The sequence below is a fragment of the Desulfallas thermosapovorans DSM 6562 genome, assembly GCF_008124625.1.
GTDB classification, from domain to species: domain Bacteria; phylum Bacillota; class Desulfotomaculia; order Desulfotomaculales; family Desulfallaceae; genus Sporotomaculum; species Sporotomaculum thermosapovorans.
The window spans coordinates 1-47794 of record NZ_VNHM01000020.1; the positions used below are offsets into that span (position 1 = coordinate 1).

The 47794-nt window shown below is 50.6% G+C and carries 49 protein-coding genes, 1 pseudogene and 1 riboswitch; of the genes and pseudogenes, 36 read left to right on the forward strand and 14 right to left on the reverse strand.

Annotated features, from left to right (window positions below; all coding sequences use genetic code 11):
- The first annotated feature begins 156 nt into the window (after positions 1-156).
- The 7 genes from LX24_RS13365 (at position 157) to LX24_RS13395 (ending at position 6027) form a co-directional block, all read left to right on the forward strand.
- The gene (locus LX24_RS13365) at positions 157-402 is read left to right on the forward strand and encodes a metal-sensitive transcriptional regulator (protein WP_423244344.1); all 246 of its coding nucleotides are present in this window, start codon (positions 157-159) and stop codon (positions 400-402) included.
- 16 nt (positions 403-418) lie between these two features.
- Positions 419-619 (forward strand): CopZ family metallochaperone, encoded by a 201-nt coding sequence (locus LX24_RS13370; protein WP_166512646.1) that lies wholly within the window; start codon positions 419-421, stop codon positions 617-619.
- A 48-nt stretch (positions 620-667) separates the two neighbouring features.
- A complete protein-coding gene (locus LX24_RS13375; protein WP_166512647.1) occupies positions 668-3142 on the forward strand; it encodes a heavy metal translocating P-type ATPase in 2475 nt (824 codons plus the stop codon).
- A 126-nt stretch (positions 3143-3268) separates the two neighbouring features.
- Positions 3269-3829: a Uma2 family endonuclease gene (locus LX24_RS13380; protein WP_166512648.1), complete on the forward strand. Its 561-nt coding sequence runs from the start codon at positions 3269-3271 to the stop codon at positions 3827-3829.
- Between the two features lie 407 nt (positions 3830-4236).
- Positions 4237-4806 carry an HPP family protein gene (locus LX24_RS13385; protein WP_166512649.1) on the forward strand — a complete coding sequence of 190 codons (570 nt, stop codon included), beginning with the start codon at positions 4237-4239 and terminating at the stop codon, positions 4804-4806.
- Positions 4807-5023: 217 nt separating this feature from the next.
- Complete coding sequence (locus LX24_RS13390; RefSeq protein WP_166512650.1) at positions 5024-5593, forward strand: HPP family protein; 570 nt, start codon at positions 5024-5026, stop codon at positions 5591-5593.
- A 116-nt stretch (positions 5594-5709) separates the two neighbouring features.
- Positions 5710-6027 carry a cupin domain-containing protein gene (locus tag LX24_RS13395; RefSeq protein ID WP_166512651.1) on the forward strand — a complete coding sequence of 106 codons (318 nt, stop codon included), beginning with the start codon at positions 5710-5712 and terminating at the stop codon, positions 6025-6027.
- Positions 6028-6123: 96 nt separating this feature from the next.
- Here the strand turns inward: LX24_RS13395 and LX24_RS13400 are convergent, their stop codons facing one another.
- On the reverse strand, positions 6124-6543 hold the full coding sequence (locus tag LX24_RS13400) for a metal-sensitive transcriptional regulator (RefSeq protein WP_166512652.1): 420 nt from the start codon (positions 6541-6543) through the stop codon (positions 6124-6126).
- A gap of 346 nt (positions 6544-6889) precedes the next feature.
- Between LX24_RS13400 and LX24_RS13405 the strand changes: the two genes are divergently transcribed.
- From LX24_RS13405 to LX24_RS13450, 10 genes are all read left to right on the forward strand, one after another.
- Positions 6890-7144 (forward strand): sulfurtransferase TusA family protein, encoded by a 255-nt coding sequence (locus LX24_RS13405; RefSeq protein WP_166512653.1) that lies wholly within the window; start codon positions 6890-6892, stop codon positions 7142-7144.
- Between the two features lie 2 nt (positions 7145-7146).
- On the forward strand, positions 7147-7575 hold the full coding sequence (locus tag LX24_RS13410; RefSeq protein ID WP_166512654.1) for a hydrogenase iron-sulfur subunit: 429 nt from the start codon (positions 7147-7149) through the stop codon (positions 7573-7575).
- 4 nt (positions 7576-7579) lie between these two features.
- Positions 7580-10387: an FAD-dependent oxidoreductase gene (locus LX24_RS15210; protein WP_166512655.1), complete on the forward strand. Its 2808-nt coding sequence runs from the start codon at positions 7580-7582 to the stop codon at positions 10385-10387.
- On the forward strand, positions 10384-12123 hold the full coding sequence (locus tag LX24_RS13420; protein ID WP_166512656.1) for a CoB--CoM heterodisulfide reductase iron-sulfur subunit A family protein: 1740 nt from the start codon (positions 10384-10386) through the stop codon (positions 12121-12123). The genes LX24_RS15210 and LX24_RS13420 overlap by 4 nt, the downstream gene beginning before the upstream one ends.
- Position 12124: 1 nt before the next feature.
- The gene (locus tag LX24_RS13425; protein ID WP_166512657.1) at positions 12125-12367 is read left to right on the forward strand and encodes a MarR family transcriptional regulator; all 243 of its coding nucleotides are present in this window, start codon (positions 12125-12127) and stop codon (positions 12365-12367) included.
- Positions 12368-12670 (forward strand): 4Fe-4S dicluster domain-containing protein, encoded by a 303-nt coding sequence (locus LX24_RS13430; RefSeq protein ID WP_166512658.1) that lies wholly within the window; start codon positions 12368-12370, stop codon positions 12668-12670.
- Between the two features lie 13 nt (positions 12671-12683).
- Entirely contained in the window at positions 12684-13640 is a 957-nt protein-coding gene (locus LX24_RS13435; RefSeq protein ID WP_166512659.1) for a (Fe-S)-binding protein, read from the forward strand.
- A 22-nt stretch (positions 13641-13662) separates the two neighbouring features.
- Positions 13663-14145, forward strand: a complete 483-nt coding sequence (locus tag LX24_RS13440) for a DsrE/DsrF/DrsH-like family protein (RefSeq protein WP_166512660.1) — start codon at positions 13663-13665, stop codon at positions 14143-14145.
- Positions 14146-14232: 87 nt separating this feature from the next.
- Entirely contained in the window at positions 14233-14931 is a 699-nt protein-coding gene (gene deoC, locus LX24_RS13445; RefSeq protein WP_166512661.1) for a deoxyribose-phosphate aldolase, read from the forward strand.
- Positions 14932-14965: 34 nt separating this feature from the next.
- A complete protein-coding gene (locus LX24_RS13450) occupies positions 14966-16156 on the forward strand; it encodes an HAD-IA family hydrolase (RefSeq protein ID WP_166512662.1) in 1191 nt (396 codons plus the stop codon).
- 210 nt (positions 16157-16366) lie between these two features.
- On the opposite strand, the gene LX24_RS13455 is transcribed toward LX24_RS13450, so the two are convergent.
- Entirely contained in the window at positions 16367-16555 is a 189-nt protein-coding gene (locus LX24_RS13455) for an FG-GAP repeat domain-containing protein (RefSeq protein WP_166512663.1), read from the reverse strand.
- A gap of 75 nt (positions 16556-16630) precedes the next feature.
- On the opposite strand from LX24_RS13455, the gene LX24_RS13460 reads away from it, so the two are divergent.
- Genes LX24_RS13460 through LX24_RS13470 form a run of 3 tightly spaced genes read left to right on the forward strand, consistent with a single transcriptional unit; the run spans position 16631 to position 19119 of the window.
- Positions 16631-17152 (forward strand): RNA polymerase sigma factor, encoded by a 522-nt coding sequence (locus LX24_RS13460; RefSeq protein WP_166512664.1) that lies wholly within the window; start codon positions 16631-16633, stop codon positions 17150-17152.
- Entirely contained in the window at positions 17139-18617 is a 1479-nt protein-coding gene (locus tag LX24_RS13465) for a zf-HC2 domain-containing protein (RefSeq protein WP_166512665.1), read from the forward strand. The genes LX24_RS13460 and LX24_RS13465 overlap by 14 nt, the downstream gene beginning before the upstream one ends.
- A 28-nt stretch (positions 18618-18645) precedes the next feature.
- A complete protein-coding gene (locus LX24_RS13470) occupies positions 18646-19119 on the forward strand; it encodes an RNA polymerase sigma factor (RefSeq protein ID WP_243131753.1) in 474 nt (157 codons plus the stop codon).
- Between the two features lie 232 nt (positions 19120-19351).
- Here the strand turns inward: LX24_RS13470 and LX24_RS13475 are convergent, their stop codons facing one another.
- Positions 19352-19621 (reverse strand): FmdB family zinc ribbon protein, encoded by a 270-nt coding sequence (locus tag LX24_RS13475; RefSeq protein WP_166512666.1) that lies wholly within the window; start codon positions 19619-19621, stop codon positions 19352-19354.
- Positions 19622-19813: 192 nt separating this feature from the next.
- Here LX24_RS13475 and sugE point away from each other — a divergent pair, with 192 nt between their 5' ends.
- On the forward strand, positions 19814-20137 hold the full coding sequence (gene sugE, locus LX24_RS13480; RefSeq protein WP_166512667.1) for a quaternary ammonium compound efflux SMR transporter SugE: 324 nt from the start codon (positions 19814-19816) through the stop codon (positions 20135-20137).
- Between the two features lie 9 nt (positions 20138-20146).
- Here sugE and LX24_RS13485 read toward each other — a convergent pair.
- Positions 20147-20529 (reverse strand): annotated as a pseudogene (locus LX24_RS13485) (PH domain-containing protein).
- 219 nt (positions 20530-20748) lie between these two features.
- Here LX24_RS13485 and LX24_RS13490 point away from each other — a divergent pair.
- The gene (locus tag LX24_RS13490; RefSeq protein ID WP_166512668.1) at positions 20749-21927 is read left to right on the forward strand and encodes a stalk domain-containing protein; all 1179 of its coding nucleotides are present in this window, start codon (positions 20749-20751) and stop codon (positions 21925-21927) included.
- Between the two features lie 106 nt (positions 21928-22033).
- On the opposite strand, the gene LX24_RS13495 is transcribed toward LX24_RS13490, so the two are convergent.
- Complete coding sequence (locus tag LX24_RS13495) at positions 22034-22276, reverse strand: hypothetical protein (protein WP_166512669.1); 243 nt, start codon at positions 22274-22276, stop codon at positions 22034-22036.
- Between the two features lie 140 nt (positions 22277-22416).
- Positions 22417-23091, reverse strand: a complete 675-nt coding sequence (locus LX24_RS13500) for a queuosine precursor transporter (protein WP_207706619.1) — start codon at positions 23089-23091, stop codon at positions 22417-22419.
- Between the two features lie 264 nt (positions 23092-23355).
- Between LX24_RS13500 and LX24_RS13505 the strand changes: the two genes are divergently transcribed.
- The 7 genes from LX24_RS13505 to LX24_RS13535 all read left to right on the forward strand — a co-directional run bounded on the left by LX24_RS13505 (position 23356) and on the right by LX24_RS13535 (position 34181).
- Entirely contained in the window at positions 23356-26040 is a 2685-nt protein-coding gene (locus tag LX24_RS13505; protein ID WP_166512670.1) for a DEAD/DEAH box helicase, read from the forward strand.
- 67 nt (positions 26041-26107) lie between these two features.
- A riboswitch (TPP riboswitch) is annotated at positions 26108-26217 on the forward strand.
- A gap of 178 nt (positions 26218-26395) precedes the next feature.
- Positions 26396-27691: a phosphomethylpyrimidine synthase ThiC gene (thiC, locus tag LX24_RS13510; RefSeq protein WP_166512671.1), complete on the forward strand. Its 1296-nt coding sequence runs from the start codon at positions 26396-26398 to the stop codon at positions 27689-27691.
- Between the two features lie 238 nt (positions 27692-27929).
- A complete protein-coding gene (gene upp / locus LX24_RS13515) occupies positions 27930-28568 on the forward strand; it encodes a uracil phosphoribosyltransferase (RefSeq protein ID WP_166512672.1) in 639 nt (212 codons plus the stop codon).
- A gap of 164 nt (positions 28569-28732) precedes the next feature.
- Positions 28733-30022, forward strand: a complete 1290-nt coding sequence (gene uraA / locus LX24_RS13520; RefSeq protein WP_166512673.1) for a uracil permease — start codon at positions 28733-28735, stop codon at positions 30020-30022.
- A gap of 206 nt (positions 30023-30228) precedes the next feature.
- Positions 30229-30675, forward strand: a complete 447-nt coding sequence (locus LX24_RS13525; protein ID WP_166512674.1) for a GreA/GreB family elongation factor — start codon at positions 30229-30231, stop codon at positions 30673-30675.
- Positions 30676-31169: 494 nt separating this feature from the next.
- The gene (locus tag LX24_RS13530) at positions 31170-31895 is read left to right on the forward strand and encodes a CAP domain-containing protein (RefSeq protein ID WP_166512675.1); all 726 of its coding nucleotides are present in this window, start codon (positions 31170-31172) and stop codon (positions 31893-31895) included.
- 90 nt (positions 31896-31985) lie between these two features.
- A complete protein-coding gene (locus tag LX24_RS13535; protein WP_166512676.1) occupies positions 31986-34181 on the forward strand; it encodes a sigma-54-dependent Fis family transcriptional regulator in 2196 nt (731 codons plus the stop codon).
- 134 nt (positions 34182-34315) lie between these two features.
- On the opposite strand, the gene LX24_RS13540 is transcribed toward LX24_RS13535, so the two are convergent.
- The 7 genes from LX24_RS13540 to LX24_RS13570 form a co-directional block, all read right to left on the reverse strand.
- Entirely contained in the window at positions 34316-35458 is a 1143-nt protein-coding gene (locus LX24_RS13540; protein WP_166512677.1) for an acyl-CoA dehydrogenase family protein, read from the reverse strand.
- Position 35459: 1 nt separating this feature from the next.
- The gene (locus LX24_RS13545; RefSeq protein WP_166512678.1) at positions 35460-36284 is read right to left on the reverse strand and encodes an SDR family NAD(P)-dependent oxidoreductase; all 825 of its coding nucleotides are present in this window, start codon (positions 36282-36284) and stop codon (positions 35460-35462) included.
- Between the two features lie 262 nt (positions 36285-36546).
- Positions 36547-36984: a MaoC/PaaZ C-terminal domain-containing protein gene (locus tag LX24_RS13550; protein WP_166512679.1), complete on the reverse strand. Its 438-nt coding sequence runs from the start codon at positions 36982-36984 to the stop codon at positions 36547-36549.
- Positions 36985-36994: 10 nt separating this feature from the next.
- Complete coding sequence (locus LX24_RS13555; protein ID WP_166512680.1) at positions 36995-37435, reverse strand: FAS1-like dehydratase domain-containing protein; 441 nt, start codon at positions 37433-37435, stop codon at positions 36995-36997.
- Between the two features lie 114 nt (positions 37436-37549).
- Positions 37550-37768, reverse strand: coding sequence for a hypothetical protein (locus LX24_RS13560; protein ID WP_166512681.1), 219 nt, complete (start codon positions 37766-37768; stop codon positions 37550-37552).
- Between the two features lie 79 nt (positions 37769-37847).
- Entirely contained in the window at positions 37848-39017 is a 1170-nt protein-coding gene (locus LX24_RS13565) for an acetyl-CoA acetyltransferase (protein ID WP_166512682.1), read from the reverse strand.
- Positions 39018-39059: 42 nt separating this feature from the next.
- Positions 39060-40472: an OB-fold domain-containing protein gene (locus LX24_RS13570; RefSeq protein WP_166512683.1), complete on the reverse strand. Its 1413-nt coding sequence runs from the start codon at positions 40470-40472 to the stop codon at positions 39060-39062.
- 517 nt (positions 40473-40989) lie between these two features.
- Between LX24_RS13570 and LX24_RS13575 the strand changes: the two genes are divergently transcribed.
- Positions 40990-41328, forward strand: a complete 339-nt coding sequence (locus LX24_RS13575; RefSeq protein ID WP_166512684.1) for a cupin domain-containing protein — start codon at positions 40990-40992, stop codon at positions 41326-41328.
- Between the two features lie 69 nt (positions 41329-41397).
- Here LX24_RS13575 and LX24_RS13580 read toward each other — a convergent pair whose 3' ends face one another.
- Positions 41398-41862, reverse strand: coding sequence for a ferritin-like domain-containing protein (locus tag LX24_RS13580; protein WP_166512685.1), 465 nt, complete (start codon positions 41860-41862; stop codon positions 41398-41400).
- A gap of 265 nt (positions 41863-42127) precedes the next feature.
- On the opposite strand from LX24_RS13580, the gene LX24_RS13585 reads away from it, so the two are divergent.
- The 6 genes from LX24_RS13585 to LX24_RS15385 form a co-directional block, all read left to right on the forward strand.
- Positions 42128-42976 carry an MBL fold metallo-hydrolase gene (locus LX24_RS13585; RefSeq protein ID WP_166512686.1) on the forward strand — a complete coding sequence of 283 codons (849 nt, stop codon included), beginning with the start codon at positions 42128-42130 and terminating at the stop codon, positions 42974-42976.
- Between the two features lie 384 nt (positions 42977-43360).
- Complete coding sequence (locus LX24_RS13590; protein ID WP_166512687.1) at positions 43361-44359, forward strand: HlyD family secretion protein; 999 nt, start codon at positions 43361-43363, stop codon at positions 44357-44359.
- Positions 44352-45332, forward strand: a complete 981-nt coding sequence (locus LX24_RS13595) for an ABC transporter ATP-binding protein (RefSeq protein ID WP_166512688.1) — start codon at positions 44352-44354, stop codon at positions 45330-45332. Before LX24_RS13590 ends, LX24_RS13595 begins: the two co-directional genes overlap by 8 nt.
- Positions 45332-46234 carry an ABC transporter ATP-binding protein gene (locus LX24_RS13600; protein ID WP_166512689.1) on the forward strand — a complete coding sequence of 301 codons (903 nt, stop codon included), beginning with the start codon at positions 45332-45334 and terminating at the stop codon, positions 46232-46234. The genes LX24_RS13595 and LX24_RS13600 overlap by 1 nt, the downstream gene beginning before the upstream one ends.
- A 138-nt stretch (positions 46235-46372) precedes the next feature.
- Positions 46373-47482 carry an ABC transporter permease gene (locus tag LX24_RS13605; RefSeq protein ID WP_166512690.1) on the forward strand — a complete coding sequence of 370 codons (1110 nt, stop codon included), beginning with the start codon at positions 46373-46375 and terminating at the stop codon, positions 47480-47482.
- Between the two features lie 86 nt (positions 47483-47568).
- The coding region (locus LX24_RS15385; protein WP_479723367.1) for a transposase at positions 47569-47794 on the forward strand (226 nt) is incomplete at its 3' end.

The following is a 47794-nucleotide window of genomic DNA, read 5'->3' on the forward strand; positions in this document are numbered from 1 at the left end:
AATCATAATTCTTGACATATAGGGTAGGGGGGTATACTATTGATTTTAGGGGGGTGAAGCGAACTGGAGGAGCAAAAACCTAAACAATGCCCGGGCTGTCAAAGCGCAGGTAATAACAAGCACAGGCACTGGCGTGACGAAAAAACGGTGCACGATTTGTCAAGACGCCTTAACCGCATTGAAGGCCAGGTGCGTGGTATTAAAAGGATGATCGAAGAGGGAGTATATTGTGACGATGTCTTGAATCAAATTGCTTCGGCCCAGTCCGCGCTGACCGGGGTGGCCAAGCTGTTGTTGGAAAAACACATTAGAACTTGCATTAAGGATCAATTAATTGCCGGTGATGAAGAAGTTGTTGCCGAATTGACCAAAACAATTGCCAGGCTGATCAATAAAAATTAATGGAGGTTTGAAAAGTATGAATAAAACAGTATTAAAGGTGGAAGGCATGAGCTGCAATCACTGCAAAATGGCGGTGGAAAAGGCGGCGCGGGAAATAACAGGCGTGGAAGAAGCCCTGGTGAATCTGGAACAAAAGGAATTGGTGGTGACAGGCAACGTCTCCCGTGAACAACTGGTTGAAGCAGTGATAAAGGCCGGGTATGAGGTAAAGAATTGATTATAATCGAGCAAATTTAGTGTTAAACCGGAAAGAGGTATCCATAGCATGGCTGAAAATAACAATGCCTGTTCCCAGGGATGCGTGGGGAACGGGCGGGAGCTCTCCAGGATTGGGTTCACGGTCAAAGGGATGAGTTGCGCTGCGTGCTCCGCCAGGTTGGAGAGGGGGCTGTCCGGGATGGAAGGGGTGAGTGCCGCCCGGGTTAACCTGGCCACTGAAAAGGCCACGGTTGATTATGACCCCGCTCTGGTCAAACCGGAACAAATGATTGAAAAAGTAAGACAGTTCGGTTTTGACGTGCTGCAGGAAAAGCTGGACCTGGCCATTGGCGGGATGAGTTGCGCGGCCTGCGCCGCCAGGGTTGAAAAGGGATTGAAATCCCTTCCGGGGGTGGCGGACGCCACTGTCAACCTGGCCACCGAAAAAGCCACCGTTACCTATTATCCCGGCCAGGTAAATGCTGCAGCCCTGGTCAATGCTGTGGAAAAGCTGGGTTACCAAGCACGCAAAATCGATGATCACTATACCGACCGTGAAAAGGATGAGCGGGATAGGGAAATAAAAAGGCAGCGGTTCCTGTTTATCTTCGCGGCAGTGTTCTCAGCCCCGCTATTTGCCGGTATGCTGGGTATGCTGGCTCCCCTGGAAGGCTTTTTCCCTCATATTTTGCACAATGCCCTGTTCCAGTTTTTCTTTGCCACCCCGGTACAGTTGGTGGCCGGTTACCACTTTTACCGCGATGCTTATACAGCCTTGAGGAACCGCAGCGCCAATATGTCGGTTCTGGTGGCCATGGGCACCAGCGTCGCTTATATTTACAGCACGGTGGTGACCTTTTGGGGGCATCGATTGGGATTGCAGCATGTTTATTTTGAGAGCAGTGCCGTGCTGTTGACCCTGATCCTGCTGGGTAAGATGTTGGAGGCCAGGGCCAAGGGCAAAACCTCCGAAGCCTTGAAAAAGCTGGCCGGTCTGCAGGCGAAAACTGCCCGGGTGATCCGGGGCGGCATCGAGGTTGATGTTCCGGTGGAAGAGGTGCTGGTGGGCGACCTGGTGGTAGTTCGCCCCGGCGAAAAGGTGCCGGTAGACGGAGTAATCAGGGAAGGGCATTCTACGGTGGATGAATCCATGCTCACCGGGGAAAGCCTGCCGGTGGATAAAAAGGAAGGCGATCTTGTCACCGGCGCCACTTTGAACAAGCTGGGCACCTTTCGTTTTGAAGCCCTGCGGGTGGGCCGGGACACAGCTCTGGCGCAGATTATTCGTTTTGTGGAAGAAGCCCAGAGCTCCAAGGCGCCCATTCAGCGGATGGCGGACGTTATTTCCGGGTACTTTGTGCCCGTGGTCACCGGCATTGCGGTGCTTACTTTCCTGGGCTGGTATTTTATAGGCGATCCCGGCAACGTGACCAGGGCGGTCTTAAACCTCACCGCCGTTTTGGTTATCGCCTGCCCCTGTGCCCTGGGTCTGGCCACCCCCACTTCCATTATGGTGGGGACAGGCAAAGGAGCGGAATACGGTATCCTGATCAAAGGCGGGGAACACCTGGAGCGGGCCCACCGGGTCAATGCCGTGGTTCTGGATAAAACAGGCACCATCACCCACGGGGAACCGGTTCTTACCGACTTGATCCCGGCCCCGGAGTTTGACGGCAGGGATGACTATTTGCTGCAGGTGGCCGGTGCGGCGGAGCAGGGTTCCGAGCACCCCGTTGCCCAGGCGGTGGTTAAAAAAGCAAGCGCCGGGCAGTTAGATGTGGGAACGGTCACTTCCTTCACGGCGATTCCGGGCCGGGGCATCGCCGCTGAAGTAGGTGGGACGAGCGTCCTTTTGGGTACCCGCAGGCTGTTGCAGGAGAAGGGTATTGAGTTGCCCCAAGTTTTCGAAACCGAAATCCAAAGACTGGAGAACGAGGGTAAAACAGTCATGCTGATGGCTCTGGACGGGCTGCCGGCGGCTGTTTTGGCAGTGGCCGACAGCATCAAGGAAACTTCCGTGGAGGCAGTGGCTTTAATGCGCAAAATGGGCTTAGAGGTATGGATGCTCACCGGTGATAACCTGCTGACCGCCCGGGCCATCGCCCGGGCGGCGGGAATAAGTGAGGATCACGTGCTGGCCCAGGTGCTGCCCGAGGATAAGGCCAAAAAAGTTTCCGAATTGCGGGCCAGGGGAATGGTGGTGGGAATGGTGGGCGACGGAATTAACGACGCTCCCGCCCTGGTCGAGGCCGATGTGGGTTTTGCCATCGGCAGCGGAACAGACATTGCCGTTGAGGCCGCTGATATCGTGCTGGTCCGGGGCGACCTGCGCAGCGTGGTGGACAGCATAGCCCTTAGCCGTGTCACCATCCGGAACATCAAGCAAAACCTGTTCTGGGCCTTAATTTACAACATCATCGGCATTCCCGTTGCCGCCCTGGGGTTTTTAAGCCCCGTGGTGGCCGGCACAGCCATGGCTTTCAGTTCCGTGTCGGTGGTTTCCAACGCCCTGCGCATCAAGCGATTCAGACCCCAGCGGTAGATTTTTTCCATTGCATACAGCCCGTCGTGGAACGTTGGGTAATGTCTCTGACTCTCTTAGCTACTGGACTTGGATTTCAAAGAAAGTTTATAATTAGCGAAAAGGAATTTAAAAGGTGGCATTGTTATGTCAGTGATTTTATCGGATAGGGTTTACACCGTTTGGGATTACATGCAGTTGGATGATGGGAACCGGTACGAGTTAATTGGGGGGAAATTGGTTATGGTACCACGGCCAAGGCCGAAACACCAAAGGGTTAGCGGGAAAATATTTTACCAAATTGAGGATTTCCTTAAAAAAAATTTTTTAGGCGTAGTTATACAAGAAGTTGATGTTATTTTAGGATCTGATGTAGTTGCCCCGGACTTGCTTTTCATTGCCAAAGACCGGTTGGATTTAGTGGGCGAGTTAAACATCCAGGGTGCCCCGGACCTGGTGATAGAAATTTTGTCCCCCTCTTCGGCAAGCATAGACCGCAGGAAAAAAAGGAAACTATATTTGGCTAGCGGTGTAAAAGAATACTGGATGGTAGACCCGGATCAGGAGTTGGTGGAAGTGCTTGTAGCAGAGGAAAAAGAATGGCGATGGGCTGGTATATTTGATCGGGAGGATATTTTAACCACGGCACTTTTGCCGGGCCTGGAAATAAGACTGAGTGAAGTATTTAAAGGTTTTAATGTTCGGTAAGGGGAGGTAGCGAAATTGGCCCTTTGTCTCTCCTTGAAGAAATTTACTATTCAATAAATTTATGATAAACAAGGGGAATAGGGCGAGGAATTGTAACTTAACTCTTAATAATAACAATTTGTCTATGTGTTGACAACTATAAATTTAGCATATATTATTTAGTAAAAGGATATTGTTGATAGGATAGTTGAAATCACTAGTATAACTGGGGATGGTAACGGGTGGCCTTGTGCCCCGGTTTTTTCTCGAAACCTCTGAAACTGCGGCTGACAGTTTTAGAGGTTTACTTGCTTACCGGTAACACGATTCAATTTTTTACTAATATAAGTAAAAAGCATGGGAAATTAGCGGCAAATATCCCCTTAGCCAGCATCGGCTTAATATGGTACTTTCACGGGGGTACAATTATGCATGAAACCATTGAGCAGGATGGGCGGCCGGTCCAGGCCAGAGCTTCAGAAAAATTAACAAACTATCTTTGCAAAATGAAAGGCGGCAAGTGTACAGACCTGCCTAAAATATCCTGGTCCGGTTTGTTTTGTTCGGTTTTGGGTAGTTTTACCGGGCTTGGTTTATTAACTATATTATCGGATATGTATAAATTACCGCTATTATTGCCCTCATTTGGAGCCTCAGCCGCGCTATTATATGGTGCCTGCCATTTGCCCATGGCCCAGCCTAGAAATGTTATGGGCGGCCATTTGATATCTGCGTTTATAGGGGTACTGGCATATCAAATGTTTGGCAGTTCCTGGTGGGCTATTACTCTGGGGGTTACCATGGCTATTGTGGCTATGACGGTGACATATACGCTGCACCCACCCGGGGGAGCCACCGCTTTTCTGGCTGTTTATACCGGCCAGGACTTTGGATTTATCATATCCCCCGTCGGAGTTGGTGCCGTGTGTTTGGTTTGCATAGCTTTGCTGGTTAATAATTTATCCAGTGAGCGAAAATACCCAAAATACTGGTACTAAAATGTTATAGATCTATATATTATAGAGTTATATAAAGGGTACTATTTTTTACGAAAATTTTTTCTGACCGGCCAACGAACTAGAGGCGGGTCTTTTTTAGTCCTTGATTGGTCTTAATGTGATACATATCACACCGGCCTTGTGGGTTCCGTAACAGCAACCACCCCTGGATTTAGTTATTATCAACAAAATAACATTTCCAGGGGTGGTAAAGCTTATGCAGGGTACCATTAAACAGGACAGCTACCCGGTTCAAATCAAAGCCGGGGAAAAGCTGCTGAATTACCTTTGTAAAATGAGAGGCGGTAAATGCCCGAACCTGCCTAAAATGTCCCGGTCCGGTTTGCTTTGTTCAGCACTGGGTAGTTTTGCAGGGATCGGTTTGGTGGCCATATTATCGGATATTTATAAATTGCCCCTTTTGTTGCCCTCATTTGGAGCTTCGGCAGTGCTATTATACGCCGCCTGCCACGTGCCCATGGCCCAGCCCAGAAATGTTGTCGGCGGTCATTTGATATCCGCTTTTACGGGTGTGCTGGTGTATCAAATGTTTGGCGATGCCTGGTGGGCCATTGCCCTTGGGGTAACCCTGGCTATTGTGGCCATGACGGCAACATATACGTTACACCCACCCGGAGGGGCTACCGCCTTTTTGGCCGTCTATACCGGCCAGGACTTTGGATTCATTATATCCCCGGTGGGGGTTGGTGCCCTTTGTTTGGTTTTCATAGCCCTGCTGGTCAATAACTTGTCCAGTGAACGTAAATACCCTGATTACTGGTACTAACCAAGCATAACATATTAAATATAGTCAAGTTCCTGTATACTGCCTTTAATTTGTAATACATAATATCAACAAGCATACCAATAGGATGAAAATCAATTGTGAAGGGGATTTGCTTTATGGAAATAATCAAAATGGGTGAACTGCCCACATTTACAAACCCAAAGGGTATAACCGTAAGAAAGCTGTTGGATAAAGACGGGCTGGTGTTGATGAATTTGCTTTTTAAACCTGGCGAGGTATTAGAAAAGCACACCACCCCCCAAAATGTGGTCTTTTATGTGGTAAAGGGCGCGGGGACGGTTATGATTGGCGATGAAGAATCTCAGGTGCAAGAAGATGAGCTTGTTTATAGCCCCAAGGGTATCCCACATGGGTTAAAAGCCGCCGGGGACCAGGAATTCCACGTGCTGGTCTGGAAATTACCCACTGCCTGAATTTTGCCATCCAAGCACCCTCTACCTCTAAAAAAGGCTACGCAACCCTGGTTGTACCAGCAACCAGGGTTGCGTAGCCTTTTCTTGCCTTACTCATTAAGAAAATTTTTTAAAAATATCCATAAACTCACTTAACGATTTCTTGATATCCCTGCCTTGGTCCAGGTCATTTTTAATATGGTCGGCCAGGTGGCAGCCCAGCATGGTAATACCCACCCGGTTGATGGCGGCCTTGATGGCCGCCAGTTGAATGACGATATCACCGCAACTGCGGTAATCCTGTACCATCTTTTGCACACCCCGCACCTGCCCCTCGATCTTTTTCAGCCTGCTGAGCACTTCTTTTATAGTGGTCGGGTCTCTTTCCAAAAGTGCGTTGGGATCCGGCCCGTTTACCAATATATCATTTATGCCCGATTGTCCGGCGGCAATTTCCTGGTTGAAATGTTCTTGATCATTATGGTTGTTGTGGCCGGTGCCGTTTTTTTTATGTGCATGGTTTTGTTTGGCTCGCATAAGTATCTCTCCGTTTTATAAGGTATTAAAGTACTGGTGCTATGCGTTTTTTACAAAAATCAAAGCTATACCAATACCCCGTAGGGTATATGTCTAATTATACCCAATATTTTCATCACATTCAAGCTTGGAGTTAATAATATTAATCTTGACGAATTCAGGGAAGTATAGTATTTTAATAATATACCCTTGGGGGTATGGGTATGGGAGTATTGGTGGGTTGCCATATGAATTTAGCAGGCTATGCCCCGGCATTGCGGCTTTTGTGAGCAACCCCCGGTTTGATACCCTGATGTGGTATAAAACATATCTCAGTTCATGATAATTAATTAAGGAGGCAATGCCAATGACGCCTGAAGAACTGAAAAACATGCAAGTCGACAAAGTGGTTGATGCCAGAGGTACTTCCTGTCCCGGACCGATTCTGGCGGCTAAAAAGTCCATCGTGGAAGTACAAGTGGGCCAGGTTATGGAAGTACTGGCTTCGGACGCGGGAACCAAAAAAGACCTGCCGGCCTGGTGCAAAAAAACAGGGCATGAATTTCTAGGCATGTTCGAGGATGCCGGCGATATCAAGCTATACATTAAAAGGACGAAGTAAATATGGCCGGGACAACTAAAGAAGGCAAGGGTTTTGTACCGAAAATCCTTGCCTTTTCCACAAACAACATCTCCGATCCGGGCATTGATCTGGCGGGTAGCTCTCATATGCATTACCCTCCCAGCGTAATGGTGGTTAGTATGCCCTGCACCAGTGGTATCAAACCCGGTTGGATATTGCATGCGGTGGAAAAAGGTTTTGACGGTATTTTCATTGCTGCTGACGGTGAAGAATGTGCTTATCTGCCTGACTGCTCGGAAAGGGCTTCAAACATCGTTAAGAATGCCCAGGCGTTACTCCAACAAAACGGTTATGAACCCGAAAGAATTAAAATGTCGGCTATTTGTTCGGTATGCGCCGAGCCCTTTACCAATCAAATTAAAGCATTTTATCAGATTATTCAAAAAATGGGACCAGCCAGGAAGGGATAGAGCTATGAATTATGATATTGTGGTTATCGGTAGTGGTATTGGAGGCATGGAATCGGCACTGAAGCTGGGCGACATGGGTTATAAGGTGCTGGTGGTGGAAAAGGAACCCAGTGTGGGCGGTAAAATGATTTTACTCAGCAAGGTCTTTCCCACGCTGGACTGTGCCAGCTGTATTTCCACTCCCAAAATGGCGGCTACTACCCATCACCCAAACATCGATGTATTGGTATATTCAGAAGTTGAGCAAGTAAGGCGAGATAAATCAGGCCGTTTTAAGATACGGGTGCGCCAAAAGCCTACCTATGTAAACCAGACCCTCTGTACGGGCTGCCGCCAGTGTGAGATGAACTGCAACGTCGCGGTGCCCGACCAGTATAATTTTGACCTGGTGGCCCGGCGGGCGGCTTACATAGCTTTCCCCCAGGCCGTGCCCAAAAAGGCGGTTATTGAGCGAGCCGGCAGCTCGCCGTGTTCCTATACATGCCCGGCGGGTATTAAGGCTCACGGCTATGTGGCCCTGACCCGGGCCGGCAAGTATCGAGAGGCCTTTGAACTGATTCTGAAAACCACTCCGGTGGTCGGCAGCCTGGGCCGGGCTTGCTACGCGCCCTGTGAAACGCAGTGCACCCGGAGCGGTATCGAAGGGCCTTTGCCCATCAGGAAAATTAAACGATTTATCGCAGATACTTACTATAAAGAACATCCTGTTGGCCAAAAAATCAGCTCCGAAGCTTCCGGCGTTCCGGAAAGTAACGGTAAGAAAGTGGCCATTGTGGGTTCAGGCCCGGCGGGACTTACGGCGGCAATGCACCTGGCCAGGCAGGGGTACCGGGTTAAGATACTGGAAGCGGCGCCCCGGCCCGGGGGCATGCTGCGGTTGGCCATACCGGCCTACCGGCTGCCCAAAGATGTACTGGATCGGGATATTCAAAACGTTACTGCGCTGGGCGTGGAGATTGAAACCGGGGTCCGGGTGCAGGACCTTGCTGACTTGAAAAACCAGGGTTTTGATGCCATATTCCTGGCCACCGGTACTCCCGGGAGTAGAAAGCTGCAGCTGGAGGGGGAAGATTTGCCCGGCGTGATGACTGCGCTGGATTTTCTGCGGCAAGTTAACCTGGGCGGAGCTGATCCCGCTGCCGCCATGGCGGGAGAAAACAAGCCGGGCGAAAATAACCCAGCCGAAAATAACCCGGCCGGTGCCGTATCCCTTAACGGGAAAACCGTTGTGGTGGTGGGTGGCGGTAACGTAGCCATCGATTCGGCCCGGGTGGCCGTGCGGCTGGGGGCTAAAAGGGTTATTGTGCAGTACCGGCGCAGCCGGGCTGAAATGCCCGCCCATGATTGGGAAATTGAGGCCGCCGAAAAGGAAGGTGTTCAGTTTCAGTACCTCAGTGCCCCGCAAAAGTTTACCGGTTCCAATGGCCGCCTGTCCGAAATTGAGTGCATCCAAATGGAACTTGGCCGGCCCGGTGCCGGTGGCCGTAAAAAACCGGTGCCGGTAAAGGGCTCCGAACACCGGCTGCCTGCGGATTTAGTGATTACCGCCGTAGGGCTGGTACCGGATACCCGGTGCTGGTCGGATAGCCTTAAATTACAACCCGACGGTACCATTATTGTTAACCCGGAAACGCTGCAAACATCAACGCCTTACATATTTGCAGGCGGGGATGTGGTCACCGGGCCTTCCATGATTGTGGATGCGGTGGGCCAGGGCAGGCGGGCCGCCTTTTTCATCGACCGTTTTTTAAGTGGCCGGAAGATGTCAGGGGCGGATTATGATTACCGCTTGCCTGCCGTAGATAAACAGCAGGTACTTGACCGGCAGCAGAGTTACCGTGTGCTGGCTCCGGTGGCCGGACGGGATACGACTTCTATGCAGCCTGTGCGGGTCAGTTGCTTTGCCGAAGTTGAGCAGTCCCTCACCGAAGAGGAAGCGCGCTACAGCGCAGGCCGCTGCCTGGATTGCGGCGTGTGCTCCGAGTGTCAGCAATGTATTTCGGTGTGCCCGGCGGGGGCTATTAATATGACCATGCAGGAAAAGCATGTGGAGGTGGAGGCGAAGTCAGTTATTGTTTCCACCGGCTTTAAACTATTTGATGCCGCCCTCAAGCCTCAGTACGGCTACGGGCAGTATAAAAACGTGATCAGCGGCATGCAAATGGATAGGCTGCTGGCACCTACCCGGCCATATAACACCGTGCTAAGGCCCCATGACGGTAAAGTGCCCGACAACATTGCCTATGTGCTGTGCACCGGTTCCCGGGATTGCACGGTGGATAACCCGCTGTGCTCCAGAGTGTGCTGTATGTACTCGGTGAAGCAAAACCAGCTGATTATGGGGGCGCTGCCCCTGGCGGATGTGACGGTTTACTATATCGACGTACGGGCCTTCAGCAAGGGATATGAGGAATTTTACCAGCAGGCCGGCGCCATGGGAGCCAATTTTGTCAAAGGCCGGGTGGCCCGTATCGAAGAAAAAGACGATGGTAATCTGGTGCTTTTCTACGAAGATATCGACAATGGCGGTCAATTGCGCCAGGCGGAGCATGATTTAGTGGTGCTGTCGGTGGGATTGCTGCCCAATACCGAGGCCTTGCAGCTATTTGCGGGGGAACAGCTTGAAAACGACGAATTCTTCTACGTTAAAGAGGTTGATGAGGACATCAACCCGGGCCAGACCAGTATCCCTGGAGTATTTGTGGCCGGGACTGCATCCGGTGCCAGGGATATCCCCGATTCCATACTGCATGCCGGTGCGGCGGCGGCCCAAGCCGCAGCTTACGTGGAAAGGACAAGGATGAGCAAATGAGCGATCGTAGAATAGGCGTTTACATTTGTCATTGCGGCGGAAATATATCCGATTACGTGGACGTGGAAAAAGTGCGCCGGGCTGTGCAAGACGAGCCGGGTGTAGTGGTGGCCAAGACCGCCATGTTTACCTGTTCCGATGCCACCCAGCAGGAGATGGTACAGGATATTGAGGAGCAGCAGCTGGACGGATTGGTGGTGGCGTCCTGTTCCCCCAAGCTGCATTTGTTTACCTTCCGGGAAGTGGCCAAAAGAGCGGGTTTAAATCCTTACCAGTATACCCAGGTGAATGTGCGGGAGCAGTGTTCATGGACTCATACCGATGATTACGCCGGGGCCACGGCCAAAGCAATTCGCCTGGTGCGGGGCGGCATTGCCCGGACGAGGTTAACCGAACCCCTGCAGCCCATTAAAATCGACACTGTACCCAGGGTGCTGGTGGTGGGCGCGGGTATAGCCGGCATGCGGGCAGCTGTGGGCCTTGCGGATTTGGGGCTGGCAGTGCTGTTGATTGAGCGGGAACCTGTGGTTGGTGGCAGGGTGGCCGCCTGGGGTGCCATGTACCCCCATGGTAAAAACGGCCGTCAACTAATTGCCCGGTTGAATGAAGAAATAAAACAAAGGGAAAACATAACTCTGTTCACCTGTGCCGAATTGGTGGAGAAATCAGGCAGCATTGGCAACTTTAATATAAAAATTCGAGTAGGTGGCAACAGCGGTCAAGGTCAAGAAATTATAACCGCCCGGGTGGGTTCGATCATCGTGGCTACGGGCTTCGATAATTACCAGCCTGTGGCGGGTGAGTACGGCTATGGTATTGACGGGGTGCTTACCCTGGCGGAGTATAAGGAATTGCTGGACAGTACTGAAGGCAAGTTGTTCCGCCACGGGCGGGAAATTAAAGACGTGGTATATGTTTACTGCGTGGGCAGCCGGCAGCAGTCCGGAGAAAACCCCAACCGTTATTGCTCCCGCTATTGCTGTAACGCCGCCGTGCACGCCTCCATCGAAGCCGTCGATAAAAATCCCGGCCTGCACCAGTATCACCTGTTCAGGGATATGCGTACTTACGGCAAGTATGAGTTGCTCTACAACCAGGCACGGGAAAAGGGGGCCGTGTTCCTGCGGTTTGACCACCAGGAGCCTCCGGTAGTGGAAAAGATGGCGGATGGTAAGCTAATGGTTAAAGTGAGAGATTTGCTGACCTATAGTGAACAAATTGATATTGCTGCCGATGTGGTGGTGCTGGTAACGGGTATGGTACCCCGCGACAACGGCAGTCTGGTGGATGTCCTCAAACTGCCCCTAGGACAGGACAAATTTTTCAATGAAATACACCCCAAACTGCGTCCGGTGGAAACAGTGGTGGACGGCGTGTTTATTTGCGGTGCCTGCCAGGGACCCAAGAATTCCTCGGAAAGCGTGGCCTCAGCCCTGTCGGCGGTGACCCAGAGTGCCTCCATATTAAAGAAGGGCTTTGTGGAATTGGAACCCTTGATTGCTCAAGTGGATCCGGAGGTTTGCCGGTGGTGTGGAGAGTGTACCAGTGCCTGCCCCTACGGAGCCATCGAGCAGGTGCAGTACCAGGGCCGGGCCGTGGCACGGGTAAACGAAGCGGTTTGTAAAGGTTGTGGCGGCTGCGCCCCGCTGTGCCCCGCCGGGGCCATAGATCTCAAGGGGTATACGGACGAACAAATGAAATCCATGATCGATGCCTTTCTAAAGGAGATTGTTTAATATGCAGGGTACAGTGAGAGATTTACGGGAAGTTATCCGGGAAGAGATGTTCATGCGGGATAAAATACTGAAAGTACTGAGGGACGGTCCCAAAACAGTGCCGGAAATTGCTAAAACCCTGGGCTATCCCTCCGGTGAGGTAATGTACTGGGTGATGGGCATGCGCAAATACGGGCATGTGGCGGAAACAGAGGAAGAAGACGGCTTTTATAAATACAAAGCGGTAACGGGGGAGGGAAATTAAATGGCCCGGGTTAATCCCGAATTTGCCGGTGCGGTTAAAGAGTCCAAGGCTTTTAACGCCTCGGCCTGCATGAACTGCGGGGTGTGCAGCGCTGTATGTCACATGGGTATAGAATTACTGCCCAGAAAACTGTTTCGGTATGTTTTACTGGGCATTGAAGAAAAGGTGCTGGCCAATGTGGAAACCATTTACTCTTGCCTGTTATGTAAAATGTGCGAAGTAAACTGTCCAGCGTCGGTGCATATTGCCGAGAATGTACGGTTTTTAAGACATTATATTAATAAAAAAGTTTATCAACTTTAAGGAGAGTAAAGCCATGCCGTTGCCAACTGGTGATACCATTGGAATATTAGCGGATAATTTAACCTTAAGGCAATCCGTACTGCCCATACCCGCCAAAAGCGCCACCAGGTGGGCCGCGGGCCTGGAACTGCCCCGGGGAAGCAAAACCGTGCTCTACACGGGGTTAATGTACCAGATGATCCCCTACATTGCCGCCATGAACAAGGCCCAGGAGGATATCGAAGATTCCTTTTTAGTTAACTTTATTGGTTTGGGCCGGCGGATTAACAAGTTAATTAATGTTTCCAGCATCATGGCCAGGCCTTCTAAAACCATGCAGCAGGCCTATAACCAGATACTGGTTAATATTGCCCGGTTGCTTCAACAGGCGGGGGTTCAATTTGGCTACCTATATGAAGAGGAATTATATTCCGGGGCGCTTATATATGACCTGGGTATGGATCATGTATTAAAGGAACACGCCCAAAGGGTATATGCAACTTTTAAAAAATACGGGGTAAAAAAAATAATCACCGTGGATCCCCATACCACCAATATGCTGCGGTCGGTTTACCCCACCTTGATTAACGGATATGACTTGACGGTGCAAAGCTACATGGAAGTGCTGGTGGAACGTAATATAAGGCCCCGAAGCGATCTGAATACGGCAGTGGTCATGCACGATTCCTGCGTATACGCCCGCTATGAAAATGTTTTAAATGAACAGCGTACTTTGCTGGCCAGGGCGGGAGTCACCGTTAAGGAGCCGGCCAATGCGGGCAAATTTACCATGTGCTGTGGTGGCCCGGCGGAGTCGTTATTTCCCAAAAAAGCCAGGGACCAGGCGCAAAAAAGGGTGGAGCAAATTAAAAAAGTGGCTTTAAACGCTGTAACCATGTGCCCCATTTGCTATGTAAACCTGCAAAAAGCGGCCGGGGGAGCGGTGCAATTGGAGGATATCTCAAGTTACCTGGTACGTGCCTATTGTTAGTACTGCGAAAACGAAAGGGGGGATGGCTTTGAGTACCACTAAAAAAACTATCATTGTCTTCAGCGGCGATTTAGATAAAGTCATGGCAGCTTTTATTATCGCCAACGGGGCTGCGGCCATGGGCGACGATGTGACCATGTTCTTTACCTTCTGGGGGCTTAACGCATTACGCAAGCCTGAAAAAATAAAGGTGAAGAAAAGCTTTTTACAGGGGATGTTCGGTAAAATGATGCCCCGGGGGGCGGATAAACTGGGTATCTCTAAAATGAATTTCGGCGGCATGGGGGCGGCGATGATGAAAATCGTTATGAAGCAGCACAACGTCACTACCCTGCCCCAGTTGATCCAAACTGCCAAAGAGCAGGATATTAAAATGATTGCCTGTGCCATGTCCATGGATGTAATGGGCATCAAGGAAGAAGAGCTTATTGACGGGCTGGAGTTTGCCGGTGTGGCTACCTACCTGGCCGAGGCCGACGAGTCTAACGTAAATTTGTTTATCTAATGGCACTGCCCGGGCGGCGGTGGTACAATAAGTAATACGTATAATCAGCCGCTTATCAGGTTTGAATGGGAAAAGGAGCAGTGCATAATGGAGATAACTAAAAATAAACTGGCCGGTATGATTGACCACACTTTGCTTAAACCTGCGGCAACCCGTGAAGACATTATTGCATTATGTGCCCAGGCCCGGGAATACAATTTTGCTGCCGTTTGCATCAACCCCTTTTGGGTGCCCCTGGCTTGTGAACAACTGGTGGGCTCGGGTGTGGCGGTGTGCACTGTGATTGGCTTTCCTCTGGGGGCTACTTCCACCGCCGCCAAAGCTGCTGAAGCGGGCCGGGCTGTGCGGGACGGTGCCGGGGAAGTGGATGTGGTGATTAATATCGGTGCTCTCAAAGAGCGCTGTGAAGATATTGTATTGGGGGATATCCGGGCAGTGGTGGAAGCCGCCCGGGGGCAGAACCCCGATGCCATCACCAAGGTAATTATAGAGACCTGTTATCTGAACCGGGAGGAAAAAATACTGGCCTGCCGGCTGGCCGCCCGGGCCGGGGCGCAGTTTGTCAAAACCAGCACCGGCTTTGGTACGGGAGGCGCCACGGAGGAAGATGTGGCACTGCTACGGGCCACCGTGGGGCCGGATATGGGTGTCAAAGCTTCCGGGGGGATAAAGACAGCCGGGCAGGTTCTGGCCATGCTCAAAGCGGGGGCCAGCCGAATCGGGGCCAGTGCCGGAGTGGATATAATGAAGGAATGGAAGGAATCCGCCTGCTGTTTCACGAAATGATTCTCAAAAAGTGTCTTAAAGGATGTGTATAAAATTGTTGCAGGCGGCACTGTTTGACCTGGATGGAACTCTACTAAAAGTAAATACCAGTGATTTTATGAAGGAGTATTTTAAAAAGATAGCCCTGGCCGCGGCACCGGTGGTTGAGCCGGGCCGGTTCACCCGGGCTCTTTTAGACAGCACCAATGTTATGATGACCAATCGCGATCCGGCATTGACCAATGCCGAGGTATTCTGGAGTGACTTTCGCGCACGTTTAGCCGACTGCCATGAGGCTTTGGAACCACGGATGGACGATTTTTACGCCAGTGAGTTCAAGGGGTTGGCCCGGATGGCCGTTGCCTCCCCCCTGGGCCGGCAGGTGGTGCAGGCAGCGCTGGACCGGGGGTTGCAAATAGCCCTGGCCACCAACCCGTTGTTTCCCCGCACCGCCATTTATGAACGGATGGTTTGGGCCGGGGTGGCTGATTTAGCCTGGGAACTGGTGACCACTTATGAGGAAATGCATTCCTGCAAACCACACCCTGAATATTACCAGGAGATTGCCCGGCGTCTGGGGCTGTCTCCGGAGGATTGCCTGATGGTGGGCAACGATGTGGAAAAGGACATTGCGGCTGCGGCGGCGGCCGGTATGCGCACCTATCTGGTTACCGATTACATGGTTAACCCCGGCCAGGAAGATTACCGGAAAGTGGCCGACTGGTACGGCACCCTGGATGAACTGGCCGGATGGCTGGCCGGTGCCGATTGGGAGCAGGTCAGCCTGGACGGCCAGGCCCTGGCCAGGGTGCGCCGGTATTTAAAAGAATTTGATGCCGGTCTTGCGCCGCTGGTGTTAAACAAAGCCACCGGCACTGTGGAGGAAGCGGCCCGGGCTCTGGGGGTGGAACCCGGTATGATTGCCAAAACATTATTATTCCGGGCCGGTGACGGTTACGGGCTTTTTGTGGTGGCGGGGGATGTACGGGTTAGCACGAAAAAAGTTAAAGAACTGCTGGGCGCCAAGCCCAGTATGGCCACACCGGAGGAAGTGGAGAAAATCACGGGTTACCGAATAGGCGGGGTGTGCCCCTTTGCCCTGGCCACAGAAGTGCCGGTTTACCTGGATTCATCCATGCAGCGGTTCGACGTGATTTACCCTGCGGCAGGTACCGCCCACTCCGCGCTGCCCATTAACTTCGAAAAACTGAAGGCCATTACACGGGGCACGGTGGTGGAGTGCTGATCAGGGTTTAATTAAAAAAAGCAGATAAACAATGGCTGCTTTAATCAAGCAAGCGCCATTGTTTTGTTATTTTATCTCGCTCGTAACGTTACAAAAAATAAACCGGTTCCAATACAAGCATCACCATTGCGAGGGTCTTTAGAATTAATTTAAATTAATAGGAGGAACTTATCATACGGAGGGTTTTAATTGCGCCGCTAATTGCCGTAATTATGCTTGCTGTGACTGCTGCCATGGCCATGGCCGACAGTAAGGAGCAAATAGAAATTCATGCTGGCTTTTGATTGTTGCCAGATCCAACCCGCCGTCATTGTCAAAGTCCGCTGCGGTAATGTTACGGGGAGCAAACCCCACCGGGTAATTCACCGCCGGCTGGAAGCACACACTGGTATAGACCACGCCCACCCAAAGATGATATAACTACTGTAACATTTTCCTGGGTTTGGACACCAATAATCAGGAGCGTTTTTTGATATGGCCATGTCAACTATAGAAAAACTTTATCAGCGTTATAGAGTATCGATTTTTCGATACTTATACCGTATGGGCGGAGATTATCACCTGGCGGATGAATTAACCCAGGAAACCTTTTGCCGGGCATTGGTATCCCTAAAAAACTTTCGTGGTGAATCTGCCCTGTCTACCTGGCTTTTCCGCGTGGCCTATTATGTCTACACCGGGTACCTGCGGAGCCGTCCCGGGGATCGTTATTTGCCACTAAGCCGTGATATTCCTGACGTAAACAGGGCAGGCGACCCGGTCCGGTATTTGGAAGACGCGGAAAACTGGCGACTTGTACGGCTGGCCCTTGAGCAGCTGCCTTTGGACTACCGAACGGTGATTATTCTAAGGGAGCAGGAGGGATTTTCCTTTGAGGAAATAGGGGACATACTGGGCAAATCCCCGGCAACGGCGCGGGTAACCCTTTTCCGGGCCAGGCAAAAATTTCACCAGCTGTATAAACAACTAGAAGGTGATGAGCATGACCAAGTATGAATGCGAGATAATTAGAGACCTTTTACCACTGTACGCAGACGGTGTGGCAAGCAGGGCCTCTTTGGAAATGGTGGAACACCACCTGGCGGAATGCGCCTCCTGCCGGCACTTGCTCAACCAGTGCCGGCAACCTGTTTTGGTCACTCATGGCGAAGTTAAAACCTCTTCAGTGTCTGGCATGGATCAAGCCTGGGGACGGTTGCGCCGGGTGGCGACGGTTTTTATGGCCTGTATCATCATAACCGCTTCCACCATTGCCTGGGCCTCATACCAGGCGGGGCGCAACATGGCCTTGCGGGACCCGTCATTCCAACAGGCTGAGCAGATGGATCTCTTTACCGAGGTAAACCAGTCCAAAAAGTTGGGTCCCTATACAGTTACAGTGGATAAAATTTTGCTTGATTCCGCGCGGACCACAGTTTTTTACAGTATCGCCCCGCAGCTGGAGGAAAATAGCAGTATCCATGTCAACATGGCCGATGATAAAGGTGTACATTACGACCCGCGGGGCGGCAGAGGTATACAGGGTAAATATTTTGTATACGATCTGGAACCGGTTAATCTTGATGCCCAGGAATTAACCCTGTCTTTTAGTACCGGTGAAATACCGGGGGAGACGCGGTTTGAAATACCGGTCGACCCCACCCTGGTGGCCCAAAACACCAGGGAGTTTTACCCCAATTTGAAAAAAAACATAGAACCGGTGCAACTGGCTCTGGACCGGGCAGTGCTGGGTCTTTCCGAAAGCATTATCTTTTTCCGGGTGCGCTGGCCCCAGGACCCATCCATAGCCGGTGTGGGCATCGGGCAGGAACACCCCATGTATACAGTTATGGGACCCAACGGACCCACCAGGGTGGAAAGCCGGGGGAGCAGTACCCCGCCGGCACCGGTGATTAAAGAATACGGTGCCTTCTTACCCGGACACTGGGCGGATCTAATCGACGAAACCAACGGTAAAAGAATCAAACTCAATGAAACCCGCACCCAAACCGATACGGTAACGGGTGGTATTACTGGTACGTTTCACTTTGAACCCGTGGACCCGTCAGCCAGGGAATTAAAGTTGACCTCGCCGCCGCTGTACCTGTACCGTTTCCCGGGCAAAGAACAGAAAGTAGAAATAAACTGTCCCCGCCAGGGGGAGCAGGCATTAAACGGAGTCTTTAGCTATGAGAACCTTACTTACAGCTTGGAGAAGGCGGCTATAGAGGATAAGCAGTTGGTTTTTTACTTTGGTTTTCAGGGGACCGGGGATAAACCGCCTCATTATTACCGCCCTGAATTTCGTATTAAAGATCAAGATCTGGAGTTTTGGCACAGGCATATCCGTATGGAATGGCTGGAACAAAATCAATTAAAGATATCTTTCCCCATGCCCGAGAGCAACCGGGTTACTCTACAGTTGAGAAGTGTAGGGGAGAGAATGCCCAAGGTGGATTTTGAAATTGATGCCGCACGTTAACCGAATTTTAGATGGGAAGGTGGGAGAAATGTCCAAGCAGGATAATTCTTCCGAGCAAATGGTAAATTTACTTTACAACACAGGTTATAGATTAACAGGCAGCCACAGGAAAACCCAGGAACTGTTAACAGGCGTTTTTAACACAGTAAGCGATAATATAAGTATAAAAACAGCGCTGAAAAAACTGTGTTTAACATACATAAATAAAGCCTCAACGGGTTGGACCCCCAGTTTACCTGAAAGTAGCCCGCCAACCAAAGACAATAGTACGAACAAAATACAAGCGGCTCTTCTGGCACTGCCGCCTGCAGTAAGGTTGGTATTGGTTTTGCGAGAAGTGTCGGGGTTGAATTATGTGGAGATAGCAGAGATGACTGGTATAGAAAAAATAGCGGTAACCTGGTTATTAAGTACGGGGCGGTGGGAACTGCGAAAACAATTAGCCCCGCCCCGGGGGCAAAGCGAGCTGCCTGATAAATATTTTGCACGAAGTAAGTTGTAAATAGTTTTCCTCCTCTAATTAAAACCGGGCGGTTATGATGCACTATTGAAAGGTTTGGAAAGGAGTAACAATGGTTGGGAGTTGGGTTACCGGTGATGACTGAGTGCCTGCGTTCATATCAAGCTTAAAGCACCCGGCGGAGCCGGGCGGCCGGTTTACCGCCCATGGAAGGGATTAGCCTGGTATTTAACGGTTCAACCTAACGGTTTATATAGCTGCTGAATATAAATTTTTAATGTTCCATTCCCTTTCCAGTTGCGTCCGCGCAGCAACTTCCCGGTGTGCATCCGCTGCTTTCCGGATTATTGCCGCAGCATGTGGGAGAAGGACCGCTCAAGTTTGCCGGTGCACCCACCGAGTTGGGCAGGAAAGGCTTGGATATGAGCTTGGTCAATTCTATTCCCCCGCACTCCGGACACTTAATCTGCTCGTTTTCTCTGGCCGGGAGAGTAAGTGCTTCAAATACTTTACCGCATTTGCATTTGTACTCGTAAATAGGCATGTTTATTTCCCCTTTCCTTTGTAGTTTTATTACGGAGATATGTTTTTCGACGTTATTTTATGAAATCCTGCTTTTATCTTTACCATTAACCACCATTATATCCTCCAGCCCTGGTATTATAAATATGTTATATTAATTAAGTCAGGGTAGTTTCTTTGATATCATGACATAATTTTAGTTGGAGGTTTCTACATGGCCTGGCTTTACTTGTTTGTTGCCGGTATCTTTGAGGTGGTATGGGCAATTAGCCTTAAGTATTCCCTTGGTTTTACCCGCCTGTACCCGTCCTTGGTGACTATAATAGCTATGGCAATTAGCGTTTACTTCTTATCTCTGGCCACCAGGGTGCTCCCCATAGGTACGGCATATGCAGTATGGACGGGAATTGGTGCGGTGGGTGCGGTAATTGTAGGCATGCTGTTATTAAACGAGTCCAGGGATGCTGCCCGCCTTTTTTTTGTAACCTTAATTTTAGTGGGTATTATCGGCCTAAAATTCACTTCGCCGGCTCATTAATAGTAATGGCTAGGATAGCAGTGCATAGTGGGCCAAAATACTTTGCAATTCATAAATGTTTAAGCTTCTATTAAATTGTTTGGTTACCGGTGTTGAATCACCGGAAATCCATATCTTGAGCTCTGCTTCCAGGTCGAAGTGCCCTGCTGTTTCGATGCTGAAATGGGTAATGCTTTTATAGGGGATTGAATGATATTCTATCTTTTTTCCGGTAACGCCTTGCTTATCAACCAGTATAAGGCGTTTATCGGTAAAGATGAACATATCGCGGATAAGCTTGTAGGCCTTTTCAATTCGCTCGGAGGGGGCCAGTACATTGGCAAATTCCTTTTGAACTTCGGTGATATTAACTTTTCCGAGGCATTACCCATTAAACCACTTAATAAACCCATACAAATATCTCCTTTACACTGGTTTATGATTATTAAATTCCTTGGCCACGTTAATTATTCCTTCGTTTTACAGATCAAAATATTCATTCCAATTCCGCCATGTGAGTGCCACCGGAGACTTTTGTGGCAAGGCTGCAGCAATTAAAGGAGGGTGATGAGAGAATAGGTATAACTTAATTATCTGATTATGTTTTATTTTATTAAGGGAGGTCTTATTTTTTGAAAAAACTGGTGGTATCAATTATTGGCGCCATGATATTATTCGTAACCCTGTCCGGCAGTGTGCTTGCCTCCCCGGTTGAAAAAGTTGTTTTCTATCCGGGTGATAACAAGTACATAGCTAATGGCTCAGAATTAACCATGGATGCTGTTCCATTCGTTGCCGGTGGCAGAGCTTATGTGCCGGTGAGATTCCTGGCCGGTGCGCTGGGTGCCGAGGATAACCTTACCGGATGGGATACTTCCAAGGGCACCGTAAGCATTGCGTTGCGGGGCGATAAAAATATGGATATTACATTGCAAGCCGGAAGCCGCCAGCTGGTGATCAACTATTTAAATGGCCAAGCAGGTGAAGTTTTAAACAAGAAAGCAGTGTCCATGGATGTAACGCCGGTTCTGCGGGATGGACGGATTTACCTGCCCGCCCGTTGGATAGCCGAAGCATGCGGTTTTGCGGTGGAATGGGATATTGATGCCCGGAGTGTTCTGGTATATGCTTCCGGTACCAAAGAATCTCCCACCGGCGGGGTAAGTGTGGATACCCGGGAAATCAAGTCCACCACCGACCAGCTGAAGTTGAGCATGGAGATTCCCGTGATTTCAGGTATGTCAAATAAAGCGCTGCAGGAGCAAATAAACAAAGAAATAATGGATAAAGCCCTGCAAGCCAGGGGCGAGCTGGAAACTAACTATAAAGAATATGCTGCCAATGCCGAAAAATTTGATTTCCCCGCTCACCCCTTTGAGTTGTACATTACTCATGAGGTTTACACCAGCGGCAGTATTCTATCCCTGGTTGTGGAGACATACCAGTACTCCGGTGGTGCCCATGGCATAGCCTGGAGAGACTATTATAACCTGGACACCAAAAACGGCAGGCAACTGTCACTGCAGGACTTGTTTAAAGATGATGTGGATTATGTAAGCATTTTAAACGGGCAGATTGATAAACAAATTGCGGATCAACTGAATAGCGGCCAGGGCATGTACTTCGAAGGGGATATGGGATTCCAGTCTATTCTGGAGAATCATCCCTTTTACCTCAAGGATGATCATATCGTTATTTGTTTTGGCCAGTATGAAATCGCTCCGTATGCCGCCGGTATGCCCGAGTTTCAGCTACCACTGGATTCTCTTTCCCGGTACTGGCGGGAAGATTTTGGAGCTTTACTTCAATAAAATTGTTCAGCCCCAACGAAAAAATCGTTGGGGCTGTTTTGTGGATCATGCCAAAGCTTATGGATTGTCTGGGCTTAACAATGTTCTTGCGGCCCTCGTCGGATTGCTATTTTACGACCTCGACCGTGCCTCCGGCATTTCTGATAGCTTCAGCTATACTGTCAAAATTGCTTCCACCCAGTACAGGGACCCTGATGATCAGACAAATACCGGAGGGAGAAGTTAACTCAATCAGGTTAAAAAGGTTGATTACTGCGCCGGCAGGGATAAAAACGCGCAGGATGGTCCCCGGTAATTGAGGACATTCATTAGTTTGATTAACATTGCCTTTAGCCACAGCGGTGCTCATAAAGAAACCTCCTTGCCAAGTTTTGGTAGTATAATATTCCAATATTATGGAAAGTGTTACCAAAATACATGTGGAGGCTTTTTGTTGTTAGTTTAATTTAACCCGTGAACTTGTACACCGGGAGTTATTTTTCAATTAATCTATGCCATATCTTTAAAGGACACCCTGAAGGGATTGAAATCAGTATCGTTATCGTAGTAGTCAACAGCATCAACTTTTTTAACAAAGCCGACCGCTGCATAGGTAAATGGGGTAGCTAATATTTCAAATGCCGTCTTAAATACGTAATTTGATAATATCATGTGCATTAACAGGCTGCCCGGTATAATGCCTGAAAATGCTATGATAACAAATAAAACCGTATCCACACCCTGGCCCACTACCGTGGAGCTAATGGTTCTGGTCCAAAGAAACCGTCCCCGGGTGGCGATTTTCATTTTGGCCATAATAAAAGCATTAACAAATTCACCACAGAGGTAGGCAATCAAACTGGCCATTACTATCCTTGGTGTTTGCCCTAAAATGGACAGGTAGGCTTCTTGCTGGTGCCAATCACCGGCAGCGGGTAGTATGCCCACCAGCCAGTAGACAAATGACATCATTACACAGGCGGTAAAGCCGGTCCAGACAACAATCCTGCTTCGCTTATAGCCATATACTTCAGTCAGTATATCACCAAATATATAAGCTATCGGGAAAAGAATTGTGGCCCCGTCAAAATAAAAAGGCCCGAGATGAGTTACCTTAACCGCCACAGTATTCGATACCAGTAAGACAGTAACAAACAGCGCCATAATTACGGGGAATAAACGCAAAAAAAACGCCTCCTTGTTTTGTTAATCCGGGTGTCCGCGACCGGAAATCCATATACCTTGTTTACAAAAACCGCTGAAAACTCCAGTGGTGACCGTTTGCATTTTATCATGGATAAGGTCATCCGTAAAGACAGGCGGGTTAAGGCAATTCCAATAAAGATAATTGCGCCTTGCTAAGTTTTTTCATGTGGTTAAGGTGCTGTGCAAACGGGTGTTTTGTGGTAAAATATCAATGCAATACTGATTGTAGGGAGAAGGGATGTTATGCACAGGCTGCTGGACCAGCGGGGGATAAATTCGGTGCATGTAATACCACCCAGGGAGGCACGGTATGCGCCCTTTCCACCGGGCGTTGCCGACGCGGTGGTGCTCTCGCTGGCCGGGCAGGGTATCAAGCAGCTGTATGCACACCAGGCACAGGCCATTGGCCATGTTATGGAAGGGCGCAACGTGATTATTACCACCGGTACATCAAGCGGTAAGTCGCTGGTTTATACTATTCCAATATTCAGTGCATTAATTAACCAGCCACAGTTCAAAGCGTTGTATATTACTCCCACCAAAGCGTTGGGGCAGAATCAAATTAAAACAATGCAGGATATTGCTGCAGCTATGGACTGGCCCCGGGGAAAGCCGGTTATGGCCGCGTGCGACGGGGATACTCCCTTTAACCAGCGGCGGGATATTATTAACGGTGCCGGTGTATTAATAACCACTCCGGATTTTATACACGCCTGTCTGCTGCCCAGACACCTTGACTGGCCTGGCTTTTGGGGTAATCTGAAGTACATAGTTATTGATGAGGCCCATACTTTAAAGGGCGTGATGGGCTGCCACTGCCTGCAGGTTTTCCGCCGCCTCAGGCGAATTTGCGATTACTACGGGGCCAAGCCTGTATTTATACTGTGCACGGCCACCATTGCCAATCCCGGTGAATTTGCCGCCAATCTAGTGGGCCTGGATTTTGCGGTGGTGACCGAAGAAACATCGGCTGCCGGTGAGAAAACGGTGGTATTTTATGAACCGCCCACCTATCAAACCAGTGACGGGCGGACCAAGCGCCGGCTGACCCATTTTGAAGCGGCCCGGGCCGTGGGGCGTTATGTGGAATCGGGCAGGCGTACCATTATGTTCGGTCGCTCCCGGCGGATAGTGGAGTCCGCCTACCGGTTTATTCAAGAAAAATTCCCCGGTGTGGCTGGGTTTGTCACCCCGTACAAGGGTACTTATGTGCCGCAAATGCGCCGGGACATAGAAAAAAGGCTGTTTAACGGCAGCTTAAAGGGGGTTATCTCCACCAATGCCCTGGAGTTGGGTATTAATGTGGGGGATTTGGACACCTGCATACTGGCGGGGTTTGCGGGCAGTATTTCTTCCACCTGGCAGCAGGCGGGCCGGGTGGGGCGAAAGGGGCAAAAGTCGTTAATTGTACTTATGGCCAACGAGGACCCGCTGGATTTATATATTGTGCGCAACCCCCGGTACTTTTTCGGACAGCCCTTTGAAAAAGCGGTGGTTAGTGATAAAATGCAGTTTCTGGTGGACCACCTGCCCCTGGCTGCCAGGGAATTACCGCTATGTAAGGAAGATACCGCTTACTGGGACAGGGATACTTATTATGAAGCGGTGAAGCTGCTATTGAAACACGGCAGGCTTAAGTTGCTGTCGGACCGGCCCAGAACCTACGGCCCGGCGGTGCAACCGGAGTTTTTTAACCTGCGGGGGGAAAGTGATAATTATCGTACCATCAGTCCACGGGGACAGGTGCTGGAAGAATATAATTACGACGACGTGATCAGGGAGGCTTACCCTGGTGCCATACTGCCTGTTTACAACAGGGTGTACCTGGTGGACAGTATAGACCATGATACCAAATCTATTCAGTTGCGGGATCTGCCCCCCGAGTACGGGGATTATATTACCCGGCCCAATATTGATTCCAGAATTGGCGTGGAAAAGGTCGAGCATACCCGCCGGGAAGGTAATGTGGATGCGTATAGCGGTGTGCTCAATATTCATAAAAGCCTTGCTGGTTATAGACTGGTTAATGTAAGGGATAAACAAAAAGAAGGATCCAAGTCCGGAGAAATCAGGCAAATTATGAAACCCATTGATTTTTCCACCGCTGGTATCTGGCTGGATATTGATTTGCGGGGACTAAAGCAGGAAATCAGATATGGTGCCGCCCATGCTTTAAAGCACCTGCTGCACATCACCATCCCCCTGGAGGTAATGTGCGAGCGCAACGACCTGGGGGCCAGCCTCCAGATGCATGGTGACCAGGCCCAGATATTTATCTATGACAACTACTCGGGCGGCGTTGGATTGGCGGAATCTGTATTTGATAATATCAAAAGAGTGCTGGAGCGTTGTTATGAACTGGTAACAGGTTGCAGTTGTTTTCAAGGCTGTCCTTCCTGTATTATCATTCCCCAGTGTCTACAAGCCAATGAAAAGCTGGATAAAGACGGTGTGACTGAATTGCTGGCCATATTGCTGGGCAGGGAAGTGCCCCGGAAAAAGAGCGGTTTAAGTTTTATCAAGGAAAAACTATTTAAAAGAGCCACCAGTCGCGCCGGTATTAAAATGGAAGCCCGGGCACTGGAGATGGAGCTTAAAGAATACGAAAAAACCTTTGCTTATGCCGGCAAATACCGGCATGCTGCGGCTGATATAATAAAACAGTACTATCCGCGGTTAATTAAGCATGAGGTTAATATTTTGGCTGTGTATTATTTGGTACATTCCCAAACCGGCAAACCGGTGCCCGAGCGTATATTAAAACAGGCTCTTTCCCGTTGCTGCGGGTGGTCTGATATGTACCGGCTGTCTTTGCAGGGTCTCAAGGAGAAGGGGTATTTAATCGGTCCACCGGAGCGGTTAACGTTGTTCCCCGGTGTGAAGGATAAACTTGGCACGGGTATGCAAAGGCCGGTGGCTGGAACATGAATAGGTAAAATGTATCAAACAAGTTTGACTAAAGGAAATATAGAAGATATAATTCACCTAACAATCTTATAAAGAAACGGGGAGCTCATGTTATGGGCTGAGAAAGGGCTTTTGAGCACCTGACCCGCGAACCTGATCGGGGTAATGCCCGCGTAGGAAAGGTATGGTAGATAAGCGCACCTAACTTACGAGGTGCGTTTTTTGCTTGGGGCCGGTCTCAAGATAGTAACTTGCTTGATTCGGTCCGCTTTAGTGCCTGCCGTGTGGCGTTTATATCGGAAATCCGGCATGGTGAGTGATATAGCGCCATGGCGGGCGCTCCGGGAATTACCATTGAAGCCAAGGAGGAATTGATATGGGTTATAATACTCAAATGGTTTCTGCCCGCCAGGGCATAGTGACCGCGCAAATGGAAACAGTGGCTCGCAAAGAAAACATAGATGTAGCCAGGCTTATGGAACTGGTGGCCCTGGGGAGGGTGGTTATCCCGGCCAACAAAAACCACCTCTCTCTGGACCCCTGCGGAATTGGCGAGGGAATGAAAACAAAAATTAATGTTAACCTGGGTGTTTCCGAGGATTGCTGTGATATGGAAACTGAGTTGGAGAAGGCCCGTTATGCCCTGCGGTTACAGGCCGATGCCATAATGGATTTAAGCTGTTACGGCAAAACCCGGGAGTTCAGGCAGCGCCTCATTGATATCTCACCTGCGGCCGTCGGCACCGTACCGGTTTACGATGCCGTGGGCTTGTATGATAAAAGTCTGGAAAGTATTACTGCGGATGAGTTTTTAGGCGTGGTGGAAAAGCATGCCCGGGACGGAGTGGATTTCATGACCATTCACGCCGGGATAAACCGGGAAACCGCGGCCACATTTAAAAGAACCAGCCGGTTGACCAATATTGTTTCCAGAGGAGGCGCCCTTCTATTTTCCTGGATGGAACTAAATGGCCGGGAAAATCCCTTTTATGAATATTATGATGATCTGCTGGAGATATGCGGCCGGTATGATGTTACCATCAGCCTGGGGGATGCCTGCCGTCCGGGAAGTCTTAAAGATGCCACCGATGCCGCCCAGGTTCACGAACTGATTGTCCTGGGTGAATTAACCCGCAGGGCTTGGGAGAAAGGCGTGCAAGTGATGATCGAAGGGCCGGGGCACGTGCCCTTAAATGAAATTGCCGCCAATATGATCCTGGCGAAGAAACTCTGCCACGGGGCTCCCTTTTACGTGCTTGGCCCGCTGGTTACGGACATCGCGCCGGGCTACGACCACATTACCAGTGCCATCGGCGGGGCCGTCGCCGCGGCCAGCGGCGCGGATTTTCTTTGCTACGTTACGCCGGCCGAACACCTTCGCCTACCTACGCTGGAGGATATGAAAGAGGGTATAATCGCGGCACGAATTGCTGCCCACGCCGCCGATATAGCAAAGGGGATTGCCGGGGCAAGGCAATGGGACGATGATATGAGCGAGGCCAGGCGGTGCTTAAACTGGTCCCGCATGTTCGAGCTGGCCATTGACCCCGAAAAGGCCAGGCAATACCGGGCCGAATCACAGCCCGAACATGAGGATACCTGTACCATGTGTGGTAAAATGTGTGCGGTGCGCAATATGAATAAGGTACTGAATGGTTCAAGTAACCTGTAAAAATAAAAGATTTAGTATTAATTGATGTCTATAATAAAAACCCCGGGCCATTTTCTTGCTATGGAAAATGTGTGCCGGGGTTAGTTTTGGGGGAATCTTATTGGTATACATATATCAAAAAAAATGCAGTTTCCAGGAAAAATTACAAAGGAAAACTATTTTAAATTGTCGAAAACATGTAAGGTTTGTCTTAAATAGTTTGGCAAGTAATTATTTCAAGAAATGGAGGTTAAATGTTTTGAGTTCAGTTGTAGTAGTAGACCACCCGGTGGCCGGCAACTGTCTGCGTATTTTAAGGGACAAACGGACGGAAACCGAATCCTTTCGCAAAGAAATGAAAAGGCTGGGGTTGCTTTTAGCCATAGAAGCTGCCAGGGATATTGAATGTGTCTCAGAGACTGTAATAACACCGTTGGATATGGAAATAAGCTGTCCCAGGTTGCGCGACGGCAGAATACTGCTGGTGCCTATTTTGCGTGCCGGCCTGGGGTTTGTGGACAGCTTTCTGGATATTTTACCCGCCGCCAAAGTGGCCCATATCGGCGTTGCCCGGGATCATGATACTTTGCAGGCGGTTACTTACCTGGATACCGTGCCGGAACGTTTTACTGATTTCGACCGGGTATTTGTAGTAGACCCCATGCTGGCTACTGGTAACAGCAGCGTTAAAACTCTGGAAATAATTACCAATAAAGGGTACAAGCCCGGTCAAATAACTTTGGTATGCGCCCTGGCCGTGGAACAAGGGATTAAGCAGGTGCTTGACAGGTTCCCGGACATCAAAATTATAACAGCGGTGATAGACCCGGGACTTAACGATAAAGCTTATATTGTGCCCGGTTTGGGGGATGCCGGAGACAGGTTGAATTTAATTTAGTCAATCCTGCATGGTAAAAGCTTTTTATTTCTCCTGAAAACACCGTTAAATAATTTTCATATTATACTGGTGCCGCGTTAGCGGCATGGATGTCTAAAGTGAAATGAACGGTTGGTTCATCCTGGAATAAAATCAATAAACGAGGGGAGAGAAATAGTAACAAATTGGCCAAAAGAGAGATTCAAGTACATGAACGTTTACCATTGCTGCAGACTTTACCGCTAAGTTTGCAGCACCTGTTTGCCATGTTTGGGGCTACGGTACTGGTTCCGATTTTGTTTGATGTGGACCCGGCCACGGTGCTGCTGTTTAACGGTATTGGCACATTGTTGTACCTGGTGCTTTGTAAAGGGGCTATCCCTGCCTACCTTGGCTCCAGTTTTGCCTTTATATCACCGGTGTTGGTGGTGCTGCCCAAATACGGCTATGAGGCGGCCCTGGGCGGGTTTATCGCGGTGGGACTGGTTTTCTGTGCTGTTGCACTGGTTATCGGTCTGGTAGGCACCAGGTGGATTGATATCATATTCCCGCCGGCGGCCATGGGTGCCATAGTGGCGGTCATTGGCCTGGAACTGGCCCCGGTGGCGGCCGATATGGCCGGTCTGACCGCCGAGAAATTGGATCCGGCGGTTATTACCGTTTCCCTGTTCACCCTGGCGGTGACCGTTCTCGGTTCGGTACTGTTCCGCGGTTTTCTGGCCATTATACCCATATTAATCGGCATTGTGTCTGGATATATACTGGCTTTGTTTATGGGTATGGTGGATACCTCATTTATGGCCGCCTATAGCAACAAGGAGTCCTTTAGAGAATTGCTGGCGGCATTATTCATAAAGCCCACATTTTACAGGCCCGAATTTAACCCGGCGGCCATTGCAGTGATATTGCCGGCTGCGCTGGTGGTTATCGCCGAACATATTGGCCATTTATTTGTCACCAGCAATATCGTAGGCCGGGATTTGGCCAAAGAGCCCGGCTTGCACCGTTCTTTGCTGGGTAACGGGCTTTCCACAACGATTTCCGGTTTTTTCGGCTCTACGCCCAACACCACTTATGGAGAAAATATCGGCGTGCTGGCCATTACCAAAGTGTACAGTGTTTGGGTACTTGGCGGTGCGGCTGTTTTCGCGATATTGTTATCCTTTGTGGGTATACTGGCGGACGTTATCAGGAGCATTCCTTCGGCTGTCATGGGTGGGGTGTCGCTGCTGCTTTTCGGTGTCATTGCCGCTTCCGGTATCCGCATGCTGGTGGAAGCCAAAGTGGATTACAATAAGGCGCGCAATTTGATTTTAACCTCGGTGGTACTGATTGTGGGTGTCAGCGGCGCCCATATAGAAATTGGTGCCGTGACCCTCCAGGGCATGGGCCTGGCTACCGTGGTGGCCATTCTGCTCAGTCTCGCTTTTAGACTTTTTGACGTGCTGGGCTTGACCGGTGACAAGGATAATTGACCAGAGTAACTCTACCGGTTAAGCGATTACCCCCTTTGTCATTTAATATAAAGGTTGCAATTAAATGGTATCATGATGCACAGTTGACAGTGATTGTCATTTATGGTAAGCTATATTAAAGGCATCTCGTCCTTGGGGGACGAGGTGCCTTACTGTGTGTTTTTCGTTATTACCATTTAATGTTTAAGAGAAGGGGGTAAGTAGGAATGCAAGATAGCATTGAATTAACAAAGGGTGCTTATGAAAAATTAATAGAAAGTTTGGTACAGGTTGAAGAAGAAAAGGAAAATTTGCTAAATGAATTCTTTCCCCAGGATATCAAGGAAAGAAATGAAGTTTTGCAAATTATGGAGAAATATATTACTCAGGTTAATCAGTTTGCTAAAAAAATAAAAGTGGTTGAATCCGGCACAAATGAGTTGCCGTTTGTTTTAATTGGCAGTGAAGTTGGTTTACAAGATCTGGACTATAATGAAGAAACCAAACTCAGGATAGTGCTGCCTTTGCAAAGTATGGATGGCGATGATGCCTCATGTTTATCGCCCATTGGTTTGTCCTTATTATTAAAAAAAGTTGGCGATGAGGTATCGGTAAAAACGCCCGGTGGAATTCTTAACTATCGTGTAAATTCCGTTTCTCTACCTTTTTTCTAGCTTTGTACGGGCTAATTAGCATCGTGTCACAAGTATGCGCGCTCAGATAAAATAAAAATGGGCGCGTTTTTTAACTTTTTTTGCCGGTGAAATTGTGGTAGAATGGAAAAATATACATGGCCGGCTATTCCCCGTAAGGAGCCGGTCATATTTGCCTGGAAAAAATAGTAGGCGCGTGCCTTATATGAGTATATTAGTGAAAACGTCCTGCCACCAAACCGGTGACAGGACGTTTTTTTTTAAAAGGGGCCGGGCTGGCAATTGTATATACTGGTTACCCGCATTAAGATGGAGGATTTAAGAGTTAATTCCGGCACCCCTTTTAAACCCGGGCCACTGCATTATCAAATGGTTTTCCCAAAGGTGGGAATATAATGGCAAATTTTACACATTCACCGGCCCTCACAAAAAAGTACCTGCATTACGAATATTTACTAATAAAGGGGGGTGGTTTGGGACAACTTCTTTGTTGAAAAAATTGTTAGGAGGCCAAAATGATTAGAGCTAGCAAAAAGTTTATATCTGTATGTATTGGTTTGTTGCTGTGCGCCGGAATATTTTTGACGATGGATGTACCAGCACCGGCCTGGGCTGCAACCAAACTAACCATTAGCGTTTCAGGCAATGTTGATCAGAGTACTCTGGATAGCTATATTGGGCAAATTATCAAAAAGTATAATATAAATCCCGATGTAATTTACATTAGATATTCAAACGGAACCACCACCAAGTATACTCCCGGCCGGTTGCCTACTCCGAGCACTCCGGTAAACCCGTCTCCTGCTCCGCAGCCCGTTCCGCCGAAGCCTGAACCTGCACCAAATCCTGCCCCCGCATCAATGACTGCGGATGAACAAAAAATGCTCAATTTAGTAAACCAGGAGAGGGCCAGGGCCGGTCTGCCCGCGCTCAAGGCTGATGAAAAGCTTATCAAGCTGGCGCGACTTAAGGCGCAGGATATGATCAAGCGTGGGTATTTCAGCCACACGTCACCCACCTATGGTTCCCCCTTTGATATGATGAAAGCGGCCGGTGTCAGTTACCGCTATGCCGGTGAAAACCTGGCCGGGGCCTATAGTGTGAATACAGCCCACACCAACTTGATGAATTCGCCCGGCCACAGGGCCAATATCCTGAACAACAATTTCAAATCAGTGGGTATTGGTATTGTGAATGGCGGTCCATATGGTAAAATGTTTGTGCAAATGTTCATTGGTTAGTTGACCTGTTTCTTTCCCAAGCTTCCCGGAAACCTCCTTTGCAAGGGGTACCGGGAAGTTTATTATTTTATTTGGAGGTATAATTCGGCTGTGGGAAAAAGGGAATATCGCCCGAACGGAGAAGTGAAGCCAGGAGGCAGGTTTAATACCACGCTGCCCTATGTATTATTCAGTATTTCCACAGGGAAAGGAACGGTGTCTCACGTGCGCATGAAAGACTTCATGACCCCCGAAGCGTCTACATTAAATCCTGGTGATACTTTACGCCGGGCTGTGGAGCTTTTCCGCCGGACCCGTCTGGATGGTATACCCGCCGTGGATGGCCAGGGGTGTCTGGTGGGGCTCCTGACTCGCACTAACTTATTTGATGCCCTGCTTGAGGGTTATGGTCTGGATGACCCCGTGGATGACTTGCTTACCCGTAAAGTGGTAACTGTGGATCTGGATATGCCTTACCAAACTGTTGTCCGGGAAGTGAAGAAAAGTCCCGTGGGCATGGGGGTGGTGGTAGACGAGAACAACCGTGTGCGGGGGGCCCTCACCAAAGTGGATATGATTATGGCTTTGTTCAGGGAGTCGGATTTGTTAAATGCCAGGCTGCGAGCTGTATACCAGGCTATGCATAACGGGTTGGTGTCGGTGGATAACCAGGGGTGTATCACTATGCTCAATCCTGCGGCGGAGGTGCTGCTGGGCGTACAGGAGAAGGAGGTGCTGGGCTGCCCGGTGGAGAAGGTGTTGCCCGGGTTGAACCTGTCCAATATTATGGTCACCGGCCAGGTGGAGGTAAGTAAAAAATACGAGGCGGCCGGCCGGGCGTTTCTGGTTAATTGTACGCCGGTGCTGGACGGGGGGAATACGGTAGGGGCTATGGCCATTTTTCAGGATTTGACTGAGCTGGAACAGGTGGCAGCGGAACTGGAAAGTGTGCGCACCCTGCAGCACACCCTGCGGACCGTGCTGGATATAGCTTATGATGGAATAGTGGTGGTTGACAAAGAGGGGTATATCACCTTTTTCAACCAGTCGCTGGCCGATTTTTTCGGCCTTGCGGCCCGGGATGCCATTGGGCGGCACGTGACCGATGTTCTGGAAAACAGCCGCCTGCATATAGTGGCCCGTACCGGGGTGCCGGAAACAGCTCAACTGCAACAGGTGGGCGGAAGCTATTATGTGGTTTCACGCTTGCCCATTGTGGAAAACGGCCGGGTGGTGGGTGCGGTGGGCAAGATAATGTTCCGCAACCTGGAGGAAATCAGGGAGCTGGCCCGGCGTATGGATAATCTGGAAAGCCAGCTTAGCTTTTACCGTGAAGAACTACAAAAAAACAGCGGCAGTCGTTTTACCTTTGACAGTATCATCACGGTTAGCCCGGCCATGGTAAAGCTAAAGGGGGAAGCTTTGCAGGCCGCCCGGGGTATATCCACGGTACTCATCCGGGGAGCCAGCGGCACCGGCAAGGAACTTTTTGCCCAGGCCATACACACGGCAAGCCCCCGCCGGGAAGGACCCTTTGTAAAGGTAAACTGTGCGGCCATTCCCGAGCATTTAATGGAGTCGGAATTCTTTGGCTATGCCCCCGGGGCCTTTACCGGTGCCATGCGGGGCGGAAAGCCCGGGCGTTTTGAGCTGGCCCACGGGGGTACTATATTCCTGGATGAAATAGGGGATATGAGCCCGGGCTTGCAGGCCAAGCTGCTGCGGGTGTTGCAGGACCGGGAGTTCGACCGGGTGGGTGGTACGCACCCGGTGCAGGTGGACGTGCGGGTGGTGGCGGCTACCAATCGTGAACTGGAGGAAATGGTGGCCAGGGGTGATTTCCGTGAAGACCTTTTTTACCGTCTCAATGTCATTGCCCTGGCCATACCACCCCTGCGGGAACGGCCCGAGGACATTTTGCCCCTGGTGCATTACTTTTTACGCAAATATAACAATATTTTTGGCGCGCGGGTAACTGATTTGGATCATGAAGCGCTGGAAATTTTAAAGGCCCACCACTGGCCGGGTAACGTGCGGGAACTGGAAAATGTAATTGAACGCGCCGTAAACTTTGTCACCGGCAGTATAATCAGGGTAAAGGATTTGCCCGCTTATTTGCGCCGCGAAAAATCGGATCCGGGCCGCCGGGCGGGCGGCAGCAACTACCGGGCTCGTTTGGATGACGTTGAGCGGGAGATCATCCAGGCCGCCCTGAAGTCAACCCGGGGCAATAAAACCCAGGCCGCCCGCATGCTGGGCATCAGTCGCTCCCGCTTGTACGTGAAGCTTAAAAAGCTGGACAGCTAAAAGGTGTAAGTACGGGGACGGTTACCTCGCTTCCTAAAGCGTAGCGAAGAATCCAAGATCCTTCGCTACACCTTTAGAGTGAGCTGAAAAGTGGGTCAGAGTGATGATTTCGACTCCTGACTTCTCAAACACTACTACAACCCTATTTCCTTGGCGATGATATTTTTCATTACTTCGGTGGTGCCGGCAAAAATGTTGAAAATGCGCACGTCCCGGTAGTCCCGGCAAATGGGATATTCTTCACAGTAACCGTACCCGCCGTGCAGCTGCAAGCAGTGATAGGCTGTGCGGTTAGCCATTTCTGTAATCCACCATTTGGCCATGGAAACCTCCTTGACCACCCGTTCCCCGGCCAGGTGCTTTTCAAGCAGCTGGTTGATAAATGAACGGCCCAGTTCCACCTCGGTGGCCATTTCCGCCAGTTTAAAGCTGTTGTGCTGGAATTTGGTTACGGGTTTGCCGAATATATGCCGTTCCCGGCAGTATTCGATGGTATAGTTTAGCATCCTTTCAGCCAATCCCTGGGCCATTATGGAGCACACCAGCCGCTCTTGCTGCAGTTTTTCCATCAGGTAGATAAATCCCGCGTTTTCCCGGCCCAGCAGGTTACCCGCCGGTACCCGGCAGTCGCTGAAGACCAGCTCGGCGGTATCCTGGCTCCGGAGCCCCATTTTATCCAGTTTGCGCCCCCGGGAAAATCCCGGGGCATCCTTCTCCACCACCACCAGGCTGATGCCCTTGTGGGGGGGATTGGCCCGGGGATCGGTTTTACAGGCCACGATGATTAAATCCGACAGCAAACCGTTGGATATAAAGGTTTTGGTACCGTTTAGTATATAATGGTCACCTTCCCGAACGGCCGTGGTGCGGATGGCGGCCAGGTCCGAACCGGTGTCGGGTTCGGTCATGGCCACCGCGGTGATGATATCGCCGGATACACAGCCGGGAAGCCATTTTTGCTTTTGCTCCTCTGTGCCGTAAGAGGCGATATAGGGCACTATAATGTCGCTGTGCAGGGGAAACATCACGTGGGTACCGGCCCGGGCCAGCTCTTCGGTGATAATAACCGAATATTCAAAGCCCGCCCCGGCGCCGTCATATTTTTCCTCCACCCAGGGGCACAAAAAGCCGTTTTCCCCGGCTTTTTGCCACACTTCCCTGGGGATTTGCCCTGCTTCCTCCCACTCATGGTAATGGGGTATTACTTCAGCCTGCAGGAACTTGCGGAAGGAGTCCCTGAATAATTTATAGTCGCCGGAATAAAGGTCCAGGGCCATTTTACATGCCTCCAGTAACCCGCAATACTTCACCGCTGATGTAATCGGCCAGGGGCGAAGCCATCAACAGTATGGCGCTGGCGGCCTCTTCGGGGGTGCCCGCCCTGCGCAATGGTATCATGGCCTTGAACATCTGCCGCATGCTTTCTGGAATGCCGATGGCCACTTCTTTTCCATCCCGGCTGATGGCGTCCCCTTTTTCTTTGGGTTGGGTGAGGCGGGTTTCTATAAAGCCAAAGGCCACGGTATTGACACAAACATTAAAGGGGCCCCATTCCCTGGCCAGGGTCTTGGTGAGACCCACCAAACCCGCTTTGGCGGTGGAATAGTTGGCCTGCCCGGCATTGCCGTCCAAACCCGCAATGGATGAAATGTTGATTATTTTGCGGGTAACCCGCAGGCCGGCTTCCTTTTCCTTTTTGGCCGCTTCCCGGATATAGGGGGCGGCGGCCCGGATGATGCGGAAAGGGGCGGTCAGGTGTATTTTAAGCATGGCCTCCCACTGCTCATCGCTCATTTTGTGGATGACTCCGTCCCAGGTGTAGCCTGCATTATTTACGATTACGTCAATGCTGGGGCCAAAGTTTTCCACGGCGGTTTGTACCAGTTGGGCTGCGAAATCTGAGGCGGTGACATCACCCACACAGGCCACGGCTTGCCCGCCGGCGGCCTTGATTTCTTCCACCACTTCCACGGCCGGGCCTTCGTCCAGGTCGCTTACCACCACACGGCCGCCTTCCCGGGCGAAAAGCAGCGCCGTGGCCCGCCCGATACCCCGGCCTGCTCCGGTGATGATACAGGTCTTATCCTTTAACATGAGCTCCATTTATATGTCCTCCTTTTTAACTTAACTCCGGTATTTTTGCGCCGGCAAATTGGTTTTTCGGTTGTACCGGCACCTTCCTGAACCTCCCCACGGCTAAAACAGGGGATTTCCTTGACTTTAGTGCAGGTAATCCGGTGCCGGGTGTTGAAAATCTGAAAAAAATTCCTTCATGGCGTTTTATCCCTGGAAAGGGCATGCATATAAAGTTGAAAGGTGAACTTGATCAGAAAGTTGACTTTCGAAGTTCACTTTAATGCTGGTTCTATAAACTGTTCTTTAATGGCAGGACTGCCTCGAAGGTTCCCTTGACTTTTACACCACCCCTTTGGTCGGCGGCAACAACCTGCCCCTGTACCAGCCCGACACCCTTTTCCAGGCGTTTTTCTGTAATTACACCGGTAACGGTAATGCTGTCCCCCGGTTTGGTGATATCCACAAAGCGCACAGCCAGGCTGGTTAAATTGCGGTTGGGAATCCATTGGGTAACTGCCTGGCCCACAAAACCCATGACCAGCATACCGTGGGCGATGACTCCGCCGGTACCGGCCATTTGACCCACCTCGTCCAGGTAGTGTAAAGGGTTAAAGTCGCCGGAAGCCCCGGCGTATTTGACCAGCTGCGTTCTGTCTATGGCGGGTTTGGTCAGCGGGGGCAGGGGCCTTGACACTTCCAGGTCTTCAAAATAAACCGTCCGGTTCATTGAAATCACCTTACTTTCTTTCAATAACTGTACTGAGGGATACCAGCACGGTTTTACCATGCTGGTTTTGGTAAATGGTCTCCAGGTGGAATATGTGCATTTTACCCTTATCGGCGAATCCCTTCAGGGTGCAACGGGCCTCAATTTTATCGCCCGGGTTGATTTCGCCCAGGTAGCGGTATTCCTGCCCGCCATGCAGTACCTTCAAGGGATTTATTTTCAGGTTAAGACACAGGGTCATGAAGTCCTGTCCTCCCCAGAAATCCATGCAAGTGCCGAAGGTGGGCGGGGCGATGATATCCCGGTAACCCATGTTGCGGGCGTATTCGGTATCGGTGTAAACCGGGTTGTCATCCCCGATGGCCAGGACCATTTCCCGAATTTTTCCCCTTTCCACGGTAAAGGAAAAACGGGACAATTCGGTACCCACCAGGCCGTTATAATTGCTCATAAACAACCTCCTTTGGTGCCGCTTCCTTTGATTTGGTGCGGCCTCCTTTGGTGCCGGGTGTTGAAAGGTTGACAGGTTGAAAGGTTGAAAGCTTAGTGTTGCAATTAAATAATTTTACCGGTCCAGCAATGACTTTTCCCCGGCGGCGGCATATTCCCGGTAGAGGGGGCAGGCGGTGGTTTTGGGGCAGTGGTCATATTCCAGGCAGCGCCAGGCAACCAGCTGGGTATCAATCTGGCAGGTGCCGCTTCCCTCCAGCATATACAACTCTTCCACCCGTACCTCGTACCCTGCCACCGGGCATTGAAATGTGCTGTGCACCAGGGTTTGCATGATTTAATCCGGCCTCCATGATTAAGCAGTAATGCTATAGCACAGTCAATTTGACATTGAAACAGGCAATGATAAAATTTTATTCCTTTCCCACTATGCACACCGAGCACACTGCTTCCCAGGGGAAGCCGCCCAGGTTGTGGGTGAGCCCCAGTTTGGGATTGTCTATCTGCCTGGGGCCGGCCTGGCCCCTTAGCTGCAGGTACATTTCGTACAGCATGCGCAGGCCGCTGGCTCCGATGGGATGGCCGAAGGATTTGAGCCCCCCGTCCGGGTTGACCGGCAGTTCTCCGTCCAGGTCGAATACGCCGTTCAGCACATCCTGCCAGGCCCGGCCCCTTTCCGAAAAGCCCAGGTCCTCGTAAATAACCAGTTCCGTGGGGGTGAAGCAATCATGCACTTCAGCCATGCTGATTTCCTTGCGCGGGTTGGTGATGCCCGCCTGGCGATAAGCATCCAGCCCGGCATAATAAGTCTCTCGGATGGATGTAAAGTCGAAATCCTGGTGCATGGCACCGTGTCCCGGCCCGCAGACCACGGAAAGGGCTTTGACGTAGATGGGGTTTTTGTTATACTTTTTGGCATCCTCGGCCCGCACAATAATGGCGGCGGCCGAACCGTCGGCCACCCCGGAGCAATCCATGACCCCCAGAGGCGCCGCCACAATGGGGGAATTGAGGATTTTCTCCATGGGTACCTCTTTGCGGAACTGGGCCTTGGGGTTCAGGGCCCCGTTTTTGTGGTTTTTATAGGCGATGCGGGCCAGCACCCGTTTGCCTGTTTCCGGGTCCAGGCCGTACTTGTTAAAATATGCCGGGGCCAGAAGGGAAAAGGCGGCCGGGGCGGAATAGTTGGGGGCGGTACCGTCCCCCGGAGGCGGGGTGATTACCAGCCCGCTGTAACCCGAGTCCTTTAACTTTTCCACTCCGATGGCCATGGCAATGTCATAAGCACCCGCAGCCACGGCGTAACAGGCATTTCTAAAGGCATCGGTACCGGTGGCACAGAAATTTTCAATGCGGGTCACCGGTTTGTATTGTATCTTAAGTGGCTCCGAAAGGCTGATCCCCGCCCAGCCTGAGGCGCAACTGCCCAGCCAGTAGGCCTGGATATCCTCCGGGGTTAGCCCGGCGTCCTCCAGCGCCTGGTAGGCGGCATCCACCAGCATATCACCGGCGCTTTTGTCCCAGTGCTCTCCGAAGCGGGTGCAGCCCATGCCCACTATGGCAACTTTGTCCCTGATGCTCATTAATAAAAACCTCCCTCAATGAAAAATTATTTTCAGGGCTACTCACCTCTTGGGCCTGGCTTTCCAGTAATAATTGTGGATCCCCCCGGCCTTAAAAAGCTTGCGGAAGGTGGTTTCCACCTCCATGCCGATGGCTACTTTCGCCGGCTCGCAATCGGTCATTTCGCAAAGTAACCGCCCGCCGCCCTCGAAATCAATCACCGCAAATACCGTAGGCGGGTCCTGGGAAAATGTTAAATAATCAATTGTATAGGTGGTGATACGGGCATTGATGTCTGCAAAACAGTAGGGTTCCATGGCGTCTTTGGCCTGGCAGTGCACGCACACCCTCTGAGCGGGAATTTGCGGGGTGCCGCAGCGGGTGCAGCGGCTGCCGTAAAAGGCCAATATCTTTTTATTGTTACGCCACATGGCCGGTGCAGAGGGGCGGTCGGGTTCGGGCCGCTTGGGTGGCTCAAAGTCCAGCATACCCTTCCAGCGCAGGTAATTCTGGTAGCTCAGGGAAGTTTTCTTGGATTGCAGTAGTTTCGAAACACCATGCTTGGGAGCGAATTTTTTGATATTGTCCGTAACCCGCAGCAGCACGGCGTCCACTCCCTCGCCGAAGGTAACCATTAATATACGGTCCCCGGGTGCCGCTTGCTCCAGCGCCGCGGCCAGCATCAGCGGGGCGTGGGCGGTGCCGGTAAGGCCTACTGTGCTAAATAGACCATCCTCAATCTGGGACTGCTCAAACCCGAGGGAAAGAGCGGTGCCCGCCTGGTAACGGGGGGAAGGTGCATAGAGCACCAGCTTGCTGATTTCCCCGGGGGTAATTTTTAACCTTCCCGCCAGGGTTGTCAGGGCTTTGGTGACCAGCGGGCCATAACCCCTGGTGATTACAAAACGGTCCTCCCAGGCCCGTACAAAACGGTCTGTTACGTCCCGCCACTGGGTCAGTACATCACCGGCCACAGTGCAACTGCCCTCTATTTCAGCCAGGAGGTTTTCCCGGCCGATAACCAGAGCTGCCGCTCCGTCGCCGAAAAGCTGTTCATGTTGTCCCCTGGCCGCCCCCAGGCGGCAATCCGCCGCTGCCACCAGTACGTGGCGGGCTCCCGACTTAACCGCATCAGCAGCGGACAGTAAAGCGGTAGAACCGGCCCGGAGAGTGGAAGTGAAGTCCGCGGTACGCACCAGGTCGGTGGTGTCTAGGGCTGCGGCAATGGTGGTGGCGGATTGTTTTTCGACATAGGGCGGGGTGGTGGTGGCAAAATATACGCCGTCCAGATCCCGGGGCCGGATACCGGTCAGGCAGTCCCGGGCAGCTTCCACCGCCATGGTTACGCTGTCTTCATCGTAATTGGCCACCGCCTTTTCTCCCGGGAGGGACGGCTCGCCGAAGGCCTCGGCCAGGCGCCGGCGCTCCAGGCGGTTGAAGGGAATATAAGCGCCATAGGCGGTAATACCCACCATAATGCTAATACCTCCTTATATGGCATGGTCCAGGTCATGTTGCCAGGCGTTGCGCGCATTACAAGCCTGTATTCAGTTAAGCTTGTAATGAATTTGTTGAAAAATTAGTTTTATTCAGTAAATGCTATTACCTGGCAATCGCAAAATATATGCCAGGGTTGCAATAGCGCTGAACCATAAAATATACGGCTTATAAAATGATGACTTGAAATTGTTTGTATTGATTGCAGGACGGTTGTACTGAAAGCGATACAACAAGCTGCAATTTAAAATGTTCATAATACTGTTTGTGCAAGTTTGCCAGCAGGCATGGTTTTTGCGATTCACAGGGAGAAGTAATCACAGGAGGAGGGGTGTTTGTGAACACTCCAATAGAATTTTTGAATTTAACAGGAATATTTCTGGTTTGGGCAGAAAGAATAAATATGGTAAGTTAGGCATGACATGGCTATAGTTTTTCGCTTGTATTGCACCCGTTGTTGAATGAATAATACAATCCTTCAAGGAGGAGGTACTAATGGCTGATAATAGTAAACCCACAGCACCGCTGGCCGAGGTGATAAGCCTGGCGGAGTTTATTGACTACCAGCAAGGATCGGTGGTAAGCAGGACACTGGTTGATAAACAGACCGGCACGGTAACTTTGTTTGCCTTTGATCAAGGACAAGGGCTAAGCGAGCACACTGCCCCCTTTGATGCCATGGTGCAGTTGCTGGACGGTGAAGCCGAGGTGACCATTGCCGGGAACCCGCTGCGTTTAAAGAAGGGTGACATGGTCATTATGCCCGCCAACAAGCCCCACGCGCTGCGGGCGGTGGAAAGGTTTAAGATGCTGTTAACAATGATCCGGGCGTAAGCGTAGATAGCCCCGGCCGTTTATTTAAAAATAAAATGGGCGGGGCATTGTTTACGCGTATCTCAGTTGCTATTTAAGCTTACGGGAATTATATTTCAACAGCTTATCCTCCAGCCATAAATGCATTAATCTGGCTTCCAGCATATTCGCTGCGGCAATTTCAGCGATAAATTGCTGCATTGTGCCGTTGTGTTGCTCCAATTTGGAAACGAAACCGGCATACCCTTGGTGTGACTTTTTTTCGACCCAACTAAAGGTTTTGACCACGTCCTTCTCGCTGGCCAGGTTAATGGTAACACCGAACAACCGGCCAATAATGTCACCGCCTTCAATAATAATGGAAGGTTTTCCACCTAAATTTAAGATTGCATTTCTTACTTTATTAATGTGCTCCATTTCAATTTCTGCAAACCTTCTAAAGGTTCTTCTTATCTCTTTGTCCTGGTAACCTGAAAAATTTTTATACATGCCCAGGTGGCCGTGTTCCAGGGTTAATATTTTATTAAGTTCAGCTATAATTTCTGTTACTTTCACAATGGTCACCGCCAATTATGTATTATTGTTATTATTTCCCCGGGGTGTGGGAAAATATTTGTAATTAATCGGATTAAGTTTGCCCACCAGGTTGATTGAGTTAAAGGCCAAGCCAGGGTTTTAAAAGCTACCAGGCACTGGTATATTATTGTGCTGAAGCTTCCCACGACTAAAGCCGGGGCTTAGCGGTGCTTTGGGGTAAAGTAGGGGTATATTTTGTCCATTAATAGGATGAACCATGGAATATGAAACGGGGGTTTGTTTAATGCAGGTACGTTTAACCACGCTTTGTGAAAACACGGCGGCTGCTCTGGGATACACCGGGGAATGGGGGCTTGGTATTCTGGTGGAGGCCGGCGGTGAGGCGGTGCTGTTGGATACCGGCCTTGGTGATTCTTTGATACGCAATGCCATGGCCGGTAATGTCGATTTAAGCAAAGTTGACAAAGTGGTCATCAGCCACGGCCATGCCGACCATACCGGCGGCCTGCGTTCTTTGCTGCAGCAGCTTGGGAAAAGGGTGCAAATTCATACTCACCCGGCCATATGGGGTAAAAAGTACACTTGCATGACGCTGCCGGGCAGCGGGGAGCGAAGGTGCCGGTATATCGGAATGCCCTTTTGCCGTGAAGAGTTGGAAGGGCTGGGCGCGGTATTTAATATGTCCAGGGAGCCGGTATGGTTAAACGAGTTTATGGTTACCACCGGTGAAGTGCCCCTGGTTACTTCCTTTGAAAAAGTTGATGACAATATGTTCTTGCGGGCGGAGGAGGGTTTTGTGCCGGACACCTTGCCGGATGACCAGGCGCTGGTGGTCAAAACGGAAAAGGGATTGGTGGTGCTGCTGGGCTGCGCCCACCGGGGCATGGTGAATACGCTGCTGCACGCCCAAAGGATTACCGGTGTGGAGAAAATTTATGCTGTGGTGGGCGGCACCCATCTTTTCCGGGCGCAGCCGGAGCAAATTGAGCAATCCATGGCCGAACTGCGCCGGATGGGTGTGGGAAAAATAGGCGTATCCCATTGCACCGGCATGGCCCCGGCTGCACTGCTGGCCCGGGAATTCGGGGATAAATTTTTCTTTAACAATGCCGGCACCGTGGTGGAGTTTTAAATTCCCGCCCAATTTTCATAAAATACCCCAACATGCCCGGGATAGGTGTGTTGGGGGTTTTTTTAACGGTATTTTAGAGTCGCTAAAAATTTTGCAAGGGGAAATTTAATCATAGACGTGTTTGCAGGGAACATCTTTGGCCTGGTGTGGGGCAGTTTTAATATATTGTCATTTTGAGGCCATGGTGTTATTATGTTCCTAGGTAAACTAAAATCGTTTACATAGTTTACTGGTGGCTTTGATTTTTTACCCAACAGCCTTGGCGATGCTTAATAACATTGCCTAAAACTCAATTTGTTACCTGAGGGATTGCATTTTTGTTGCAAAAAGCATAGCATAAATTTTTTATGAGTAATCATTCAATTAATGAAGGGAGCGGTGGCTATGGCTGACAAAAAGCGGGCTTTGGCGGTTCTGGTGCTGTTATTGGTGGCGGCGGGCTCATACTGGGCCTATGAACATTATTACAAAGGTGAAGTTGCGCTTATCCGGGCCACCGGCACCATTGAGGCCACCACGGTGGAGTTGAACGCTAAAATGTCCGGGACCGTGGCCAGGCTGCTGGTGGATACCGGTGACACCGTTTCTGCCGGTCAACTGGTGGCCGAGCTGTCCCGCAGCGACCTGGCGGCCCAGCGGGAGCGGGACGCTCTGGGGGTATTGAAGGCCGAGGCCCAGCTGGCGGATTTGCAATCGGGAGCCCGGGAGCAGGAGAAAAAAGAAGCTATGGCCGGGGTGGAAATCGCACGGGTTAATTTAGAAAAGGCCAATACGGATTTGGCCAGGATAGAGGCCCTTTTCCAGGGCGGTGCTGTACCCGAAGCAGACTATGACAAAGCCCGGACCAGCGCGGAGTTGGCCAAAAACCAGCTGGCGGCGGCCGAGGCCAGGCTTAACCTGCTGGAGTCGGGCAGCCGTCCCCAGCAAATCAAGGCCGCCCAGGCCGAGGTCGAGCGCAGCAAGGCCGTGCTCAAGGCCAGCGATGCCATGCTGGAGGATTTGAAGGTTTATTCCCCCATCGCGGGGGTGGTGCTGTCCGGCAATTACGAGCAGGGGGAGTACGTGCAGATGGGTGCTTCCCTGGCCACCGTGGCGGATCTGAATGATCTCTGGATCAAAGTTTACATTCCCACCGTCGATTTGCCCCATATCAAACTGGACCAGCCAGTGCAGTTTACTGTCAGCGGCATGGATAAAGTGTTTGAAGGGGTGGTGCAGGAGATCGCCACCGAGGGTGAATTTACCCCCAAGACCATCCAAACCCAGCAGGAGCGGGCCAATGTGGTATTTGCCGTGAAGATAAAGATCAGCGATGCCGGCGGTGTTTTAAAGCCTGGTATGCCTGCCGATGTAACCTTTGGACCGAGGGCGAACCATGATTAAAGTGGAAAAGCTGGGCAAAGATTTCGGTCATATCACCGCCGTGTATGAAGTAACCATAGACGTGTTTGCAGGGAACATCTTTGGCCTGGTGGGGCCGGACGGGGCCGGTAAAACCACCTTGCTGCGCGTGATTTGCGGTTTAATAGTTCCTGATCGCGGGCAGGTTCTTTGGGCGCAGGCCGCCGGCGGGCAGGGGAAACGGGGGAACGGGGTGGTGCTGGGCTATATGCCCCAGCGGTTCAGCCTTTATGGTGATTTGACGGTGATGGAGAATATTAATTTTTTCGGCGCCCTGTATAAATTAAAACGACCGGTTATAAGGGAACGGGCTGACGAAATACTGGAAATGACCGGGCTGCTGCCCTTTAAAGATCGCTTGGCGGATAACCTGTCGGGGGGTATGAAGCAAAAACTAGCCCTCACCTGCGCCCTGGTCAACCGCCCGGCCCTGCTGGTGCTGGATGAGCCCACCTACGGGGTGGACCCGCAATCCCGTAAAGAGTTCTGGCGGATATTATACCGGCTGAACAAGCAGGGAATGACCATCATAGTATCCACCCCTTACATGGATGAAGCCGAGCTGTGCACCAGGGTGGCCTTTATGAACAAGGGCCGTGTGGTGGCGGTGGATTCACCATCCCGGCTGAAAAGCAATTTTCCCTACCAGGTGCTGGAGGTGCGGGTTGAAACCCGCCGGGCCGGGCCGGTGGGTGATGTGCCGCCGCAAAGCCGTGGGGGGGATGATTTTCCGTATAACCGCCATATTGGGTTGTTCAGTGATTTGCCCGGGGTGGTGTACGTGTCGCTTTACGGGGATAAATACCGCGTGGTGGTGGAGGATGGGGAGGCTGCCCGGCGGGCTATGGAAAACCGCCTGGCGGAGAAGGGGATAAACGCCGGGTTGTATTGTACTGAAATCAATCCCACCATGGAAGATGTTTTTATTGCGCTGGCGGAGAAAGGGGTGGAGTAGTGGACTATGCAGTGACCACCAACCAGTTGACCAGGGTTTTCGGTAATTTCACGGCTGTGGATAAATTGACACTGCAGATTAAACCCGGGGAAATTTACGGATTCCTGGGACCCAACGGGGCGGGTAAGTCCACCGCCATGCGGATGCTTTGCGGCATACTGGAACCCACATCGGGCACGGCCACGGTATTGGGGTACGACCTGTTGCGGGAAACCGAGAAAATTAAGCAGCGTATTGGCTACATGTCCCAGAAATTCAGCTTGTACGATGACCTCACCGCAGCCGAGAACCTGTACTTTTATGCCGGGCTGTACAATATACCCCGCCGGGGAAGGCCGGGCCGGGTGCGGGAAATGATCGATATGGCCGGTCTTACCGGCCGTGAGAATGAACCGGCGGCTAATCTAAGCGGTGGCTGGAAGCAAAGGCTGGCCCTGGGCTGCGCCATTATTGCCCGGCCCGCCATAGTGTTCCTGGACGAGCCCACCAGCGGGGTGAGCCCCACCAGCAGGCGCCATTTTTTCAGCATTATCAGGCAACTGGCCGGGAAAGGTACCACGGTGATGGTGACCACCCACTTCATGGACGAAGCCGAATATTGTGATAAAATCGCCTTCATCTCATCCGGCCGGCTAATGGCGGTGGATAGCCCGGACAATTTGAAAAGAAACGTTATAGAGGGATGTCTGGTGGAATTGGATTTGCCCGGTGCAATGGAACGGTTGGAGAGTATTGCACAGCTTCCCTACGTTAAAGAATGTTCAGTACACGGGCCGGTGCTGCACGTGCTGCTAAAAAGCGAAGCCCACTTGGCGTCCCTGGAGGAATTTACGGGAGTTTCACCCAAACCCATCACCCCTTCCCTGGAGGATGTGTTTATTGCACTTTCAAGTAAAAGTTGAAAGGTGTCCGTTTTGTTATATTCACATGGCCGCGGGCACTTTTCATATAACAACTTAAACGGCATCATGGGTATTGACCACAACAACACCATTACCGAGGAATTACAATTACTAACCACCACCAAAGGGGGGTGTCCGGTGAGCAGGATTATTGCAGTTTTACATAAGGAGATTTTGCAGATGCGCCGGGATCGCATGACGCTGGGTTTGATATTCATGCTCCCGCTGGTGCAACTGCTGTTATTTGGCTATGCCATACAAACCGAGGTAAAGCACATACCCACCGTGGTTTTTGACCAATCGCTTACCGTGGAGAGCCGGGACTTGCTGGATGCTTTCGTTGCCTCGGGTTACTTTGATGTTACCCGTACGGTAAACAGCTATACCGAGGTCAATAAAATGATCGACAGCGGTGAGGCCAAGGTGGGTATAATTTTTCCGCCGGATTTTGCCCGCAATATCAAACGGGGCGAACCCGGCCAGGTACAGGTGATTGTGGACGCCAGTGATAATATGGTGGCCAACCAGGCTGTGGCTGTGGCCAATTCCATAGGGCTTATCCAGTCCCAAAAGGTGCTGGCCCAAACCAAGCAATTCACCGGGCCTCCCTATGATGTCAGGGTACGCCCCTGGTACAACCCGGATGGTATCACCGCCTATTACATGGTGCCGGCCATACTGGGGATAATTGTAACCATGACCATGGTGATCATGACATCCATGGGCATTGTGCGGGAACGGGAGCGGGGCACCCTGGAACAGTTGATTGTCACCCCCATTAAATCCCATGAACTTATGATCGGAAAAATATTGCCCTATATCGTACTAGGTTACCTGCAGATCACCGTGGCCTTACTGGTGGGTGTAATTGTATTCCACGTACCCATCAGGGGTAGCTTGCTGGAATTGTACCTGCTGACCCTTTTCTTCATCACGGCGTCCCTGGGCCTGGGCATACTTATATCCAACATTGCCAAATCCCAGATGCAGGCGTTCCAAATGTCCTTTTTCGTAATGCTGCCCAGTATACTCTTGTCCGGTTTTATGTTTCCCCGGGACGCCATGCCCAAAATTATTTATTACCTGAGCAGCCTTATTCCACTAACTTACTATCTTGATATAATCAGGGGTATAGTATTAAAGGGCATTGGGTTTTCCTACCTGGTGGGGCAGGTTACCGCATTGCTGGTATTTTCGGTGGTGCTATTGACGCTCAGTATATTAAAGTTCAAGAAAAAAATTGCCTAGCAGCCTGTCTGAGTATTAACATAATCAAGGAAAATTAGATACTATTAGCAGGGCAATTGGTACAAGTTGTCGAAATATACAATATTATGATCAAAGGATATAAGCCATACAACCCAAATCAAATATATTTATTTCCGCCCGCGCCACAGGATTGGTTACCCAAGGAACATCTTGTTTATTTTATCAGTGATCTTGTTGACCACTTGGATCTAACGGTTATCCACAAGGTATACGAGAAAGGGATAAAAGGTCAACCACCGTATCATCCTGTTTTAATGACTAAGATTCTGTTTTATGCCTATTGCCGCGGCG

Bases quoted from the DNA above. Each gene is read 5' to 3' on its own strand.
- LX24_RS13410 (WP_166512654.1), top strand. From the start codon at position 7,147: ATGGCCGGGACAACTAAAGAAGGCAAGGGTTTTGTACCGAAAATCCTT.
- LX24_RS13470 (WP_243131753.1), top strand. From the start codon at position 18,646: ATGTCCAAGCAGGATAATTCTTCCGAGCAAATGGTAAATTTACTTTAC.
- LX24_RS13590 (WP_166512687.1), top strand. From the start codon at position 43,361: ATGGCTGACAAAAAGCGGGCTTTGGCGGTTCTGGTGCTGTTATTGGTG.
- sugE (WP_166512667.1), top strand. From the start codon at position 19,814: ATGGCCTGGCTTTACTTGTTTGTTGCCGGTATCTTTGAGGTGGTATGG.
- deoC (WP_166512661.1), top strand. From the start codon at position 14,233: ATGGAGATAACTAAAAATAAACTGGCCGGTATGATTGACCACACTTTG.
- LX24_RS13395 (WP_166512651.1), top strand. From the start codon at position 5,710: ATGGAAATAATCAAAATGGGTGAACTGCCCACATTTACAAACCCAAAG.
- LX24_RS13570 (WP_166512683.1), bottom strand. From the start codon at position 40,472: ATGGTGGGTATTACCGCCTATGGCGCTTATATTCCCTTCAACCGCCTG.
- LX24_RS13425 (WP_166512657.1), top strand. From the start codon at position 12,125: ATGCAGGGTACAGTGAGAGATTTACGGGAAGTTATCCGGGAAGAGATG.
- LX24_RS13460 (WP_166512664.1), top strand. From the start codon at position 16,631: ATGGCCATGTCAACTATAGAAAAACTTTATCAGCGTTATAGAGTATCG.
- LX24_RS13465 (WP_166512665.1), top strand. From the start codon at position 17,139: ATGACCAAGTATGAATGCGAGATAATTAGAGACCTTTTACCACTGTAC.
- LX24_RS13555 (WP_166512680.1), bottom strand. From the start codon at position 37,435: ATGAGCAATTATAACGGCCTGGTGGGTACCGAATTGTCCCGTTTTTCC.
- LX24_RS13385 (WP_166512649.1), top strand. From the start codon at position 4,237: ATGCATGAAACCATTGAGCAGGATGGGCGGCCGGTCCAGGCCAGAGCT.
- LX24_RS13375 (WP_166512647.1), top strand. From the start codon at position 668: ATGGCTGAAAATAACAATGCCTGTTCCCAGGGATGCGTGGGGAACGGG.
- LX24_RS13495 (WP_166512669.1), bottom strand. From the start codon at position 22,276: ATGAGCACCGCTGTGGCTAAAGGCAATGTTAATCAAACTAATGAATGT.
- LX24_RS13545 (WP_166512678.1), bottom strand. From the start codon at position 36,284: ATGGAGCTCATGTTAAAGGATAAGACCTGTATCATCACCGGAGCAGGC.
- LX24_RS13595 (WP_166512688.1), top strand. From the start codon at position 44,352: ATGATTAAAGTGGAAAAGCTGGGCAAAGATTTCGGTCATATCACCGCC.
- LX24_RS15210 (WP_166512655.1), top strand. From the start codon at position 7,580: ATGAATTATGATATTGTGGTTATCGGTAGTGGTATTGGAGGCATGGAA.
- LX24_RS13575 (WP_166512684.1), top strand. From the start codon at position 40,990: ATGGCTGATAATAGTAAACCCACAGCACCGCTGGCCGAGGTGATAAGC.
- LX24_RS13475 (WP_166512666.1), bottom strand. From the start codon at position 19,621: ATGCCTATTTACGAGTACAAATGCAAATGCGGTAAAGTATTTGAAGCA.
- LX24_RS13560 (WP_166512681.1), bottom strand. From the start codon at position 37,768: ATGCAAACCCTGGTGCACAGCACATTTCAATGCCCGGTGGCAGGGTAC.
- thiC (WP_166512671.1), top strand. From the start codon at position 26,396: ATGGGTTATAATACTCAAATGGTTTCTGCCCGCCAGGGCATAGTGACC.
- LX24_RS13380 (WP_166512648.1), top strand. From the start codon at position 3,269: ATGTCAGTGATTTTATCGGATAGGGTTTACACCGTTTGGGATTACATG.
- LX24_RS13505 (WP_166512670.1), top strand. From the start codon at position 23,356: ATGCACAGGCTGCTGGACCAGCGGGGGATAAATTCGGTGCATGTAATA.
- LX24_RS13390 (WP_166512650.1), top strand. From the start codon at position 5,024: ATGCAGGGTACCATTAAACAGGACAGCTACCCGGTTCAAATCAAAGCC.
- LX24_RS13430 (WP_166512658.1), top strand. From the start codon at position 12,368: ATGGCCCGGGTTAATCCCGAATTTGCCGGTGCGGTTAAAGAGTCCAAG.
- LX24_RS13370 (WP_166512646.1), top strand. From the start codon at position 419: ATGAATAAAACAGTATTAAAGGTGGAAGGCATGAGCTGCAATCACTGC.
- LX24_RS13420 (WP_166512656.1), top strand. From the start codon at position 10,384: ATGAGCGATCGTAGAATAGGCGTTTACATTTGTCATTGCGGCGGAAAT.
- LX24_RS13550 (WP_166512679.1), bottom strand. From the start codon at position 36,984: ATGAACCGGACGGTTTATTTTGAAGACCTGGAAGTGTCAAGGCCCCTG.
- LX24_RS13565 (WP_166512682.1), bottom strand. From the start codon at position 39,017: ATGAGCATCAGGGACAAAGTTGCCATAGTGGGCATGGGCTGCACCCGC.
- LX24_RS13540 (WP_166512677.1), bottom strand. From the start codon at position 35,458: ATGGCCCTGGACCTTTATTCCGGCGACTATAAATTATTCAGGGACTCC.
- LX24_RS13405 (WP_166512653.1), top strand. From the start codon at position 6,890: ATGACGCCTGAAGAACTGAAAAACATGCAAGTCGACAAAGTGGTTGAT.
- LX24_RS13435 (WP_166512659.1), top strand. From the start codon at position 12,684: ATGCCGTTGCCAACTGGTGATACCATTGGAATATTAGCGGATAATTTA.
- LX24_RS13530 (WP_166512675.1), top strand. From the start codon at position 31,170: ATGATTAGAGCTAGCAAAAAGTTTATATCTGTATGTATTGGTTTGTTG.
- LX24_RS13400 (WP_166512652.1), bottom strand. From the start codon at position 6,543: ATGCGAGCCAAACAAAACCATGCACATAAAAAAAACGGCACCGGCCAC.
- LX24_RS13440 (WP_166512660.1), top strand. From the start codon at position 13,663: ATGGCTTTGAGTACCACTAAAAAAACTATCATTGTCTTCAGCGGCGAT.
- LX24_RS13585 (WP_166512686.1), top strand. From the start codon at position 42,128: ATGCAGGTACGTTTAACCACGCTTTGTGAAAACACGGCGGCTGCTCTG.
- LX24_RS13525 (WP_166512674.1), top strand. From the start codon at position 30,229: ATGCAAGATAGCATTGAATTAACAAAGGGTGCTTATGAAAAATTAATA.